Origin of the sequence: Streptomyces griseoloalbus (assembly GCA_014650015.1) — a bacterium.
GTDB lineage: Bacteria > Actinomycetota > Actinomycetes > Streptomycetales > Streptomycetaceae > Streptomyces > Streptomyces griseoloalbus.
The window spans coordinates 1-56,998 of sequence record BMUD01000022.1; the positions used below are offsets into that span (position 1 = coordinate 1).

The window sequence follows — 56,998 nt, forward strand, 5'->3', positions numbered from 1 at the left end:
CACCACCCCCCAGGTCATGCCTTCGACAGGGGGACACAGTCATGCCGGGCCCGGAGGCCAGCGGCCCCGTTGCAGGACCGCGGAAAACATAACGGGGGGGGAAGCCCGCGGTGAACACACTCCGGGCAGTAGAATCTCTACAGTAATGTAGAGCGGCGGGTGCGTCGCAGACGGTCACCCGGGCGCGTGTCCGAGCCGGTCCGGCCGGCCGCACCGGGCGTCATGTGACCGCCGTCCCACCCGGTCCCGGGAACATGAACCCGGCCGGAAGCGTTCGCACATCCGTACACCCAGCAAAGGAGCCCACCCCTTGTCCGCCAGATCGACGGACCCCCCGGGGCACAGTCCCCGACCATCCCGCCAGGCAATCACTGAGCACGGCACGCGGCGGGATGGTGTTCGATGAGTGCCGCGAACGCCCTCCTGGGCCTGCTGGCCGTCTTCGTCCTGACCGCCGGCACCGGGTACTTCGTCGCCCAGGAATTCGCCTACGTCTCCGCCGACCGCCTCGCCCTCGCCCGTGAGGCCGCGTCCGGGGACCGCAAGGCCGCCCGCGCCCTGAAGGTGCTGGAGCGGCTGTCGTTCATGCTGTCGGGCGCGCAGCTCGGCATCACCGTGACCGGACTGGTGGTCGGCTTCATCGCCGAGCCGTCGGTGTCCGCGCTGCTCAGGCCCGTGCTGTCGGGGCTGGGCATCCCCGACGCGGCCGTGAGCGGTATCTCGGTCGTCCTGGCCTTCGTGCTGGCCACCGTCGTACAGATGGTGCTGGGCGAGCTGGCCCCGAAGAACCTCGCCATCGCCGTGCCGGAGCGGCTGGCCAAGGCACTGGCCGCATCCACGCTGGCGTATCTGAGGATCGTCGGCCCGCTCGTGCACATCTTCGACGCGGCGGCGAACAGGCTGCTGCGCAGGGCCGGTATCGAACCGGTGGAGGAGCTGCACCACGGCGCCACCCTGGAGGAGCTGGGCCACCTGATCGGCGAGTCCCACGAGCGGGGCGCGCTGCCGAAGGACACCGCGGCCCTGCTCGACCACGCCCTGGAGTTCTCCGACCGGACGCTGGACGAGGTGATGGTGCCCCGCGTGGACGCCGTCTTCGTCCGCAAGGACGCCACCGCCGCCGAAGCGGTCGACCTGATCGCCGAGCACGGCCACTCCAACTACCCGGTGCTCGGCGACCACCCCGACGACGTCGGCGGTGTCCTCGGCGTGGCCGAGCTGATGCGCCTGCCCGCGGACCGCCTGACGGCCACCACGGCCGGCGCGGTCGCCCGGCAGCCGCTGCTGCTGCCGGACACCCTGCCGCTGCCCGACGCCGTGACCCGGATGAGGGAACGCGGCGACGAGTTCGCGGTGGTCCTGGACGAGCACGGCGGCCTGGCCGGCATCGTCACCTACGAGGACATCGCCGAGGAACTCGTCGGCGACATCGCCGACGAGTCCGACACCGTCACCGAGGTCGCCGTCGCGGACGGCGCCGGCTGGCTGGTCGACGCCGGCCGCCGGCTGGACGAGGTGGCCGAGACCACCGGTGTCGGGCTGCCCGAGGAAGAGGACTACGACACCGTGGCCGGCCTGATCGTCGACCGGCTCGGCCGCTTCCCGGCCATCGGGGACCGGCTCACGCTCACGCTGCCCGACGGCGGCACCGCCGTGATCGACGTGCGCACCCTCGACCGGCACGTACCCGACCGCGTGCGCATCCAGCGACTGGCTCACGAGACGCAGGAGCAGGCATGAGTTTCCCGATGGCGCTCTTCGTCACCGTGCTGCTGCTGATCGGCAGCGGGTTCTTCGTGGCCGCCGAGTTCGCGCTGGTCGCCGCCAAACGCCACCGCATGGAGAAGGCCGCCGCCGAGGGCCGGCGCGGCGCCAGGGCCGCCCTGGCCGGCATGCGGGAGCTGTCGCTGATGCTGGCCGGCGCCCAGTTGGGCATCACCGTGTGCACCCTGGGCCTGGGCTCGGTGTCCAAGCCCGCGATCTCGCACGAACTCGACCCGATACTGCACCGTTTGGGCCTGCCCGGTGCACTCAGCTACGGCATCGCCTTCGCCGTCGCCATGATCGTGGTCGTGTTCCTTCACATGGTCGTCGGCGAGATGGCTCCCAAGTCATGGGCCATCGCCCACCCCGAGCGGTCCGCGATGCTGCTCTCGCCGCCCTTCCGGGCCGTGGTGAAGGCCGTACGCCCGCTGATCCGGCTGCTCAACGCGGTGAGCAACGGCCTGGTACGGCTGTGCCGCGTCACCCCGCGCGACGAGCTGGCCTCGGTGCACAACCGGGAGCAGCTCACCCACCTGGTGACCGAGTCCGAGCGGCTCGGCCTGATCAGTGAGACGGACTCGGAACTGCTGACGCGTTCGCTGACCGAGCCCGAGACCCCGGTACGGGAACTCCAGGTACCCGCCGACGAGATCATCTCGGTCGACGGCGGCGCCGATCTCGACGAGATCCTGAGGGTGGCCGCGGCGCGCGACCGTACCCGGCTCCTGGTCCGCGAGCAGGACACGGTCCTCGGCTCGGTGCACGCCCGTGACGCCGTGGTGGCCCGCGCCCGCGCCGGGGGACGTCCCACCAGCGCCCGCGCTCTGGCCCGCCCGGTGCCCGAGCTGCCCGAGGACGCCACGGTCGCCGACGCGATCGACCTGCTGCGCCGCCGCAGGGCCTCGCTCGCCGTGGTCCGCGACGACTCCGGCCGGCTCACCGGCATGGTGAGCCTGGACGATCTGCTGGCCCGCTTCCTGCAGCCGCAGGCGGCGTAACGGCGATCACCGGCCCCGGGACCTGTGGGTGGGGTCCCGGGGTCAGTCGTTCATCAGGGGGCGTCGCTCGTCGTGCCGGGCGAGGGCGCGCCGGATGCCGGGCTCGTGGAGGCCGGTCCGGCGGGCGAGCTCGACCATGGTGACCACCGGTGGGCCGGACCTCATGACCCGGGCGGGGCCGCGGTCCCGACGTTTGTGCCGGGCACCGCACGGAACCCGGCACCTCCCCTGGCAGCGTGATGCGCGGCCGACCGAACGGACGCGTGTCAGCGGAACGGAAGGTCGATGGCCGGCATGAAGGTTTCCGATTACATCCTTCAGCGCTTGCGCGAGTGGGAGGTGGACCACGTCTTCGCCTATGCGGGCGACGGCATCAACGGTCTGCTGGCGGCATGGGGACGGGCCGACGACCACCCGCGGTTCATCCAGTCCCGGCACGAGGAGATGTCCGCCTTCCAGGCCGTCGGCTACGCCAAGTTCTCCGGCAAGGTCGGCGTCTGCGCGGCCACCTCCGGGCCCGGCGCGATCCACCTCCTCAACGGCCTGTACGACGCCAAGCTCGACCACGTTCCCGTCGTCGCGCTGGTCGGGCAGACCAACCGCAGCGCCATGGGCGGCTCGTACCAGCAGGAAGTCGATCTGCAGAACCTGTACAAGGACGTCGCCTCCGAGTTCTGCGAGACGGCGATGGTGCCGGAGCAACTGCCGAACCTCATCGACCGCGCCATCCGCACCGCGTACGCGCGGCGCACGGTCACCGCGGTCATCATCCCCGCCGATGTCCAGGAACTGGACTACAGCCCGCCGACGCACGCCTTCAAGATGGTGCCGTCCAGCATGGGACTCGGCCGGTACGCCCCGGTCCCCGACGACGCCGACATCGAACGGGCGGCCGACGTGCTCAACGCCGGTGACAAGGTCGCCGTCCTCGTCGGACAGGGCGCCCGCGGCGCCCGCGCCGAAGTGGAGGAACTGGCCGACGTCCTCGGCGCCGGCGTCGCCAAGGCGCTGCTCGGCAAGGACGTGCTCCCCGACGACCTGCCCTACGTCACCGGAGCCATCGGCCTGCTCGGCACCCGTCCCTCCTACGAGCTGATGCAGGGCTGCGACACCCTGCTGATGATCGGCTCCAGCTTCCCCTACACCCAGTTCATGCCGGAGCTGGACCAGGCGCGGGGCGTGCAGATCGACATCGACCCGCACATGATCGGCCTGCGCTACCCCTTCGAGGTGAACCTCGTCGGGGACGCGGGCGAGACGCTGCGCCGGCTCCTCCCGCAGCTGCGCCGCAAGAAGAAGCGGCCCTGGCGCGAGAAGGTCGAGAAGAACGTCGCCCGCTGGTGGGAGGTCATGCAGCGGCGCGCCGCCGTGGACGCCGACCCGGTCAACCCGGAGTACGTGGTGCACGCCCTCGACGGCAGGCTCCCCGACGACGCGATCGTCACGGCCGACTCCGGATCCGCCGCCAACTGGTACGCCCGCCATCTGCGGCTGCGCGGACGGATGCGCGGCTCCCTCTCGGGCACCCTCGCCACCATGGGACCCGGTGTGCCCTACGCCATCGGCGCGAAGTTCGCGCACCCGGAGCGCCCCGCCATCGCCCTCGTCGGCGACGGCGCCATGCAGATGAACGGCATGATGGAGATGGTCACGGCCGCCAAGTACTGGCGGGAGTGGGCCGATCCCCGCCTCGTCGTGGCCGTCCTCAACAACCATGACCTGAACCAGGTCACCTGGGAGATGCGGGCGATGTCCGGAGCACCGCAGTTCGAGGAGTCGCAGCACCTCCCCGACCTGCCGTACGCCGAGATCGCACAGCGGATCGGGCTCGAGGGGGTGCGTGTGGAGAAGCCGGATGAGGTCGAGGCGGCCTGGGACCGGGCGCTGACGGCCGACCGGCCCTTCGTCATCGACTTCCGCACCGACCCGGCCGTGCCGCCGATCCCCCCGCACGCCGAATGGGACCAGATCCAGGCCGCGGCCTCGGCCGTGCTCCAGGGGGACAGCGACCGCGCCTCCGTGGTCAAACAGGGCCTCAAGGCCAAGGTGCAGGAGATGCTGCCCGGCTCCCGCCACCGTGCCGACCGCCCCGGCGCGGGAGCCGGCGACAGCGCCGGCGGGTGAACCGGCGCAGGCGGCCGGGAAGCGCCCCCGACGGACCGGGCTCCTGCCGCCCCGCCCCGACCGTGCGACCCCCGGGAGGCGTGGGCGGCTCCTTCGGGGACGGCACGCTCGCCCGGGCCGGCCTCCGGACCGCGGGGGAGTCCCGCGTCCGCCGGGAGGACCCAAGGCCCCCGCTGGTGAGATGCCGTCCCGATGGTCCGGCGTGTCGTGTTTCCGGCCGGAAGCACTGGTGGACGATGAGGGACCGGCCGGCCGGGAGCCGGGCCTGAACGGAGGAGTCGGGTGGAACAGCGGACCGCGCCTGAACCGGACGACGAGAAGGCGCCGCGACGAGCCGGCGCGGACGTACGGCGGCGGATTCCGCGTACCGACGCCGTACTGCGCGATCCACGCCTGCTCCGGGCGGCCCGCCGGCTCGGCACGGGACAGGTGAAGTCGGCGGTCCACCGGGCACAACAGCGGGCGCGTGAGGGCGCCGTGCCGCCGGACGCCGTGGCCGACACGGCCGTGGCCCTGCTGCCGCGGTCGGTGAGCGGACTGCGGCCGGTGATCAACGCCACCGGCGTGGTCCTGCACACCAACCTCGGCCGGGCCCCGCTGTCCGCGGCGGCCCGGCAGGCCGTGCGGGAGGCCGCCGGACCCACCGACGTCGAACTGGATCTGGACTCCGGCGTCCGGGCGCGCCGGGGCCGCACCGTCCTGGCCGCCCTGCGCGCCGCGGTGCCGGCCGCCGCCGCCGCGCACCTCGTCAACAACGGGGCCGCCGCACTGGTCCTGGCCGCCACCGCCCTCGCCGTGGGCAGGGAGATCGTCATCAGCCGGGGGGAACTGGTCGAGATCGGTGACGGTTTCCGCCTGCCCGACCTGCTGGTCTCCACGGGCGCCCGGCTGCGCGAGGTGGGAACCACCAATCGCACCACGGCCGCCGACTACGCCGAGGCCATCGGACCGGAGACGGCCTTCGTGCTGAAGGTGCACCCCTCCAACTTCCGGATCACCGGGTTCACGCACGCCCCGGGCGTCGGCGAACTCGCGGCACTGGGCGTCCCGGTCGTCGTCGACATCGGGTCCGGACTGCTGGCCCCGCATCCGTTGCTGCCCGGGGAACCGGACGCGCGGACGCAGTTGACGGCGGGCGCGGCGCTGGTCACGGCGAGCGGCGACAAACTGCTCGGCGGACCGCAGTGCGGACTGCTCCTGGGGCGCGAGGATCTGATCGGCGCCCTGTCCCGCCACCCGCTCGCCCGCGCCCTGCGCGTGGACAAGCTGACCCTGGCGGCCCTGGAGGCGACCCTGACCGGCCCCGCGACCCCGACCGCCGAGGCACTCGGCGCCGACCCGGCACGGCTGAGGCACCGCGCCGAGCGGCTCGCCGCGCGGCTGAAGGCCGACGGCATCGACGTACGCGCCGTGGCCACCTCGGCGACGGTGGGCGGCGGCGGAGCACCCGGCGTGACACTGGCCAGTGCCGCGCTGTCGCTGCCGGAGAGGTACGCCGCGGCCCTGCGCACCGGACCGGTCCCCGTGGTGGGGCGCCTGGAGGCCGGGCGGTGCCTGCTCGATCTGCGGGCGGTGCCGGCACCGGACGACGATCGGCTGGCCGAGGCGGTCCGGTCGGTCGAGGGGAGGTAGGGCGACATGCGGGTGCTGGCCACCGCCGGGCACGTCGACCACGGAAAGTCCGCCCTGGCCCGGGCGTTGACCGGGATGGAACCCGACCGGTTCGAGGAGGAGCGGCGCCGCGGCCTGACCCTGGACCTCGGCTTCGTGTGGACCCGGCTCCGCCCGCCGGACGGTGAGCACCTGGCCCTGGTCGACGTGCCGGGCCACGAACGGTTCGTCGCCACCATGCTGGCCGGCGTGGGCCCCGTACCGGCCGTGCTGTTCGTGGTGGCCGCCGACCAGGGCTGGCAGGAGCAGTCGCAGGAACACCTGGAGATCCTGGACGCCCTCGGAGTGCGCCACGCCGTGCTCGCCGTGACCCGCAGCGACCTGGCCGATCCCGGGCCCGTGCGCGCGGACGCCGCCGCACGCATGGCCGCCACCTCCCTCGGCGCGGTGCCGTCCGTCGCGGTGAGCGCGGTGACGGGCGCCGGACTGGAGGAGCTGCGCGGCGAACTCGCCGCGCTGGTCCGCGCGTTGCCCGTTCCGCCCGCCGACGCGGACGTACGCCTGTGGCTCGACCGCGCGTTCACCGTGCGCGGTCACGGCACGGTCGTCACCGGCACCCTCGGCGCGGGCACCCTGCGCGTCGGCGACCGGCTGGTGACGGGGGACGGCGCGACCGGGCTGCGGGTACGGGGACTGCAGTGCCTGCGGGAGGACCGGACCGCCGTCGGCGGCGTGGCGCGCGTGGCGGTCAACGTGCACGGGGCACCCGATGCCGTACTCGGCCGCGGACAGGTGCTGTTGACGCCGGACCGCTGGCTGCTCACCTCGACCGTCGACGCCCGTGTCACCGGGACGCCCGTCGAGGACCTTCCCCGCGAGGCCACCTTGCACATCGGTACCGCCGCGGTGCCGGTGACCGTCCGACCGCTCGGCGAGGACACGGCCCGACTGACGACGGCTCGGAGGCTGCCCCTGCGGATCGGTGACCGGGCGGTGCTGCGCGAACCCGGTGGGGGCCGGCGCACCGCGTGCGGCGTGACCGTCCTGGACGTCCGGCCGCCGGAGCTGACCCGGCGCGGAGCGGCCCGGGCCAGAGCGGCCGCACTGGCCGGCATGACCGGCCGCCCGGACGGCGCGGCGGAACTGCGACGGCGCCGGCTCGTCCGCCGCTCGGAGCTGGAGGCCATGGGAGCACCCGCCCCCGTGCCACCCGTCGCCGGGGACTGGCTGGCCGACCCCGGGCACTGGGCGGCCCTGCGGCACCGGCTCGGCGCCGAGGTGGAACGGCACGCGGCGCGGCATCCGCTGGACCCCGGGCTGCCCACCGAGGCGGCCAGGAGGCTGCTCGACCTGCCCGACCGGGCCCTGGTCGACGCGCTCGCCGACGTCCCGGGCACGGTACCGCTGCGCCGCGGCCAAGGGCGGCTGCACGGACCCGGACAGGCGGGGCCCGTCCTTCCGCCCCCGGTCAGGGCAGCCGTCGACGCCCTGCGCGAGGAGCTTCGGCACTCGCCCTTCCGCGCCCCGGAGGCCGGCCGGCTGGCCGAACTGGGCCTGACCCGCAGGGAGCTGGCCGCCGCCGTCTCGGCCGGTGCGCTGCTGCGGGTCGCCGACGGCATCGTCCTGCTGCCGGGAGCGGACGCCCGCGCCGCCGCCGTACTGCGCGGTCTGCCCCAGCCGTTCACCCTCAGCCAGGCCCGCCGGGCCCTGGACACCACCCGCCGGGTGGCCGTACCGCTGCTGGAGTTCCTCGACGAGCGGGGCTTGACCGAGCGGGTGGACGAGCGGTGCCGGCGCTGCCGGGACGACGCGGAGAACGGAGGCGGACGGGAATCGAACCCGCCTGCCCGAGATCCTCGGGCACCTCGGTTTTGAAGACCGGGAGGGCCACCAGGCACCCACACGCCTCCATCGCACGCCCAGGCTACCGGCTCACCCACCGGGACACCCCGACCCGACCCACCCTCAGGAGCCACGTATGCACCTCTCGTCCGACACGCCCGTACGCCTCACCCGGTTCGCGCACGGCGGCGGCTGCGCCTGCAAGATCCCGCCCGGAGAGCTGGAGGACGTGCTGGGCGGTCTCTCCGGTCCGGTGCCGGCACCCGGTGACACCCCGCTGCTGGTCGGGACGGCCACCGGGGACGACGGTGCCGTGGTCTCCCTGCCGGCGCGCGGCGGCACCGCGGCCCGGGCCGTGGTCGCCACCGCCGACTTCTTCACGCCCGTCGTGGACGACCCCTACGACTGGGGGCGCATCGCCGCCGCCAACGCACTGTCCGACGTGTACGCGATGGGCGGGCGGCCGCTTGTCGCCGTCAACCTCCTGGCGTGGCCGCGTGACGTCCTGCCCTTCGAGCTGGCGCGTGAGGTGCTGCGCGGCGGGCTGGACATCGCCACCGAGGCGGGCTGCCACGTGGGCGGCGGGCACAGCGTGGACGACCCGGAACCCAAGTACGGGATGGCCGTCACCGGCCTCGCGGACCCGGACCGGCTGCTGCGCAACGACACCGGCCGCGCGGGTATGCCGCTGTCGCTCACCAAGCCCCTCGGACTGGGCGTGCTGAACAACCGGCACAAGGCCACCGGCGAGCGGTTCGAACAGGCGGTGGCCACGATGGTGACGCTCAACCGGGACGCCTCGGCCGCGGCCCTGGCCGCCGGCGCGGTCTGCGCCACCGACGTCACCGGTTTCGGCCTGCTCGGCCATCTGCACAAGCTCGCCCGCGCCTCGGACGTCACCGCGGTGATCGACACCGCGGCCGTGCCCTACCTCGACGGGGCCCGGCAGGCGGTGCGGGACGGCTACGTCAGCGGTGGCACCAGGCGGAACCTGGAATGGGTGGAGCCCTTCACCGACTTCGGGTCCGCGGACGCAGGCACCCGTCTGCTCCTGGCCGACGCCCAGACCTCGGGCGGGCTGCTGGTGGCGGGCGAGGTGCCGGGCGCCCCGGTCGTCGGGGAACTGGTCCGCAGGGGCGCGCACTCCGTCGTCCTGAAGTGAGCCGACGGCGCCGCGCCGCTCACGGTTCGGTACCGGTGTGCTCGTCGATGCCCGCCCGCTCCCGGTAGGCGCGCACCAGCTCCGGGGCGGCCGGGCCCCTCGGCCGGCGCCCCGGCCGGATGTCCACGGCGAACGCCTTCGCCTCCTGGATGTGCGTGTTGGGGTCGAGGGACAGATGCAGCAGCTCATTGGCCGCGTCCCCCGTGCTGTAGCCGTTCGGGCCCCAGTGGTAGGGCAGCCCCACCTGGTGCAGGGTGCGGCCGTGCACGGTCAGCGGCGGCACGCGGTCGGTGACGAGCACCCGTGCCTCGATGACGGCGCGGGCGCTGACGATCGTCGCCCAGCCGGTGTGCTCCAGGCCGCGCTCGGCGGCGAGCTGCGGTGACACCTCGCAGAAGAACTCCGGTTGCAGCTCGGCCAGATAGGGCTGCCAGCGGGACATGCCGCCCGCCGTGTGGTGCTCGGTGAGCCGGTAGGTGGTGGCCACGTAGGGGAACACCTCGGTGCCCGGCTCGCCGCCGCTCGGCTGGTAGCGGTTGTCCGGGTGCGGTGGCGGCAGATGCCGTACCGGGTTGCGCTGCCTGCCGTACAGCAGGTTGGGGAACGGCGAGTCCTGCGGCTCGTAGTGCGCCGGCAGCGGTCCGTCGGTGAGTCCGGACGGCACATACAGCCAGGCCTTGCCGTCCTCCTGCATGATGAACGCGTCGGTGCCCGACAGCGCCTCAGGCCCGGTCGCGTCCTTCGGGGGCCGGTGGCCGGGGGCCTTGTCCTTCGGGAAGTCCGGCACGTCGTGACCGGTCCACTCGCCTCGCTCCGCGTCCCACCACACCAGCGCCTTGCGCTCGCTCCACGGCCTGCCGTCCGGGTCGGCGGAGGCCCGGTTGTACAGCACCCGGCGGTTGGCGGGCCAGGCCCAGCCCCAGTCGGCGGCGACCCAGTTCTGCTGCTCGCCCGGTGTGCGGCGGTCCGCCTGGTTGACGCCGTCGGCGCGGACACCGCAGTAGATCCAGCAGCCGCACGAGGTGGATCCGTCGTCCTTCAGCTGTTCGGAGCTCGCGAGCGGGGTGCCCTCGGCGTCGCGTCCGTTGATCTCGGCCAGGACGGCCTCGGCATCCGGCTCGGCGTGCTCGCCCACCGTGGGGTAGTCCCAGGTCAGGTCGAGCAGCGGCCGGTCCATCGGGTCGGTGGACGCGGCGAGTTTCCGCCGGATGATCCGCCCGAGGTGGAAGGTGAACCAGAGGTCGCTGCGCGCCTCACCGGGAGGCTCGACGGCCTGGTGGTGCCATTGCAGCAGGCGCTGGGTGTTGGTGAAGCTGCCGTCCTTCTCGGTGTGCGCGGCGGCCGGCAGGAAGAACACCTCCGTGCCGATGTCCTCGGTGCGCAGCTCGCCCGTCTCGATCTCCGGTCCGTCCTGCCACCAGGTGGCCGACTCGATGAGGGAGAAGTCCCGCACGACGAGCCAGTCCAGGTTGGCCATGCCCAGGCGCTGCAGCTTGGCATTGGCGGAGCCGACCGCGGGGTTCTCACCCATGAGGAAGTAGCCCTTGCAGGTGCCCTCCAGTTGGGCCATGACCGTCTCGTACGTGGAGTGGGAGCCGGTCAGCCGCGGCAGGTAGTCGAAGCAGAAGTCGTTCTCCTCGGTCGCCGCGTCACCCCAGTACGCCTTGAGCAGGCTCACCAGGTAGGCGCGCATGTTGCCCCAGTAGCCCTTGCGCGCCGCGTCCGCCCGGACGAAGGCGTCCAGGTCCTGCCGGTGGTGGGCGTGGGGCATCGGAATGTACCCGGGCAGCAGGTTGAACAGGGTGGGGATGTCCGTCGAGCCCTGGATGGAGGCGTGTCCGCGCAGCGCGAGGATGCCGCCGCCGGGCCGGCCGATGTTGCCGAGCAGGCTCTGCAGCACGGAGGCCGCGCGGATGTACTGGACGCCGACGGTGTGCTGGGTCCAGCCGACCGCGTAGGCGAAGGCGGTGGTGCGGTCCCGTCCGGAGTTCTCGGTGACCAGGTCGCACACCTGGCGGAACAGGTCCTGGGGGACACCGCAGATCCGTTCGACCATCTCGGGCGTGTAGCGGGCGTAGTGCCGCTTGAGGACCTGCAGGACGCACCGGGGGTGGGTCATCGACTCGTCGCGTTCCGGTTCGCCGCCCGGGGTCGTGGGGCCGCCGGAGCCGTGGGACTCACCGCGCGCGGCCTCCGAGACGCTGGGGGCGGCCCCGGTGCGCTCATCGAACCGCAGGTCCCGCCGGCCGGAGGAGGCCTGTACCGAGGTGCCCCGGTACTGCCAGGTACTCGGGTCGTAGCTGCGGCTGTCGGCATCGAGCCCGGAGAAGACACCGTCGAGATCCTCGGTGTCGCGGAAGTCCTCCCGCAGCACCACCGGCCCGTTGGTGTAGGCGACCACGTAGTCCCTGAAGTACGCGTCGGTGCGCAGGACGTGGTTGATGATCCCGCCGAGGAAGGCGATGTCCGAGCCGGCCCGCAGCGGTACGTGCACGTCGGCCAGGGCGCTGGTGCGGGTGAACCGCGGGTCGACGTGGACCACCTTCGCTCCGCGGGCCTTGGCCTCCATCACCCACTGGAACCCGACCGGATGGCACTCGGCCATGTTCGAGCCCTGGATGACGATGCAGTCGGAGTGCTGCAGGTCCTGCTGGAAGGTGGTCGCGCCGCCGCGGCCGAACGAGGTTCCCAGACCGGGAACGGTGGAGGAGTGTCAAATACGCGCCTGGTTCTCGATCTGCACGGCTCCGAGCGCGGTGAACAGCTTCTTGATGAGGTAGTTCTCCTCGTTGTCGAGCGTGGCCCCGCCCAGACTCGCGATGCCGAGGGTGCGCCGGGTGCGGCTCTGCTCGACCTCCCACTCCCAGCCCGCCCGGCGGGCCTCGATCACCCGGTCGGCGATCATGTCCATCGCCGTGTCGAGGTCCAGGCGCTCCCAGGTGGTGCCGTGCGGGCGGCGGTGGAGCACATGGTGCTCGCGCGCCCCGCCGGTGGTCAGCTGCAGGCTGGCGGCGCCCTTCGGGCACAGCCGGCCGCGCGAGACGGGGGAGTCGGGGTCGCCCTCGATCTGGGTGACACGCCCGTCCTCGACGTACACGTTCTGACCGCAGCCGACGGCGCAGTACGGGCAGACCGACTTCACGACCCGGTCCGCCGTGGCGACCCGGGGCGTGAGCCGCGCGCTCGCCCCGCTCTTGGCGGCTGCGCCGCGGCCCAGCGGGTCGGTGCCCTTGAGCTGGCGGTAGACCGGCCAGGAATCGATCCACGTGCGTACGCCCATGACGTCTGCCCTTTCCGGAGCACCGACCGCCGTGGCGGAGTACCCCACTCCTCGCAGCCCATTCCTGATCACCCACTACGGCCGGCCGTCACCGTCCCGTGACCGGGCCTCCAGCCGCTCCCGCTGCGGTACGACCGTGTACTTGGGATCCTCGGCCGAGGCCACACCGGCGTGGAACACGGCCAGCCGCATGGCCGTGGAACCGGCCAGCAGGGCCGTACCGGCCAGGACGGCGCGCGCCCGGCCACGCCGGCCCGCGCACACCGCCAGTGCGGCGCCACCGGCCGTGAGCGCCTCGGCGGCGCGCAGCATCGCCCGCGGCCGGCCCTCCTCGTACGGTTCGGCCACCAGTCCGAGGCGCCGCTTCATCAGCTGGAAGGCACCCAGTTCGAGCACGGCGCCCAGTACGGCCATACGGCGCGCCGGGCCCGTCTCTTCGCCCGGCGCCGCGACCAGGGCCAGACCGGCCGCCGCGGTGGCGCCCGAGCCGGCGAACACGAAGGGCAGGTCGCGCCGGCCGCCGTGCCACGCCGGCACGGCGGTGTCGGAGACGAGCACGGCGGTGTAGGTCGCCACCGCCGGACCCAGGGCGGCGGCGGACGCCGTGGCGGCGGCGCCCACGGCCCGGTACCGGCCCGCGACATCGGCGGCGGCCGCGGCCATCGTGAGCGGTGCGTAGCCCGCCAGCAGCCACGACCCCAGGTTCATCGGGGACGTCGGCTTGACGACGCGGAGCATGTTGAGGAAGCGGGAAGGACGGCCCAGGTCGTGCACGAGCGCCGCCAGGGAGAGGGAGATCGCCCCCGCCGCCCCCAGTTTCGCCGTGCGGGCCAGCGCGGGCCGGGCGGTGGCGTCCGCCCCCGCGGCCAGCAGCGAGGACGCCCCGGCGAGGCCGCCGAGGGCGAGGTAGCCCGCGATGTCCAAAGGCCTCCAGCGGGGCCTCTTGAGGATCGGCCGACCGTAGTACGAGGCGAACTCCGCGTCCGGGACCACGGCCTGCTCGCCGCGTCCGCGGCGGCGGCGACGGCGCCCGGCGCCCTCCACCGCGTCCCGGGGGGCACCGCTCATCGCGGCCTCCCGGCGAAGCTCACGACGGCCAGCGCGGCGAGCGAGGCGGCGGCCGCCGCCGCGTGCCGCCACATCGTGGGCAGGTCACGGGTGGAGACGACCGGATCGGGCGGCAGCCCGTACACCTCCGGCTCGTCCAGCAGCAGGAAGAACGCGCCGTCGCCGCCGACACCGTCCTCGGGGTCCTCGCCGTACAGGCGTGCGTCGTCGACACCGGCCGCCCGCAGCTGCGCCACCCGGTCCGCCGCACGCTCGCGCAGCTCCTCCAGGGGGCCGAACTGGATGGAATCGGTCGGGCAGGACTTGGCGCAGGCGGGTTCCATGCCGACGCCGAGCCGGTCGTAGCACAGGGTGCACTTCCAGGCGCGTCCGTCGCCGGGCCGCTGGTCGATGACGCCGTACGGGCAGGCGGTCACGCAGTAGCCGCAGCCGTTGCAGATGTCCTCCTGCACGACCACCGTGCCGAACTCCGTGCGGAACAGTGAGCCGGTCGGGCACACGTCGAGGCAGGCGGCACGGGTGCAGTGCTTGCACACGTCGGAGGACATCAGCCAGCGCAGCTCGCCGTTCCCGGGAGCGGGGGCGAGATCGCGGGCCGCGTCGAAGACGTCGACGTCGCCGGCCCCGGACGCCGCGCCGCCCAGCGGCCTGCGCTGCTCGACGAAGGCCACATGCCGCCAGGTGTCGGCGCCGAGGCCCTGGGTGTTGTCGTACGACATGCCGGTCAGCTCGAGGCCGTCCTCGGGGATCGCGTTCCACTCCTTGCACGCCACCTCGCACGCCTTGCAGCCGATGCACACCGAGGTGTCCGTGAAGAAGCCCATGCGGGGCGGGGGATCGGTGTGCCCGGCCGCTCGAGCGATGTCGTCCGTCATGCGGGGACCTCCTGCCTCAGCCTCGCACGGGTGCCGCCGGCTCGCGCGGCGGAACGGTCACCGGGGGACGGGCGGTGGGGCGAGGGTGAGCGTGCCGTCGGGGTCCAGGGCGATGGGAACGTCACTGATCCGGTCGAGCGTCTCCCGCAGCCACGCCCGCTCGTCGTCCGCGGCGGCTTCGAGCCGCATCCGCCGCGCCCGCAGCGGCACCATGCGCAGCCCGGCCGTCCGCCCGGTGTCCGCGGCGACCGACGCCAGATACGCGAGCCGGAGGTCGTCGCGGTACTCCTCGTAACCGGAGATGCCCTCGTAGTCGTCCACGAAGTCCCCACAGCCGTACAGGATCAGGCGGCCGCGGTACATCTCGACCGGGCGGGGGTGGTGCGAGGAGTGGCCGTGGACGACGTCGACACCGCCGTCGACCAGCGCGCGGGCGAAGCGGATCTGGTTCCGCGGCACGCGGTAGCCCCAGTTCGAGCCCCAGTGCACGGACACGACCGCGATGTCGCCCGGGCGTTTCGTCCGCCGCACCCGGTCGACGACGACGGCGGCCGTGGTGGCCGACGGCTCCGGGAGGTACGCCACACCGGACCGCTCGGCCGTCGCCGTCCAGCTCGGCGGGATGCCGCTCGACATCGTCCCCAGGGCGAACACCAGCACCCGGCCGCCCTCGACGGGGACCACCGCGGGCGCGTACGCCGAGTCGGCGTCCCGGCCCGCGCCCGCCGCCCGCAGACCCGCGCCCCCCAGCGCGTCCAGCGTTTCCCAAAGACCCGGGCGGCCGAAGTCCAGTACGTGGTTGTTGGCCAGGACGCAGACGTCGGGCCGGGCCGCCGCCACAACGGGCACATTGGCCGGGTGCATCCGGTAGTGCACGGCCTTCCCGGGCGCGAACGCGTCACTGCGCGTGACGGAGGTCTCCAGGTTGATGATCCGCGCGTCCGGGGCGGCGTCCTCGAGCAGCCGCAACGCCTCGCCCCACGGCCACGCGAACGGAACCGGGCGGGGAATCGGGCCGCTCACGGCCTCCGCCAGCTCCACGTAGTCGCGGGCGTCCCGGACGAAGCCCTCCCTCAGCGCGGGATCGCCCGGATGCGGAAGGATCTGGTCGACGCCACGCCCGGGCATCACGTCGCCGCACAGGAACAGCGTCACCATCCCGGCCACCCAAGGTCCGCGACGTCAGCCCGCCCACGCGGCCGGCCGGTCCCGCGTCTCGGGGGCCCGCAGCCGGGCGAGTGATTCCTTCTCCAGCTGTCGTACGCGCTCACCGGTCAGGCCGACCTGCTTCGCCACCTGCCCCGGAGTGCGGGTCCGGCCGTCGTGCAGGCCGAAGCGGAGGCTGAGGATCATCGCCTCGCGGGGCTCCAGGACACCGATGGCCTCCCGCAGCTCCTCGGCGAGCGCCCGGTACTCGGCGACCTCCGGCGCGCGCAGCACCTCCGTGTCGGGGATGAGGTCGCCGACCACGGTCTCGCCGGTCTCGTCCACCGGCGTGTCCGAACTGACCGCGTCCCGTCCGACGCGACGCAGCCGGCCGACCCTGTCGACGGCGAGACCGCTCTCCCCGGCCACCTCCTCGGTGGTGGGCTCACGATCCAGGCGCAGTCGCAGGAGCCGCTCCACCCTGGCGAGTTCGCGCAACTGCTCCACGACGTGCATCGGCAGCCGCACCGTACGGGCGTGCGCCGCCAGGCCGCGCTCGATGGCCTGGCGGATCCACCAGGTGGCGTAGGTGGAGAACGTGAAGTCCCTGGTGGAGTCGAACTTCTCCACGGCCCGGATCAGCCCCAGGTTGCCCTCCTGGATGACATCCAGGAGCGGAAGTCCGCGGTGGGTGTGGCGCCTGGCCATCGACACCACCAGCCGGAGGTTGGCCCGCACCATGTGGTCCTTGGCCGCCTGCCCGTCCCGTACCGCCTCCTGCGCTTCCCTGCGCCGCCGCGGCATCAGTTCGCGACCCGCGGACTCGGCCCGCCGCATCGCCTCCAGGGCCTGCTCACCGGCCTGCATGCGCTGCGCCAGCCGTACCTCGTCCTCGGCGCCGAGCAGCGGGGTCGCGGCGATCTGTCTCAGGTACTGGCCCAGCAGGTCCGGTTCCTCGTCGGGTTCGGGGATCCGGCTCCGCAGCCGCGCGGTGCGCGCGGAGGCGCGACGGTCCCCCAGGGAACCCGCTGTGGGAGCTTCTGCGTGGGGAGACATCCCGCGTTCCTCCCTCGTCCCCGTAGGGCCTCGTCCCCCGTACGGCCTCATCGCCGGAGGGACCCTTCGAGTACCCGAGCGGGTGCACCCGAACCCGCGGGCCGGCGAGCCGGACCCGGTGACGGTCACGCTTGCCGGGAGCAGGCACGGGTACGCGGATCACCGTGGCATCCGACCGACCACACCGCGCACCGGCGGTGCCGGACGTGGCCGTCCTCGTGGGGCTCCAGGCGTCCGGGAAGTCGACGTTCTGCGAGCGGTGTCTGTCCGGGCGCTACGAGCCGGTCGGCAAGGACCTGATGCCCCGGGCGGCCCGGCGCAAGCAGGACCGGCAGATGCGTCTGGTGGACGAGGCGCTGAACTCCGGGAGATCGGTGGCGGTCGACAACACCAATCCGTCCCCCGGGGAATGGCGGCCCCTCATCGCCGCCGGGCACGCCCACGGCGCGACCGTCACCGCGTACTGGTTCCCGCCGGACCTGCCGGGCTCCCTGGCGCGCAACGCCCTGCGGCAGGGGCGCCACCGGGTCCCCGACATCGGGATCCACGCCACCGTCAAGCGGTTGCGCCGCCCCTCCCGCGCGGACGGATTCGACGCCGTCCGCGAAGTACGGTTCGACGGCCGCGGCGGATTCCGGGTGCGGTCCCTGACCCGGGACGGCTGACGCCCCGGCACTCACCGCGCGTCGCAGGCGGGGCGACGACCCGGGTAACCCGTCGTCGCCCCCCCGTTGACCCTGAGGGCCGCGGCCTACGGCACGCCGAGCTCGAACAGGACGTATCCCGCGTACGACCCGGAGGCCAGGGCCGCCGTGCCCAGCACCGTGGCCAGCGAGGGCCACTTCAGCCGGCGCATGGCCAGCGCGAGCGGGATGAACAGCGGGAACAGCGGGAGCAGATAGCGGGAGACGTTGCCGAAGTACTGCTGGGTGGCCATCACCATCAGGTACGACAGCACCGTGTAGACGACGAGCACGGCGGGTGGGCGCAGCCGCAGCAGCAGCACCGTCAGCACCGGCACCAGCAGCACCACCCCGACCCCGATCGTGTCCTCCAGGGGCATGGCGAACAGGTAGTCGAAGTGCCCCACGGGCACGGAGGTGAGCACGTCGAGGGTGTGCCGGCCGTAGTCGAACTTGTGGGCCCAGGCGCCGTCCTGGAGCTTGTTGTAGCCGCCCCAGTCGCCCATGCGGTATCCGACCCAGCCCAGGTAGCCGGCCGCGCCCAGCGGGGCGATCACCACCGCGATCAGCGGGCGGCGTATGCCCTCCTCACGCCGCCACACCGCGAGCAGCCCGGCGACGGCGAGCGCGGCGACCAGGGTGACCGCGGTGGGCCGGGCCAGTCCGGCGGTGAAGGTCAGCACCCCGGCGGTGAGCCAGCGGCGGGTCATCACGGCATAGCAGGCCCACGCGGCCAGCGCCGTGTACACGGACTCGGAGTACACCGCCCACTCCGCGCCGGAACCGGGCCACACCGCCCACAGGCCGACGGCGACCAGACCGGCCCTGCGCCCCCCGAGCCGGGCGGTGACGGCGTAGATGCCGAGCGCCGCGACGAAGGAGAACACGACGGACACGGCCATTCCGGCGCCGTACGGGCCGAGCCCCGTGACCTCCGAGACCATCCGCATCAGCGCCGGGTACAGCGGGAAGAACGCCGCCGAGTTGCCCTTGAGGGTGATCAGTCCGGTGGCGCCGGGCACCGGCTCCAGCGCCGGGTCGTAGCCGTGCAGGGCGATCTGCTGGTACCACCAGCCGTCCCAGCTGCCCAGTACGTCCCAGGTGTGGGCGCCGCCACCGAAGCGCGGATGCTTCTCGCGGAAGTCGCCCGCCGAGTCCAGCAGGTACATGAACACGGCGAAGCCCACGGACTTCAGCACGCCGTACATCGCGAGGACGGGTCCGTAGTGCGCGGCGGCGCGGCGCAGCCGCTCGCGCGGGGCCGGGGAAGCCGGCGGGGGAAGGTCGGGCTCGGGCGCGGATGTCGGGGCCGGGCCGGCCTGGCTTGTCCCAACGGTGGTCATGAGGTGGAGGGTCCTGTCGAACGGCGGGAGCGGTGGCCGGGGAACACCCAGGCCCGCAGGAGGAGGAAGCGCAGCAGGGTGGCGGCGAGGTTGGCGGCGATCAGCGTCAGCAGCTCCACGCGGGGGCCGGCCCCGGGCGCGGTGCTGTGCAGGGCGGCCAGCGAACCGCTGGTGAGGGTGAGGCCGACCAGGAAGGCCACCAGGCCCTTGAGCTGGTGGCGCAGCACGTCGCCGCGGCCCCGCACCCCGAAGGTGAGCCGCCGGTTCGCGGCGGTGTTGGCGACGGCGCTGGCCAGCAGGGCGAGCGCGTTGGCCGCCTGGGCGCCCGTCGCGGGCCGGAGCATGCTGTAGAGCAGCAGGTAGAACAGCGTGCTGGCGACGCCGACGGCGGCGAAGCGGAGCAGCTGGGGAACCAGGGCGGGCGGCAGCCCCGCGGCCTCGTCGAGCCCTTCGGCGCGGCGCAGTGCGGCCAGGGGCAGCCGCCCGCCGGCCAGCGCACGCCCGAGCCGGGCCATGCCGCGCAGGTCCGCCAGCGCCGTCGCCAGGATGTCCACCCGGCTGTCGGGGTCGTCCACCCAGTCCACCGGGACCTCGTGGATGCGCAGCCCGGCCCGCTCGGCTATCACCAGCATCTCCGTGTCGAAGAACCACTCCCGGTCCTCGACCAGCGGCAGCAGCCGCTCGGCGACGTCCCGCCGCACCGCCTTGAAGCCGCACTGCGCGTCCGAGAACCCGACGGCGAGGGTGCCGCGCAGCAGCCCGTTGTAGCAGCGGGAGATGAACTCCCGCTTCGGCCCGCGCACCACCGTGGAGCCGCGGGCCAGCCGGGTGCCGATCGCGATGTCCGAGTGCCCGGAGATCAACGGGGCCACCAGCGGCAGCAGGGCCGCGAGATCGGTGGACAGGTCCACGTCCAGGTAGGCGAGCACCGGGGCGGACGACCGCGACCAGGCGGTGTGCAGGGCCCGGCCGCGCCCCTTCTCGGCCAGCCGTATCCAGTCGGTCCCGGGCAGCTCCCCGGCCAGGCGCTCGGCGATCCGCGGGGTGCGGTCCGTGCTGGCGTTGTCGGCGATGGTGATCCGGAAGGGATAGGGGAAGGTTTCCGCGAGGTGCGCGTGGAGCCGACGGACGCAGGGCTCCAGGTCGTTCTCCTCGTTGTGCACGGGCACGACCACGTCCAGGACGGGTGCCGGGTGGTGCGCCGGCAGCGGCGCCCGGCGCGGCAGCGCCACCAGGGCCGCGGACGTGGCGGATGTGCGGCGGTCGATCGGTGTCGACCGCCTCGCGGTTCTCATGACGGGATCACGGTCTCTTTCCGGCGTACGGCAGGGCAGGGGCCCCGGTGGGGGCATGCCTCGGGCGCCCGAGGTGGGTGGTCGGGTGGAACGGCCGGGGGCGGGGTCGCCCACGGGCAGGGTCGGCGGTGCGGTCGCTAACCGCTGCCGGCCGATGCGTCACCGGCCGAGGCGGAGGGCCCTCGCGCCGGCTCCGTCGACGGTGGGGCGGTCGGCGGCAGGGAGGAGACCGGAGGAGTCCGGGGTGTCGTCGTCCGGCTGCCGGCGCCGGGCGTGGCGGACGGCGGGGGAGAGGTCGGCGTGCCGCCGTACCCGGGTGCCGTGGTGCCGGACATCGTGGTCCCGGGCGTGCTCGTGGGTGGCTGGGACGTGCTCGGGGCGGACGTCGTCGGCGTCGGGGGTGCCGGGGGCGGCGTCGGGCTGGTCGCCGGCAGGGGCCGGTGGTCGGCGGGCCGGGAGCCGGTGGCCGGCAGCAGCGCCAGCCCGATGCCGAGCCCGGTCACCGCGAGCGCCGAGCCCCCGGCCTTCCACAGCGTCCGGGACCGGCGGCGGGCCCGGATGCCGTCGTACAGGCGCCGCCGGCTCTCGGGCGCGAAGGGGGCCTGCTGCCGGGAGTCGCGCATCATGCGCGTCAGCTCCCGCTCGAAGTCGTCCATCGCTTCTCCCCTCACCTCACGGGCCTGACGGAGTCGGACAGGATCTGCCGCAGCCGCGCCACTCCACGCGACGCGTGGGAGCGGGCGGTGCCCACCGGACAGCCGAGGGCCTGTGCCACCTGGCTCTCCGGCAGGTCCTCGCAGTAGCGCAGCACCACCGCGGCCCGCTGCCGGGGCGGCAGCAGGGCCAGCGCGGCCTCCAGCCGCGAGCGTTCCGCGACGGCCGAGGAGAAGTCGCCCGGTCCGGGCCGGTCGGGCAGTTCACCCATCGGTCGCTCCCCCCACCAGCGCCGCCGGGCCGAACGGGCGGCCATCCGCACCAGGATCTGGCGCACATAGGCATCGGGGGCCTGTTCGGCGACCTTCGGCCAGGCGAACCACAGCTTCACCAGGGCCTCCTGGACGAGGTCCTCGGCGCGCTGCCGGTCGCCGCCGGTCAGCAGCCGCGCGACATGGAGCAGCGTCGACCAACGGGCGGCCACGAACTCGTCGAAGCCGTCGGCCCGAAACCGCTCCATTCCCACCGCCCCGCGTTCGAACAACCTCTTGCACCTCAGACAAAGACTCTTGGCCCCGCGAAACGATGCACCGAAGCGCTGTGATCCACCTCACCTCGCACACGCGTAGGGGCGGGTCGTGCCCCCACGACCGCGTCGGAAGCGGTCGAGGGGAGCGCGACCCGCCCCTGTACGGCGGGCGGTGGCCGGTCCTGCCTACGTACGGTCACCCTTCGGCTTGCCCCGCTGGTCCGGGGTGCCGTGCGGCGGCGGGCCGAACGGCTGCGGCGAGGTCGCCGGTGAGACCGGGGACCCGGCACGGCCGGTGCCCTGCTCGGGGCGCAGCGCGTCCGGGTCGCCGGAGGTCGGCTCGGCGCCCCCGCGCAACTGCTCCAGCCGGGCCGTCAGCAGTTCGGTCACCGGAACCCGGTCGGCGTGCGAGCGCTCGTAGGCCAGCAGCTCCTCGACCTCGTCCGCGGACAGCGAGCGGACGCGGCTCTCCAGCCCGCCGAGGGGCAGATGGTCGTAGTCCGGCAGCGGCAGGGTGTTGCGGGCGGGATCCGCCATGGTTCTCACTTCCCTGTGTACGACGTTGCGAGGGCGTCGGTGGCCCGGGGGAGCGGACGGTCAGTGGCGGCCCGGACCTCCGCTGCCGAACCCCCCGCTGCCGCCCTCGTCCCAGCGCGGCCGCTCCTGCGACGCGCTCGTGCGGCTCCCGGCGTTGCCGTGGTCCTTGAGCTGGTGCGGTGACAGGCGCTCGTCGCTTCTGGGCATCTCGTCCGGCTCCCGCCGCTCCCGGACCTCGTGGACCGGGCCGCCCTCCGGCATCCGGGGCTGCTCATCGGGCCGGGGCCGGCGCACCGTGCTCTTCCTGACCCGGCGGCTGCCGAAGACGAACATGCCGATCAGCAGCGCCAGGACCACCACACCCGCCACTATGAGTCCGGCACCGAGGGCGCCGCGGCCCGCCGCGAGGTCGGCCGTTTCCATCCAAGAGGTGTTCATCATGGCTCGCGGGTACCCCCGGTCCTGGTCACGAACCGGCTCACCTCGCCGTGACGCACGCGGCGTCCGGGTGCGGTTCGCCTCGCGGATCCCCTCGTCGTCCGCGGCCGCCCCTCGATGTCGGGGCGCCGGGCGGACGCCGCACAGAAGCCCCATCGGATGCTTCGTTCGAGGCCTGTTCGTCTTCGCCGTCGCTCTACTGCTCCACGGCCGGCCCGCGGGCCCCGGTCGGGCCCCGGGAAGCCGTGCGGAACCCGTGCGGGCACCGGGTTTGACCGCCGTGGCCGCGGCTACCCGCTGCGGTGTGACGACGACATCGCAGCAGGAGCTGTTCCGGTTTCTGGAGGACCGTTTCGCCTGTGCCCAGGCGTGCACCGAATGCGCGCGGGCCTGTGCGATGCGGGCGAGTCTCGTGGACCCGGACGGCGCCGAGAAGCAGGAACTCGTACGACGCAAGGGCATCCTGTGCGCGGAGGTGTGCGACGCGACCTGCCGGGTGCTGTCCGAGCAGAACCAGGTGGACGAGGCGACCATCCGGATCCAGGTGGAGTGGTGCCGGCAGGTGTGCCTGGAGAGCGCGCAGACGTTCGACGAGCACTCCGGGGCGGAACAGGCGGCACAGGCGTGCCGCGCCTGCGCACGGGCCTGCACGGAATTCCTCGCCACCTTGAACTGACCGGCCGAGGGGACCGCGGAGCCGCACGGCGGGGGACGCGCCCGGCCCCGTACAAACTCGGGCGAGTTGTCGCCATACTGGACGAGCCAGGGGAGGGCGCGACGGACTGCGACGGGGGCGGGCTGAGGAGATGGGGGACAGCGGGCTGATTCACGGCCGGTACCGGCTGTTGGACCGGATCGGGCGCGGCGGCATGGGGGAGGTGTGGCGGGCACGGGACGAGTCACTGGGGCGGCAGGTCGCCGTCAAGTGCCTCAAGCCCCTGGCCCCGCAGCACGATCAGTCGTTCAGCCGGGTGCTGCGCGAGCGGTTCCGCCGTGAGGCGCGGGTGGCCGCGGCCCTGCAGCACCGCGGGATCACCGTCGTGCACGACTTCGGGGAGTCCGAGGGCGTGCTGTATCTGGTGATGGAACTGCTCCAGGGCCGCGACCTGAGCCAGCTCCTGGAGGACAACAAGCAGCATCCGCTGCCGGTGGACGAGGTGGTGGAGATCGCCGAGCAGGTCGCCGCCGCGCTCGCCTACACGCATGACCAGGGCATCGTGCACCGGGACCTCAAGCCCGCCAACATCGTGCGGCTGGACGACGGCACCGTGAAGATCTGCGACTTCGGCATCGCCCGGCTCGGCCACGACATCGGCTTCACGTCCCGGCTGACCGGCACCGGCGTCGCCATGGGCACCCCGCACTACATGTCGCCGGAGCAGATCAGCGGCGCGGAGGTCGACCGGCGCAGCGACCTGTACTCCTTCGGATGTGTGTTGTACGAGATCGCCACCGGCGTACCGCCGTTCGACCTCGACGACGCCTGGGCGATCCTCGTCGGCCACCGCGACACACCGCCCCGGCCGCCGCGCGGCCACCGCGCCGAACTGCCCGAGCGGCTGGAGCGCATCATCCTGGACCTGCTGGCCAAGGAGCCCGGTGGACGGCCGGACAGCGCCCGCGAACTCGGCCGCCGCATCGAGGCGCTGCGGGCGGTGCCGGCCGCGGTGGCGGCCGGGCCGGGGCTCACCGGCCCGCCCGAGGCGACCGGGCGCGCGATCCGCGCGCCACGCGCCGGTGAGCCCGGGACGCCGGGGCGCGCGGCCCGGATGCCCTCCTGGACCCGCGGCATGACCACCGGGCACAAGGCGGCCGGCACCGGACTGCGCACCACGCCGCCCGACCCGGCGGCCGGCCTGTCCGGCGAGTGGGTCGCCCGCCCCGAGACCGCCTCCCGCGCGCGGCCCGCACCGCGGGAGCGGCCCACCCCGTCACCGGAGGCGCTGACCGCCCTGGCCGGGCGGCACAACGCGGGCCTGAGCCTGGGACGCCTCGGCCGCTGGACGGAGGCGGGGGAGGTGCACCGCGCGGTCGCCGCCGAGCGCGAGCACCTGCTCGGCCCGGACCACCCCGACACCCTCGCCAGCCGCTACGAGGTCGCGTTCACCCTCAGCCGCACCGGCCGCGCCGCCGAAGCGCTGCGCGAGTACAAGCACGTGGCCGAGGCCCGCATCCGCGCGCTCGGCGCCGATCATCCCGACACCCTCGCCGTCCGCCAGGAGATGGCGTACGTCCTCGCCCAGTCGGGCCGCCCCTTCGACGCCCACCAGGTCTATCTCTCGGTGCTCGCCGACCGCGAGCGGACCATGGGACCCGACCACCCCGACACCCTGCGCTGCCGCCACAACCTCGCGTTCAACCTCAGCAGGCTCGGCCGTCTGGAGGACTCGTACGGCATGGCGTGCGAGGTGGCCGCCGCCCGCGCCCGGGTGCTCGGGCCCGAGCACCCGGACACCCTCGTCACCCGGTACGAAGTCGCCTACACCCTCGGTCAGCTGGGCCGCTGGACGGAGGCCCTGGAGACCTACCGCGAGGTCGCCGAGGCCCGCGCCAGGGCCCTCGGCCCGGACCACGCCGACACCCTCGCGGCCCGCCACGAGATCGGGATCGGCCTGGGCAGGCTCGGCCACACCGGCCAGGCCCTCGACCACTACCGGGGCCTGGTCGAGGACCGCACCCGCGTCCAGGGGCCCAGCCACCCCGAGACCCTGCGCGCCCGGCACGGCATCGGCGTCAACCTCGGCCGGCTCGGCCGCTGGGTGGAGGCCCTCGCCGAGTCCCGCGACGTGTGCGCCCTGCGGGAGCGCGTCCTCGGCGCCGACCACCCCGACACCCTGATCAGCCGCCGCGAGGTCGCCGTCGGCCTGGGCTGGCTGGGCCGCTGGGCGGAGGCACTGACCGAGTACCGGCGGGTCGCCGAGACCCGTGAGCGCGTCCTCGGCGCGGACCACGCCGACACCCTCGCCGCCCGCAACGACGAGGCGCACTGCCTGGACCGGCTGGGCCACGGCGCAGCGGCGGCCGAACTGTACCGCCGGGTGGCGGCACTGCGGCAGCAGCGGGCGGCCGGCGGGACCTGACACCGGACCACGTCTGGCCGGTTGGGATCAGCGCGTGTTACGAAGAACCATGACCGCAGCCCAGGCATCCCGGACGTACGACGCCGTCATCGTCGGCGGGGGCCACAACGGCCTCGTCGCCGCCGCCTACCTCGCCCGCGCCGGCCGCTCCGTGCTGGTGCTGGAGCGGCTGGACAACACCGGCGGGGCGGCGGTGTCCACCCGCCCGTTCACCGGGGTCGACGCACGGCTGTCCCGCTACTCCTACCTGGTCAGCCTGCTGCCCTCGAAGATCGTCCAGGACCTGGGGCTGGACTTCCGGGTGCGCGCCCGCACCATCTCCTCGTACACGCCCGCCGAACGCGACGGACGGCCCACCGGGCTGCTCGTCGGCGGCGGCGAGGAGCGCACCCGCGAGGCGTTCGCCCGGCTCACCGGCTCCGAGCGCGAGTACCGCGCCTGGCGGCGCTTCTACGACATGACCGGCCGCGTCGCCCGGCGCGTCTTCCCGACCCTCACCGAGCCGCTGCCCACCCGCGACGCGCTGCGCCGCACCGTCGACGACGACGAGGCCTGGCGGACCCTCTTCGAGGAACCCCTCGGCGTCGCCGTCGAGGAGCACTTCACCGACGACCTCGTGCGCGGCGTCGTCCTCACCGACGCCCTCATCGGCACCTTCGCCGACGCCCACGACCCCTCGCTGAAACAGAACCGCTGCTTCCTCTACCACGTCATCGGCGGCGGCACCGGAGCCTGGGACGTACCGGTCGGCGGCATGGGAGCCCTCACCGACGCGCTGGCCGACGCCGCACGCGCCGCCGGCGCGGTCGTCGCCACCGGCCACGAGGCGGTGCGCGTCGACACCGACGGCCGCACGGCCGAGGTCACCCACCGCACGGCCGACGGCGAGGGCGTCGCCACCGCGCGGCACGTCCTGGTGAACGCCTCACCGCGCGAACTGGCGGCTCTCACGGGCGACTCGCCCCCGCCGCCCGCCGAGGGCGCCCAGCTCAAGGTCAACATGCTCCTCAGGCGGCTGCCCAGGCTGCGCGACACCGCCGTCGACCCGCGCGAGGCGTTCGCCGGGACCTTCCACGTCGCCGAGGGCTACGGGCAACTGGCCGCCGCGTACGACCGTGCCGCCGCCGGCGAACTGCCCTCCGCACCCCCCTCCGAGATCTACTGCCACTCGCTCACCGACCCCTCGATCCTCGGCCCGGACCTGGCCGCACAGGGCTACCAGACGCTCACCCTGTTCGGCCTGCACACCCCGGCGCGGCTGTTCGAGCACGACCACGACGCCGTCCGCGCGGAACTGCTGGAGTCGACCCTCGCCCAGCTCGACGCCCACCTGGCCGAACCGCTCGCCGACTGCCTGGCCACCGACGCCGACGGGCGCCCGTGCCTGGAGGCCAGGTCCCCGCTGGACCTGGAGCGGGACCTCGGGCTGCCCGGCGGCAACATCTTCCACCGCGAACTGTCCTGGCCCCACGCCCAGGACGGCACCGGCCGCTGGGGCGTGGAGACCCGGCACGCCAACGTGCTGCTGTGCGGCGCGGGCGCGGTGCGCGGCGGCGGAGTGAGCGGCGTACCGGGACACAACGCGGCCATGGCGGTGCTGGAGGCGGGAGAAGGCTGACCGGGCGTCACGTTCCTCGCGTGCGCCAGGACAGCTTCAGCGGATAGCGTTCAGCCAACGCCTCGTATCGCGCACGTACTTCGTGCGTCGGCAGACGCGCGGCTCTGGCGTACGCCCAGACGTCCCGTTCCGTCAGCTCTTCCCCGGGATCGATGCCGGGTGCGAGACCGTCCTGGTCCCTGGACAGGAGGATCCTGTCGATCGCCTGTTTCTCGAAGTCCGCGAGGGACCACAGGACCGCCCTCCTCGTGGAGCTGGACGTGCCTTCCCCCATGGCCTCCAGCAGGGCCTCCCGGGCCGGGGCGTCTCCGAGCACCGCGAGCGCGGCCGTCAGGGACGTGGCGAGTTCGCCGGATGTCACCGACCGCATGTCCCGGTGGGGCCGGAGGTCGCCGCCGGCGCGCGGCGCGCCCGCGGGTCAGTCCGTCGACTGCGTCCATCCGGTCGCCTCGACGCGTCCCGCGTCCGCCGGGCGCGACTCGTCGAAGAGCACGCCGCCGGGAGTCTCGACGCGCATCGCGTCGACATAGGCGCCGCGTCCGGCGTACAGCCGGTCCGTCGTGTACCGCCAGCGCAGACGGAGGCCGCGCGCGGCGGGCAGGTCCGCGGTGAGTTCGTGCCAGACCCGGCCCGACCAGCCGGTGGCCGTGCCCGACGGGTGCGGCTCCGGCTCCCCGCCCCGGCGCACCGTGGTGAACGGCACCGGCTGCCAGGCCGCGCCGTCCTCGACACCGGCTTCCAGGACGAGGACGTCGGCGCGGGGCTCGGTGTCCCACCACAGCGCACAGCGCAGCCGTGCCCGGCCGGACGACGTGTCCAGCGCGGGGAGGGTGAGGGTCGCCGTCGACGGGCCCGCCATCCCGGAGAACCATGCCGTACGCCCCCGCGCCGGCCGGACCGGCACCGCGCGGGCCAGCTGATTCGCGGCGGCCACGCGGGGGGCGGAGCCGGAACGCCAACCGCGCACCGGGTGCACGGAGTTGCCCAGCACCACGAGGAACGAGTCGGTGGTCGGGTCGAGCACCAGCGAGGTCCCGGTGAAACCGGTGTGGCCCGCCGTACGCGGGGTGGCCAGCGCGCCCATGTACCAGTGCTGGTACAGCTCGAACCCGAGGCCGTGTTCGTCGCCGGGAAAGGCGGTGTTGAAGTCGGTGAACATCAGCTCGACCGACTCCGGTGTCAGGATCCGCTCCCGGCCGTAGGCGCCGCCGTTGAGCAGCGTCCGCCCGAGGACCGCCAGGTCCCACGCGTGGGAGAACACGCCCGCGTGGCCCGCGACGCCGCCCAGGCTGTAGGCGTTCTCGTCGTGCACCTCGCCCCACACCAGCCCCCGGTCGAGACCGGACCACGGCGCCCGCGCGTCCTCCGTGGCCGCGATCCGCGGCTTCCAGGAGGCGGGCGGGTTGTAGCGGGTGTGGCGCATGCCCAGCGGGCCGGTGATCTCGTCGTGCAGGAGGACGTCGAGCGTACGGCCGGTGACCTTCTCCAGGACCAGCTGGAGCGAGATCAGGTTCAGGTCCGAGTACAGATACGCGGTACCGGGCGGACCGGCCGGCGTCTCGTCGTAGATCAGCCGGACCTTCTCCTCGTACGTGGGCGCGTCGTACAGCGGGATCCAGGCACGGAAACCCGAGGTGTGGGTGAGCAGCTGACGGATGGTCACATCCTGCTTGCCCGCACGCCCGAAGTCCGGCAGATACGAGGCGACGGCCGCCTCCAGCCCCAGCGCGCCCCGTTCGATCTGCTGCACGGCAAGGATCGAGGTGAACAGTTTCGACACCGAGGCCAGGTCGAAGACGGTGTCCTCGGCCATGGGGATTTGCCGGTCCGCCGGGAACTCGACACCGGTGTCGGTCGCTTCGTCGTACGCCTTGTAGCGCACCGCCATGCCGATGGGCCGGTGCAGCGCGACGGTGCCGCCGCGCCCGGCGAGCAGTACCGCGCCCGCGTACCAGGGGTGCTCGGGGGAGGGGGCGAGGAACGCCTCGGCGTCGGTGACGAGCTGCCGCAGAGGTGCGGAGAGCAGTCCGGCATGCCGGGCGGACCCGTACCGCAGGGTCGGACGGCCGCCGCGCGAGGGGACGGCCGCCGAGGCCGGGTCGGCCGGGAGGGCGGCGAAGGCCAGTGCACCGCCCAAGGTCAGGGCGCCTGCCGCCAGTTGGCGCCGGGTGATCCCTCTCGCCCCTTCGTCCGCCATGAGGTTCCTCCCGTGTCGTGGCCCTGGGCGGGCTGAAAGAATTTTCCGGGGGCCGCCTTGCGGAGTGAAACTTTCCTGTCAGGAGTGGGATGTGTCAATGGGGCGTGCGCGGTCGCCGGGAAACGTGCGGCGCCAGGGAGACAACTCCGGGCGCAGTGCTCTGGCTGGAGTGGTGCGGTGGGTGTACCGCGGGCGGAGTGGTCGGGCCCGCCCGGCGACGCCATGGCCGTCACACCGCTGTGTCCGGCGCTGAACTGGCTGATCGTCGAACAGCTCACCCCGCCGGACGTCTTCACCCCCGCGGAGCGCGAGCGGCCGGTGACGGCCGCGGTCGAGCGCGTCGTGGCGGCCGAGTGGGCCGGCGGGGACCCGAAGGGGTGGCGCCCCGGCGCCCCTAACCCCGCGGCTCGCGCAGATCCACGATCCGCCGGATCTTGCCCACCGACCGCTCCAGCGTCTCCGGGTCGACGATCTCCACCCCGGCCGACACCCCGATGCCGTCCTTCACCGCCGCCGCGATGGACCGCGCGGCCGCCTCCCGCGCCGTCGCGTCCGCGTCGGGACGGGCCTCCGCGCGGACGGTGAGGGAGTCCAGCCGGCCCTCGGTGGTGAGGCGGAGCTGGAAGTGAGGTGCCACGCCCGGTGTACGCAGCACGATCTCCTCGATCTGTGTGGGGAAGAGGTTCACCCCGCGCAGGATCACCATGTCGTCGCTGCGGCCGGTGACCTTCTCCATCCGCCGGAACACCCGGGCGGTGCCCGGCAGCAGCCGGGTCAGATCCCGCGTCCGGTACCGGACGACCGGCATCGCCTCCTTGGTGAGCGAGGTGAAGACCAGCTCACCCCGCTCGCCCTCCGGAAGGACCTCGCCGGTGAGCGGGTCGACGACCTCAGGTAAGAAGTGGTCCTCCCAGATGTGCAGGCCGTCCTTGGTCTCCGCGCACTCCTGCGCGACCCCCGGCCCGATCACCTCCGACAGTCCGTATATGTCCACCGCGTCGATCGCGAACCGCTCCTCGATCTCCTGCCGCATCCGCTCCGTCCACGGCTCGGCGCCGAAGATCCCCACGCGCAGCGAGGTGCCGCGCGGATCGACGCCCTGCCGCTCGAACTCGTCGAGCAGCGTGAGCATGTAGGACGGGGTCACCATGATGACCGAGGGCTCCAGGTCCTGGATCAGCCGTACCTGACGGGACGTCATCCCGCCGGACGCGGGGATCACCGTGCAGCCGAGCCGTTCGGCGCCGTAGTGCACGCCCAGGCCGCCGGTGAACAGGCCGTAACCGTAGGCCACATGCGCCGTGTCCCCGGGCCGGCAGCCCGCCGCGCGGAGGGAACGGGCCACCATGTCGGCCCACATGGACAGATCGCCCTCGGTGTAGCCGACGACCGTGGGAAGTCCGGTGGTGCCGCTGGAGGCGTGGATGCGGCGGATGCGGTCACGGGGCACGGCGAACATGCCGTACGGGTAGTTCTCCCGCAGGTCCGCCTTGGTGGTGAAGGGGAACCGGGACAGGTCGGACAGTGAGCGGCAGTCGTCCGGGTGGACGCCCGCCCGGTCGAAGGACTTCCGGTAGAACGGCACGTGGTCGTACGCGTGCCGCAGAGAGGTCCGCAGCCGGTCGAGCTGGAGCGCCCGCAAGCCCTCGACGTCGAGCCGTTCCGCCGGGTCCAGCAGGTCCGCCGCCTCCGTCATCGGGCTCTTCTCCTCACCTGTCGGGTCAATCGCGCCCATCACATCATTTCGGGCGACCGATCATTCGGTCGCTCCATCGGGGACCAGTAAGTCAGGCCACCGGCTCCCGGGGCAAGAGCCCGGCCTGCTCTTTTTCAGCGACGGCCACAGCCGCGCCCGGGGGCCGAGCTCGGCCGGTGCCGGCGCGGCCACCGCCGGGTGATCCTGCTCCATCCGCGCGGTACGGGGGAGCCGGCGGCACCGGCGGCCTGGACCCCGTCTTCCTCCCCTTCTTCCACGGCGCTACCCGTGGCTGGACGATCCGCAGTGGTTCGCGGCGCGCGTCAGGCGGTTCCTCACGGAGCGGCTCCGAGACCGCGGCCAGGCGCCGTCACCGCTGAGGGGCCGGGCCCCGGGCCTCCCCGCCGCGCGGACCGTACGCCGTCATGAAGCGGTCGCGGAACGTGTCCATGCCCCAGCGCGGAGCGTCCGGCGCGGGCTTGAGACCGTCGCTCCAGCCCCAGCCGGCCACCCGGTCCAGCACCTTGTCGTCCTTGGCGACGATCGTCACCGGCACGTCCCGGTTGGTGCTCCCGGCGGTCACGGTGGGCACCGGCTGGTGGTCGCCAAGGAAGACCAGGACCGTGTCCTCGTCGCCGTACCGCTCGACCCACTCGGTGAGGCTGCGCAGCGAGTACTCGATGGCCCGCCGGTACTCGGTGCGCACCTTCTCCGGGTCCTTCCAGACCTCCTTCGGGTCCGTGCCCTCCTTCTTGATCCCGTGGAACACCGACCCGTCACCGAGGTCCTCCCAGTCGATCATGTGCGCGATGGGGGACCAGGGGTTGTGGCTGGAGGCGAGGATGATCTCCGCCATGATCGGCTCGCGGTCCTTCCTCCCGTGCTCCAGGCGTTCGAAGGCCTCCAGGCTGAACTGGTCGGGCACGGGCGTCCAGCTGAAGTACGGGCCGTGGTAGCCGAGGTGCTCGGAGTCGTAGATGTGGTCCAGGCCGAAGAACTCGCCCTCCGGCCAGGCCCGCCGCACCCCGGGCACGATGCCGACGGTGCGCCAGTCGCCGGCCTTGCGGAAGTAGCTGGTGAGGGTCATGCGGTCGCTGGTGGTCAGGCTGCGGTAGCGCTGCTGGTTCTTGATCCACAGTCCGGACAGGAAGGTCGAGTGGGCGAGCCAGCTGCCGGCGCCGGTCACCGGGGACGTCAGCCAGCCGCTGCGCGAGGTGAATCCGGCGTCCCTCAGCCGCCGGGTGCCGTCCTCGAGCGCCGCGTCGATCGGCCCCGCCATCGCCGGGTCGTCGATCGCGACCCGGCCGTAGCTCTCGACGAAGGTGAACAGGACGTCCTTGCCGCGCAGCCCCGTGAGCAGCTGGTCGGGCGGCGTCTTCGCGAAGGCGTCGACGGCCGCCTCCTTTTCGAACACCCGCGCGTCGCGCAATCCGGCGCGCACCTGCTCCACGCGGTTGCCCAGCATCTCCGCGGTGCCCTTGGTGGCGACGGGAACACCGGTGATCCGTACGCCGAGCGTGACACAGGTGATCCACGCGACCCCCAGGACCAGCGTGGTCCGGGCGGCGACGGGACGGTGGCGGATCATCAGGTCGGTCAGCCGCACCGTCGCCAGCGTCATGAGCGCCAGCACGCCGAGGAACAGCACGATCACCCCGACCACGGAGAGCACCTGTCCGCCCCGGCCGAACGACTCCCGGACGAAGTCCGCCGCGTCGTCGAGCAGAATCCAGTCGAGCACCAGGTCGAACGGCCGGGCCAGCACCTGGTGGAAACCCATGTCCACGAACTTCAGGACGGTGAGCAGACCGAGGAGGACGCCCGAGACCACCGCCGCGGCCCGCCGGAACCTCGGCGGCAGCGCGAGCAGCACGGTCGCCAGCAGGATCCCCTCGGCGGGCAGCCGGAGGAAGGCGACCGCGTTCACGCGCTCCACCTGGTTCGGCACGAGCAGCGCGAAGAGCACCAGCGCCCCGGCGAGCACGGTCGTCCCGATCGTGACGCCGCGCGCCGTACGGGGCCGGCGGTGCCGCCGGCCGAACCAGCCGGGTGGCGCGGGCACCGGTGCGCCGGGCGGTGCGTCCTCGGCGGCGGCCGGGGCGCCGTCCTGGTCCGCTCCGCCTTCGGTGCTGTCCGACGGCTGACGGGAGCGAATGAAGAGCGGCACCCGGGGGTCCTTCCGTGCGGTCCTGCGGTGGCATGGCCAACAGGGCCCGGTGACGGGCCTGCCCCCACCAGTACGTCGGCACGTCACCGCAGGTTCAAACCGGCCCGCCTCTTCCTCCGGCGCCCCCGCGGAAAGGTACTTCCCGCGTGGCCTGTCCGGCGCACGAACCGATCGCTAGGCTGACCGCGGACGACGAAACGGGAGGAGCACGGACGTGGCCGAGAGGACCACCCAGCAGCGCCCGCTCACGGGCTGGGACAAGCCTGATCTGGACCTCAGCAACGCACAGTGGCAGTCCGGCAGCCGAGGCCTGGGCGATGTCCAGATCGCCTTCGTGGAGGGCTTCATCGCCATGCGCAACAGTGGCAGCCCGGGCAGCCCTTCCCTGATCTTCACCCCCGCAGAGTGGGGCGCGTTCGTGTCGGGAGCGCGGGAGGGGGAGTTCGACCTGACGTGAGCGGCGCGACCGTCGTGGGGCGGCCGGCCGCGGGGCAGTGTTCCCCGCGTTCCTCCGGACACGCGACCTGAGGAACCCGTCCCGGGCCACGCCTGAGTCAGGCTGGTTGGGGGGAGGGCGAAGGTCGTACTCCAAAGGCGAGGAACCATGAGCACCCAGCCGGTCGTCGCGGCGGTCGACGGTGACCGCCGTAACCGACGTGCTGCCCGGTGACGCCGCCGGTCATCTGGTCGAGGCCTCCCGGAACGCCGAGTCGGTCGTCGTGGGCCGCCACCGTCGCCGTCTGCCGGCCCCCGCTCGCATGACGGGTTCGGTCATACACGCCGTCCTGCTCCACGCGGCGAGCCCCGCGGACGCGGTGCGGCTGCCGCCCGTGACCGAGGCCCTGCGACGGCTGAACGAGGCGGCCGCCCGTACCCCCACCGTGCCGGTCCTGGGATGGGCCGAGGGGGCCGGGCCCGTGGTGCGGCGGCGGCCGGCCGCGGGCGGGGACGACCTGACCGCCGTACTCGCGCAGGCCGCGATCGCCTTCCTCGCGAGCCCCGACCGACAGCGGCCGCGCGCCTGCCACGCGCCGCGCCGTGTGCGCTACTTCCTGAAGGAACATCCGCGTCAGGAGTGGTGCGAGCCGTCCTGCGGCAACCGCGCCCGGGTGGCCCGCCACCACGAGCGCCACAGGCGCCCCGCGTAGCCGCGGACGCCGCCGCCCGACCGTCCGTCCGGGGGGCCGGGCACGTACCATGGCGGCATGTCGTTCCTCCGCCGCCGCAGTGCCACCCCCGCCGGGCCCGACTTCGACGTACTGGCCATGGACCCGGGCGACTGGCCCGGCAATCTGGGTGCCGGACTGCTGCCCGCCCCCGACGGAAGCTGCCAGGGCGTCTTCCTGCGTTACGACCTGTTCGGCGGGCGTGGCCCCGCGATGGTCATCGGCAACCTGCCCGAGGGCTCCCCGGCCCGGGACGTCCCCGAGGGAGAGGTCCCCTTCGAGGTCGGGCAACTGCTGCTGGCGCTGGAGAACGACGAGGAGGTGACCGTCGTCGCAACCGAGGACGCGCCGGTGATGCAGGGCGACAACCTGCTGATCGTGCGCCGGGTCAAGCTCTCCGAGGGCCGGATCTCCTGCGTGCAGTTCGACCGCAGTGACAACGTCCTGGTGACCATCGCGGCCTGGGACCGCCCCATCACCGACGACCTGTACGCCCTCCTCAAGCCGCTGCCCGCGGAGCTGTTCCAGCAGGGCTGAGACCACCCGTACGGCACAGGCGCCGCGTCCCGCGCGTGAGAGGGCCGGGTCCTCACGGGACCCGGCCCCGGCTCCACCGCGCGGCGGTGCTACGACGGCTTCACCGTCACGTCCGCCGCCCGCACGAAGCCGACCCGGTGGCCGAACTGGATCTCGTAGTACAGATCCCTGCCGGTCACCACCCGGTGCGAGGCCTCGTCGAAGGTCACCGCGTAGTAGTACTCGCCGGGCACCTTGCCCCCGGTCACGTACCTCTGGCCCTTCGGCAGTGTGTACGGCAGCGGGGACACCGCCTGGGCGGGAACCCCCTCCGGGTATGCCTCCTTCTCGGGGTAGGCGCGCCCGTACACCGGCACGGAGTCGAGTCCCTTGCGCGGGGTCACGACCAGGCCCTTCGCGGGCACCGCGGTCGGCTGCTTCCCCGGGTTCCTGAACCAGGCCTTCTGACCCAGGTACCAGATGGCGGTCCAGTCGCCCCAGCGGCCGGCGACCGCGTACTGCTGGCCCGTGGACACCCGCGAGGACAGGTCGTTCACCCCGGTGGTCGGGGCCGAGCCGAGTCCGACGTCCCTGATCAGCGGCGAGCTCTCGTCATGGTCGGAGTACAGCCGCACCGCGCTCGACCCGTGCGTCACGCAGGGCTCGCCCGCGCTCTCGCAGCCGGTGAAGACCGGCCGGTTGGCGGCGTAGTCGGGTCGGATCGTCACCATGCCGGCGTTCTTGCCGCCCGTGGCCTCGAAGGGGCGGCCCAGCAGCTCGAAGTAGTGCGCCCAGTCCCAGTACGGGCCGGGGTCGGTGTGCATCCCGGGGATGGTCGCCGAGGTCGGCCCCGGCACGGTGTCGTGGCCGAGGATGTGCTGCCGGTCCAGCGGGATGCCGTACTTCCCGGCGAGGTACTTCACCAGCCGCGCCGAGGACCGGTACATCGCCTCGGTGTACCAGGCGTCGGGCTCCGCCAGGAACCCCTCGTGCTCCAGACCGATCGACCCGGCGTTCACGTACCAGTTGCCCGCGTGCCAGGCGACGTCCTTCGCCTTCACGTGCTGGGCGATGTGACCGTCCGTGGAGCGCAGACTGTACTGCCAGGACACATAGGTGGGGTCCTGCACCATGTCGAGTACGCCCTCCCAGGCGCCCTCGGTGTCATGGACGACGATGTACCGGATCGGCTGCGAGGCGGGGCGGTTCCCCAGGTCGTGGTTGCCGTAGTCGCCGTCCCCGAACTCCTCGTAGGGTGCCGGGATCCACTCGCACGACACCGTCCTCGGGCACTCCGTCCCGGCGGCGGAGGCGGTACGCAGTCCGGCGCGCTCCAGGGTCGAGGTGTCGGGCGCGAGGTCCGGGCGGGCGTCCAGGGCGAGATGCTGCCCGGCGTCCGTGACCCGTGCCTCGCCGGCGCGGATCACCTCGTACACCTCGTGGGCGTACGCCGCCGCCGACGCGGTGTCGTCGGCGCCGGAGAAGAGAGCCACCGCCCCGTACCAGTCCGCCGGATCCCCGCTGGGCGGCTCGCCCAGCCGCCGCTGTGCGTCGGCCAGCAGCGCGGCGCCGCCCGCCACGTTCGCGGCCGGGTCCTCGCGCAGCCGTTCGGGGCTCAGCCCGGTCAGCCGGGCCGCCCTCGGCAAGGTGGTGAGCCGCGCCGGGAGTTCGGCGGTGCGCGGTGCCCGCGCCTCGGGACGCAGCGGCGGTCGGGCGTCGTCACCGCGCGGGTCCTCCGTGCCCTCGCCGTGGTGGTCGGCGGCGGCGAGCGCGGTGCGGGCGTCCGTGAGATGCATCGGTCCGTAGCCGCCGGTCACGCTCGGGGCGCCGCCGTGCGCGTCCCAGCGGGACTGCAGATAGGAGACGCCCAGCAGCACGCTCGGCGGCACGTCGTACGCGGCGGCCGCGTCGGTGAACGCCTGCTGGAGCCGGGCGGTGTCCGGCAGCCGGGCCTCGGACGGAGCCGCGCCCAGCAGGGGCAGCGTCAACGCGGCCGCGGCCGCGGCGCAGACGGCGGCCCGGACGGCACGTCGAGGCGGCCCGGCCGCACGGCCGGGTTCGGTGGCGAGTTCTCGCAATGCAGCCTCCTGGGACGGTCGGGCACGATGCGCCGCACGGAGCCGAGCGGTGCGTCAGTGGTACCGGTCAGCCGATAATCCGTCAATCATGTCCAGGGAGGCGTGATGTTCCTCGTCAATCGGGGTGTGCGGGAGTTTCGCGGCGACGGCCGCGAGGCCTGCGACGCGTCAGTGGCGTACACCAATGGCCCCGTCCGGCACTTCCGGTCGCGGACACACGAAAGTCCGCGGTGCGCCCCCGCCGGAGCGCACCGCGGACCGTCCGTCGCCGTCAGCGAGTACCGACCGCCGCGCGCACGGCCCGGCGGGCCAGCTGGCAGTCGTCGTGCAGCCGCCGCAGCAGCAGCCGCTGTTCCTCGCCGGACGGGGCGCCGCCCGGGTGGGCCGCTCCCGGTGCCGGGGCCGTGTCCTGCATCGAGCGCTGCACGGCCGTCTCGTAGGTGCGGATCTCCCGGGTCAGCACCAGCATCAGATTCACCAGGAAGGCGTCACGCGAGGCGGGACCGGCCGACTGGGCGATCTGGCTGATCTGACGCCGCGCCACCGGCGCGTCCCCGAGGACCGACCACAGGGTCGCCAGGTCGTACCCCGGCAGGTACCAGCCCGCGTGCTCCCAGTCCACCAGCACGGGACCGGCCGGGGAGATCAGGATGTTCGACAGCAGGGCGTCGCCGTGGCAGAACTGGCCCAGGCCCTGCCGCCCGGTCGCGAGCGCGATGCCGTGCAGCAGTTTCTGCAGGTCGCCGAGGTCCCGGTCGGTGAGCAGTCCCAGCTCGTGGTACCGGGAGATACGGGCCGCGTAGTCCAGCGGCGCGTCGAACGTCCCGGCCGGCGGCCGCCAGGAGTTCAGCCGGCAGATCGCGCCGAGTGCCGCCCTGATGTCCGCCCGCGGTGGTGCCTCGACCGGGTGCCGCTGGAGCGCCGCCACCCGGCCGGGCAGCCGCTCGATCACCAGCGTGCAATTGTCCGGATCCGCCGCGATCAGCCGGGGCACCCGCACGGGCGGGCGGTGCCGGACGAACGAGCGGTATGCCGCTATTTCATGGCGGATCCGCTCGCTCCATGCGGGGGAGTGGTCCAGTAAGCACTTGGCGACCGCGGTGTTCCGGCCGGCGGATCCGACCAGGAGGACGGACCGGCCGGTGCGGCGCAGTACCTGGACCGGGGTGAACTCCGGGCAGATGCGGTGCACCGACGCGATCGCCGTGCGCAGCTGGGCGCCCTGGGGACCGGACAGATCGAGCCTCCCGCTGAGCGGCTGGGTGCCCGGTCCCGCGGTGCGCCGTACGTTGCCCGCGCCGAGCACGGGGGGCGCCGGGCGCGCGGGGGCGAGGTAGGGGCCGTTGTCCGACGGACGCGGACGCAGCGGCCGGGGCGGGGCGGACACGGAGGACGATGCTGCGTACATGGGTGATACAGATCCCTTCGTGTGCCTGCGACGTCATCGCACCACCCGGCCCGGCCGCCCGGGCGCACCCTGGGGAATGTTCCTGCGGCGACGGGGTCGTGGTGGCGCGTTCCTACTCGACACCCGATGTCCCCTGGCACACCATCTGGCGCACCCTGGCGAACCCTGGCGAATAGTCGCCCGGCAACCCGCACCGGGCTACTGTCAACTCAGCCGAGAACCTGGGGGCTTGACGTGAGCGGACAACCCAACACCCGGCTCTCGGACCTGTTCGGCCTGGCCGGCTGGTCCAAGGGCGAACTCGCGAGGCTGGTCAACCGGCAGGCGGCGGCCATGGGCCACCCCCAGCTGGCGACCGACACCTCCCGGGTGCGGCGGTGGATCGACATGGGAGAGATCCCGCGCGATCCCGTGCCGCGGGTGCTGGCGGCTCTGTTCACCGAGCGTCTCGGCCGTGTCGTGACCATCGAGGATCTCGGTCTGGTCCGGCACGGGCGTACGGGGAAACGGCCACGCGACGGGAGTACGCAACATCCCGACGGAGTGCCGTGGGCGCCCGAGCGGACAGCCGAGGTCCTCACCGAATTCACGGGAATGGACCTCATGCTCAACCGACGCGGCTTGGTGGGCGCGGGCGCCGCGCTCACCGCGGGATCCGCACTCAGCAGTGCCATGCACGAGTGGCTGCACACCGATCCGGCCCTCACCGCCGACGCTCCCCGACTCGACAACCCCCTGCACGCCGACCCCGCCGGGTTCGACCGTTACGAGGCCGCTCCCATCGGGTCGCAGGAGATCGAGGAACTCGAGCGTTCCGTGGAGGTGTTCCGCGCCTGGGACGCCGCCCGCGGAGGCGGCCTCCAGCGCAAGGCGGTGGTCGGCCAGCTCAACGAGGTGGGCGGTATGCTCGCCTACCGCCATCCCCCCCACCTCCAGCGGCGCCTGTGGGGCGTCGCCGCCAACCTCGCCGTCCTCGCCGGCTGGATGTCGCACGACGTCGGCCTGGAACCCACGGCCCAGAAGTACTTCGTGATCGCCGCCCACGCGGCCCGGGAGGGCGGCGACCGGCCGCGCGCCGGTGAGGCGCTGTCCCGGGCGGCGCGTCAGATGGTGCACCTCGGCCGGCCCGACGAGGCGATGGACCTGATGAAGCTCGCCCAGTCCGGTTCCGGTGAGGAGGTGCTGCCGCGTACCCGGGCGATGTTCCACACCATCGAGGCCTGGGCGCAGGCGTCCATGGGCAGGGGCCAGGCGATGCGTCGCACGCTGGGCCGCGCCGAGGACCTCTTCGTCTCCGACAAGTCCGATCTGGAGCCGCCGGACTGGATGCAGACCTTCAAGGACGAGGATCTGTACGGCATGCAGGCTCTGGCCTACCGCACGCTGGCCGAGTTCGAGCCCGGTGCGGCGGCGCACGCCCAGCACTACGCGGAGAAGGCCCTGTCCCTGCGCGTCGACGGGCGGGAGCGGTCGAAGATCTTCGACCATCTGTCCATGGCCTCCGCCTGCTTCATCGCGGACGACCCCGAACAGGCCGACCGGTACGCGCGCCTGGCCCTGATGTCGATGGGCTCCAACTCCTCGCGCCGCACCTGGGACCGGCTGCGCCAGATGTACCGGCTCACCGCCGAATACGCCTCGTATCCGAAGATCCAGGAACTCAGGGAGGAGATCAAACTGGCGCTGCCCAAGCCCAGGGGCAAGGGCGGTACCAGCGCGCAGGCGTGAAAGGTTCGGGTCTTCATGGGGTCGCTACGCGGTGACCCGGGCCACGAGCACACAGGCGTCGTCCTGACGCTCTCCTTCTCCGAACTCCCTCATCACCGCCCGGACGCAGTCCTGCGCGGTGGCGGCCCCGGCGAACCGGGGTGCCAGGCCGAGGAGTCGGTGGACGGCTGTGCTTCCGGCGTGTCCGGGCACCAGTCCGTCGGTGTGCAGCAGCAGCAGATCGCCGACCTCGAGGGTCTCCTCGGCCTGTCCGTAGGAGGCGCCCGAGGTGGCGCCGAGCAGTACGCCCTGCGGGGCGTCCAGCGCACGCCCCGTCCCGCCGCGGAACAGCAGCGGGACGGGGTGTCCTGCCTGCGCCCACAGCAGTGAGCGGGTCTCGGGCCGGTAGCGCAGGCAGACGGCACTGCCCAGGGCCGGCTGCGTGGCGGTGTCCAGTAAGCGGTTGAGACAGGCCAGCAGCGGGCCCGGGTCGGTGCCGGTCATCGCCATGCCCCGCACGGCGCCGAGCAGCATCGCCATGCCCGTGGCCGCGCCGACCCCGTGCCCGGTCAGCTCGCCGACGCTGAGCAGCGTCGCACCGTCGGACAGGTCGAGGGCGTCGTACCAGTCGCCGCCGATCGGGGCGTCGGCCGACGGCGACAGGTGGGCGGCGGCGAGGTCCAGGGTCCGCGAACCGGCGTGCGGGAGCCGCAGGGGGCCGCGCCGCGGTGCCAGCACGGCCTCCTGCAACTCGACCGCGAGCCGGTGCTCGGTCCGCGCGGCGGCGTGCCGCTGGTGGTGCAGCGAGTCACGGGTCTCGCTCACCGCCCGTCGGCAGCTGCGCAGTTCGCTGACGTCGCGCAGTACGGCCCACATCGAGGCGGTGCTGCCGTCGGCACCGAGTACCGGTTCGCCCATCATGTGCACGGTCCGTACGCCGTCGCCCGGGCGTACGACGCGGAACTCCCCGTCGATGGGGCGGGCGTCGACCAGGCAGCCCGTGACCATCGCGGTCAGCCCGGGCCGGTCCTCGTCGAGCACCAGCGAGGGCAGTTCGTCGAGGGTGAGCGGGGGAGCGGCCGGGTCGCGGCCCAGGATGCGGTACAGCTCCGTGGACCAACTCACCTCGTCCGTCAGCAGGTTCCACTCCGCGCTGCCGACCCGGCTGAGCAGGGAGCCGGACCGCGGTGCGGGCGGCGCGACCGAGTCCGGCACGGGCACCGGGTCGTCGCGCAGCTGCGCCAGGTGCTGGTCCAGGTCGTCGAGCTGGTGCACCGCCAGGTCGTACAGCGCCCGCCGCCAGCGTTCGCGCGGGTCCCTTCCGTCGGCCGGGGTGTCGCGCCGTACGGCGTCCACCTCGCCCTTGAGCCGCCGGGTCTGCGAGATGAGCGCGTCGACCGGGCCGCTTCCTGGCGGCTGCGCGGCCGGGCGGTCCGCGGAGAGGTGGGACGGCATGACGCACTCCGATGCGGGGACGATACGGCCTTCAGGCGGACGGAGGGACCGTAACGACTGTCGCACAGCCCGCGACGCCCTGTAAGGAATTCGGCAACACACGATAAGGCGGTGCCGACGGCATATGCCACCGTCTTCACCCGGTTACCCCGGGATATACGTCAGAACTCGATCGGCGCATCAACTCCCATGATACGCAAGTGATGTGACGTACCGTCGGGCGCACCGTTCTCGCTCATTCACACGTTCGACGATCGGCTCTTTGTTCGTGAAGTGACCGGCGGGTCGCCCCGGTCTAGTAGCGCAGTACGCCCGCCATCCCGTCCGCGTCACCAAGGGTGCCGTCCGGGACGAAGCGGACCTCGGCACCGGTCTTCAGGCACTGCTCGACGATCTCGTCCACGATGTCCTCGTGGGCGTCCAGGTCGCCGTCCTCGGCGATGACCAGATGGTCACCGGCGTCGCGAACCGTGATCCGGTAGTTCTCCTCGACGGCCAGCAGCCGGACGCGGCCCTCCCGGGCGCTCTGCCACAGCTCGTCCACCCCGGCCGCGAACTCCTTGCGCCCCCGGGCCGATTCCAGGGACCGGGCCACGTCCTCGGTGCTCTTGCGGGCCTCGGCCTCGAGCACCGGCCGCACGGCCTGCCACACCGCCTCGTGCGTGCCGTGCGCCAGCCCGCCGTGCTGGATGTGCACCGCGTCCCTGGCCACACTGCCGGCCTCGCACAGCAGGGACAGGGCGGCGGGCTCACCGGTGACGTACAACGGCCGCGGATGGACGCGCAGGAGCCGGCCCATCGCGGTGTCGGCGTCGCGCAGGAACGTGCGGGTGCCCTCGTCACGGAAGGCGCTCGGCTGGTCGCCGATCTGCTCCTGCCGCTCGGGGTCGAAGTTCGGCGCCTCCCGGGTCAGCGGGAAGCCGCCCGCGCGTTCCTCGGCGACCCGGTCCACGCCGCCGCTCCACAGGGTGACCCGGTCGGCGGACACGGACAGCACCCAGAACGGCCGTTCCGCCGTACGGGCGGAGACGAGGTTGCGGGTCAGGAAGGTGTCGGACAGGACGACCCGCTCGGGCACGGGCCGGGCGAGCGACCACACCTGGTGCTCGCCCGGGGCGGCGAAGATGACCAGACCGTCCTCGGAGTGCGCCAGGTCGACCTCGGCCAGCGCCCGGTCGAGCTGCCGGGCCACGTCGGTGCGCCGGTCCCGGGTGACCGCGGGGTCGGCCTCCAGCTTCTTCTTGGCCTCGGCCACCACATTGCGCAGCCTGACCGCGTCCTGGGCGTTGAGGGGCTCGCGCCGGTGCGTCGGCGTCAGCACGGACACCGCGGGGTAGGGGCGCGGGCGACGAAGCTCGGCAAGGGTCGCGGGACTCAGATCGTGCTCCATGACAGCACCATAGGGCGGAATGTCCGGCAGGGCATTTGGGGCGAAGTCACCGGGCGCGAAGTGGGGGCCGGGGCGGTGGCGGGTGCAGCCTGGTGGGGGAGGTGACCGTCGATGGCACACCTGGTCGTGGAAGGGCGGGCGGACGCGCGGACCGTCGTCGTCCGGTTGTCCTGGTGGGAAGCGCTCGTGGCCCGCCGCCGTGCGGTGCGCGTCCCCGTGTCCGAGGTGAGGGCGACCGGCGTGGAACCCGACTGGTGGCGCGCGATGCGCGGCACGCCGGTCACCGGCCGCTGTCGTCCCGGACGGTTCTGCGTGGGAGAGCGGGAGCATCCCTTCGGCCGGGACTTCGTGGCCGTGCGGGCGGGCGTGCCGGCGGTGGTCGTGGACCTCCGGCATCCGGTGCCGTTCGTCCGGCTCGCCGTCTCCGTGCCCGACGCCGGGGAGGCCGCGAGGACGCTGCGGCGGCACAGCGGCCTCGGCGGCGAGCCCGGTTCCGCGGGGGCCGGGTAGCCGGTCAGACGCGGTCGTCGTCGTCCGGTCCGCAGGAACTGCCGCTGCGCGGCAGGGAACCGTACAGCAGGAAGTCGTCGATCGTGCGGTGGACGCACTCGGACGCCCCGTAGCCGGTGTGGCCCTCACCCCGGTTGTCCAGCACCACGGCCGAGGGGCCGAGCCGCTCGGCCGTCTCCACCGTCCAGCGGTAGGGCGTCGCCGGGTCGCCCCGGGTGCCGACCAGCAGCATCTTCGGCGTGTCGAGGTCCTTGACCCGATCGCGGATGTAGTCGGTCCCCTTGGGGCGGCCGTAGCACAGCACCACCTGGGCGAGCCGGTACCGGCCGAAGACCGGTGAGGCCTCCTCGTAGGCGGTGCGCAGCCGGGCCAGGTCCCGGGCCACTCGCCCGGCGGCGGGACGGTCGGGATCGTCCGCGCAGTTCACCGCCATCAACGCCGCCGGGAGGTTGTCCAGGGGCACGTCCTCCTCCTCGGCCAGGGGGGCGTCGGCCCGCTGCGGCGCGGGGAGTGTCATCCCTCCGGTCGCCAGGGTCTCCACCCCGCGCGTGTCCCCGTCCTCCATCAGCTGGGCGAGCGCCCGTTGCAGCACCGGCCACCTGTCCTTGGTGTAGAGACCCTGCCCGATGGCGCCGGCCAGGTCCTGCCCGGTGAACTCGTCACCGAAGTCGGTCGGCACCGGGTTCTCGTCGAGCGAGTCGACCAGGTCCACGACCTGCTTGCGGGCGTCGCGCGCGTCCTGCCCGAACGGACAGGTGAGCTCCGCCGTGCACCACGTGAGGAAGTTCTCCAGCGCGGTCTGCTGTCCCCTGGCACTGGCCAGCCCCTGCTCGGCCAGCGGTTCGGTCAGCGTGTCCACCCCGTCCAGCGCCATGCGGCCCACCTTCTCGGGGAACCGGGCGGCGTACACCGCGCCGAGCCGGGTCCCGTAGGAGAACCCCAGGTAGTTGAGCTTCTTGTCGCCGAGCACCTGGCGCATCACGTCGAGGTCGCGTGCGACGTTCACGGTGCCGATATGGGCGAGGACGGGGCCCGAGTGCTCGGCGCACTCGGCGGCCACCTGGCGCAGCTGCGTGAGTGTCTCGCTCGGATCGGACATCTCCTCGCCGTCGGTCGCCTCCAGCGCCCGGTCGGTGGCGTCGGCGCCGCAGCTGACCGGTGAGGAGCGGCCGACGCCACGGGGGTCGAAGGAGACCACGTCGTAGTCGTCGGTCAGGCCCAGGAAGTCCTTGCGGCCGTGGGCGAGTCCCAGCACCCCCGAGCCGCCGGGGCCGCCGAAGTTCACCAGCACCGAGCCGCGGGGGTCGTCGGAGGCCCGGTAGCGGGCGAGGGCCAGCTCGAGGGTGCCCTTCTCGGGCTTCGCGTAGTCGAGGGGCACGGTGATCCTGCCGCACTGCATGTCCTTGGGCAGGTCCGTGGCCTCGCACGCCGACCACGTGATCCTCTGGTCGTAGAACCGGTCGAGGTCCGGATCCGCGCGGCCGGTGGCCGCCAGCCCCGTACCCAGCAGTGCCAGCCCGACCGCCCCGGTGGCCGCGCAGCGCCGGACGCAGGGGCGCACCGCGCAGCGCCGGGCCGAGGGGCGCTTGGACAGCAGCTTGGCCAGCATCGATGCCTCCACGGACGCCCCACAGCGGACCGGGAACCGGCGCCCTCGCTCACCATAAGGGGGCCCCGCGACCCCCGCCCGTCGGCCCGCGGCGGCAGGCGGGGCACCCACGCCCACGCGTGCGCCTTCGGTGAGTTCGAGGGCCTTTGCCCGGAGTTCGAGCGACACGCCGCCCGATGGGGTGAAGCGACTGCGGCATACGGATGAGCCATAACCCGGATGCCGCAGCCGCGTTCTCCCCGGTGCGGGCGAGCGTCCGCGACCATGTCCGGAAGGCAGGGAACCCATGAGACGGGTGACCCGAAACAGTGTGATCGCCGTCGCCGCCGCGTCGGGCGCGATGGCCGGGGCGATGCCGGCCCACGCCGGTGCCGCGGCGCAGGGTGCCGCGGCCGGCTCGTCCGGTGCGGGGTCCGGGAACACCCTCCGGCTCCCGGCGCACCTCCCGGTGAACGTGTGCGGGAACACGGTGAACGTGGTGGGCCTCCTCAACCCCGCCGCGGGCAACGCGTGTGTCAACGACGACGCGGGCGAGCGGGGCGGAACGGCCGCGCCCGCCGCCGGCGCGAAAGCCACGGGCGAGACGCGCGACTCGCCGGGTGTGCTGTCCGGCAACGGGGTGCGACTGCCGGTGGACCTTCCGGTCAACGTCGGAGGGAACAGCGTGAACGTGGCCGGCGTCGGGAACGCGTCCACCGGCAACACCTCCACGAACACCTCGGGCGAGCGGCCCGACCGCCCGGCCGCACCCGAGCCGTCCACGCCGCCGCGCACCCTCCCGGACCCGGCGCCGCACGGCGCGCCGCCGGAGACCGCCGCCCTCGCCGACACGGGCGCCGACCGGACGCTCCCGGTCCTCGCGAGCGGCGCCGCGCTCTTCCTGGGCGGAGTCGCCCTGTACCGCCGCGCCCGTCCGCGGACGGACGGCTGAACCGCCCCGTGGCCGACGCGCCCGCCTGCGGATGAACGGCTGAGCCGCCCGCCGGAACGATCGGGCGGCCGGGGCCTCGCCGGGCGGCGTGGTCCTCGGCGGGGACCGGATCAGCCGCGTCCGCGGTGGAAGCGCCGGTGCAATTCCCTGACCTCCTCGGCCAGTCCGGGGACGGGGCCGGCCACCGTCACTCCCGGGGCGATCTCGGCGACGGGCAGCGTGCGCACCGGCGGGGCGGGCACCCCCAGCTCGGCGAGCCAGGACGCCAGCTGCTCGGAGGAGGCGACGTACACGATGCGTCCGAGGCCCACCCAGGCGTGGGCGGCGGCGCACATGGGGCAGTGCTCGCCGGAGGTGTACACCGTGGCCACGGCCCGTTCCCCGGGGGTCATATGCGCCGCCGACCAGCGCGCCAGCTCGAACTCGGGGTGGCGGGTGCGGTCCCCGGAGGCCACACGGTTGTGGTCCTCGGCGAGCACGGTGCCGTCCCCGGCCACGAGGACCGAGCCGAACGGCTCGTCGCCGGACTCCAGCGCCTCGGTCGCCAGTTCCACACAGCGGCGCAGATACGGCAGTTCCTCGTCCTCCACGACCATGGTCCGGCCCTCCTCGCGACGGCTTGATCGACGGCAACCTTAATCCCGTTGCCCCCTGCTTCGGCCCCGTGGTGGAGTCGGCCGCATGGATCACGCCGCCGTACTCGCCCTGTTCGAGCGTGACCTGCGCGAGGGGGCGCGGCCCGACGGCCCCGGCGCACGGATCGAGCGCGTCGGCGCCGTGGTCCGCCAGACCGCCCCCGCGCACGGCTGGAACGGTGTCGTCGGATCCGCCCTGGAGGCGTCGACCGCGGACGCGGTGATCGCGGAGCAGATCGCGTACTTCACCGGGCTGGGACGCGAGTTCGAATGGAAGCTGTACGGTCACGACCTGCCGGCGGACCTCGGGCGGCGGCTCGTGGCGGCCGGGTTCGTGCCCGGGCCGGAGGAAACGCTCATGGTCGGCGATGTCGCCGAGCTGACCCTCGACACCGAGCCGCCCGAGGGGGTCCGCGTCGTGGCCGTCACCGACCGGGCGGGCGTCGACCTGCTGGCCGATGTGCACGAGAAGGCGTTCGGCGCCGACGCCTCCCGGCTCCGCCGGCAGCTGCTCGAACGGCTCACCCACGACCCCGGCACGGTCGTCGCCGTCGTGGCCCTCGCCGGTGACGAGCCGGTGAGCGCGGCCCGCATGGAGCTGGTGCCGGGTACCCGGTTCGCCGGGCTGTGGGGCGGCGGCACCGTACGGGACTGGCGCGGCCGGGGCATCTACCGCGCGTTGGTGGCCCACCGGGGCCGGATCGCCGTGGACCGCGGCTACCGCTACCTCCAGGTCGACGCCTCCGGCCGGAGCCGCCCCATTCTGGAACGCCTCGGCTTCGCCGCCCTGACCACGACCACTCCGTACGTGTACCGGCCGGTGCGGTAGGGCGCGGCTCCCCTTCCCCGGCCTGACAAGCCGACGCTTGATAGTCGCTATCCCGAGAGTTAGAGTCTCTAACAGTTGCGAGAGTCGATAAGCGACCTGTCGCGCCCCCTGTCCAGGAGACCGTCATGCCTGCCGCCGCCCCCGACACCCGCCCCCTGCACGCCGTCCTCGGTTCGGGTCCCGCCGGAACCGCCCTCGCCCGGGAGCTCGCCCGCCGTGGTCACCCCGTACGGCTCGTCGACCGCAAGGGGGACGGACCCGCGCCCGACGGCGTCCGCCGCCGCGCCGCCGATGTCGGCACCGCCGAGGGCGCGCGGGCGGCCACCGCGGGCGCGGCCGTGGTGTACCACTGCGTCAACGTCGGCTATCACCTGCAGGTCGAGGTGATGCCCCGGATCCAGGAGGCCGTGCTCGGGGCCGTCGAGGCGTCCGGCGCCCGGCTCGTCGTCCTCGACACGCTCTACCCGTACGGCGAGACGGGGGGAGCGGTGATGACCGAGGACACCCCCTGGCGGGCGACCGGTCGCAAGGGCCGGATGCGTGCGGTCCTGGACGAGCGGTACCTCGCCGCGCACCGGGAGGGCCGCGCCCGGGTGGTACTGGGCCGCTCCGCCGACTTCGTCGGCCCGGGCGTGCTCAACTCCTCCCTCGGCGCCGCCGTTTTCCCGGGCGCGCTCACCGGCGGTGAGGTGCTGGGGCTGGGCGACATCGGCCTGCCGCACAGCTACACCGGCATCGAGGACGTCGCCGGCGGCCTGGCCACCCTCGGTGAACGGCCCGAGGGTGACGGGCGGGTCTGGCATCTGCCCACCGCGCCCGCGGTCAGCACCCGCGACGTCCACGCCCTGATCGAGAAGCGGACCGGCCGGCCACTGAACGTCGTCGTCCTCCGGGAGCTGCGCCCCTTCGGCCCGTTCGACGAGGAGTTCGTCGCCGAGTACGCGGAGATGTTCTACCAGCACACCGAGCCCCAGATCATGGACTCCTCGGCCTTCGAGCGGACCTTCGGCATCCGGCCCGCGCCGCTGGACCGCACGCTGGACGCCACGGTGACCTGGTACGAACAGTGGCTGTCCCGCCTCTGACGGCGGCCATGAGGGCCGGCGGGGCTGGTCCCGTCCGGACGCGAAAGGGCCGGCCCGCGGTGGGCGCGGACCGGCGCTCGGCTTCTTTCACGGCCCGCCTACGACCGTGGAGCGCTCCTGGCTGCCGTGGCCGCGCAGACCGCGCCCAGCATCACGGCGAGGGCGCCGATGATGATGTTGTTCCAGATCACGCCGGCGTCGGGGTTGTCGCCGACGATCCACGGCGAGATGATCATCCACACGCCGAGTGCGCACATGGCCCCGCTGAGGCCGTACATGCGCGCCGGGGCCGCGGTGAACCCCAGGGCGAGCAGACCGATCGCGATGCCCACGATCAAGTTGTGGGTCACGAGCGCGGGCTGGCTCGTCGTGTAGTGGAGTATCCACGGGGACACCGCGCAGTACAGACCGAGCAGGAACACCGGTCCGTCCACAAGGGCCACATCGCGACCGCCGAGCACGCGGTCGTACCGTGCCCGCATTTCGTGGGTGTCGGGGTGGCTCGTGATGTCACCGCGCGGGTGCGAGACGTTGGCCATGGGTCGTCTCCTTTGACTAGCAGGCCTGACCGCTCTGGTGCGGTATGCGGTAAGAGCCGCGTAGGTATCATTCTGCGCTTATTTTCCCCTTATGTGTAGAGCTCGGGGGAGTCCGGTGCGGGCCCTGCCCTCTCCGCGGTCCGGGCGATGTTGCGGGCCATGCCGCCGAACACGACGGCGTGGAAGGGGGCGACGGCCCACCAGTACAGGTGTCCGAGCAATCCGTGCGGATGGAACAGGGCCCGCTGGCGGTACCGGGTGCGGCCGGCCCCGTCCGTCTCGGCGTACATTTCCAGCCAGGCCAGACCCGGCAGTCGCATCTCGGCCCGCAGCCGGAGCAGATGGTTTCGCTCGATCTCCTCCACCCGCCAGAAGTCCAGCGAGTCACCGGCCCGCAGGCGTGCCGCGTCCCGCCGCCCCCGGCGCAGCCCCACGCCGCCGGTCAGCCGGTCGAGCAGGCCGCGCACGGTCCAGGCGAGCGGGAAGGAGTACCAGCCGTTCTCCCCGCCGATGCCCTCGATCACTTGCCACAGGGACGCGCGTGAGGCGTCCACGGTCCGTTCCCGGACGTCGGTGTACAGACTGCCGCCCGCCCAGTCGGGGTCGGTGGGCAGTGGATCGCTGGGCGCGCCGGGCACCGAGGCCGACGACCACCGGGTCGCCACCTCGGCCTCCCGCACGCGCTTCAGCGCCAGCCGCACCGCCTCGTCGAAACCGATCGGATGCCCGGGCGGATCGGGCACGTGGTGCGCGATGTCGTGCTCCCGGCAGACCACCTCGTGCCGCAGCGACTCGGTGAGGGGCCGCGCGATGCCCGCCGGCACCGGGGTGACCAGGCCCACCCAGTGACTGGACAGCCCCGGTGTGAGCACCGGCACCGGTACGATCACGCGGCGCGGAAGTCCGGCGACGGCCGCGTACCGCACCATCATGTCCCGGTAGGTGAGCACGTCCGGGCCGCCGATGTCGAAGGCCCGGCTGACGTCCTCGGGCATGGCCGCGCTGCCGACCAGGGCGCGCAGCACATCACGCACCGCGACCGGCTGGATCCGGGTGTGCACCCACCTGGGGGTGACCATCACCGGCAGCCGCTCGGTGAGATGCCGCAGCATCTCGAAGGAGGCCGACCCCGAACCGATCACCACCGCGGCCCGCAGCACGGTGGTCGGCACGCCCGAGTCCAGCAGGATCCGGCCCACCTCGGCCCGCGAGCGCAGATGCGGGGACAGTTCCCGCTCCGGGACGCCCGCGGGGGTGAGACCACCGAGGTACACGACGCGTCGTACGCCCGCCGCCCGTGCCCGCTCGCCGAAGACCCGCGCCGCCGCGCGGTCCGTCTCCTCGAAGCCGCGGCCCTTGCCCAGCGCGTGCACCAGGTAGTACGCCACGTCCACGCCGTCCAGCGCCGCGGCCACCGACGCCGGATCCGTGACATCGCCGCGGACCACCTCCGCCCGGCCCGCCCACGGGTGGTCGCGCAGCCGGCCCGGTGAGCGCGCCAGGCAGCGCACCCGGTACCCGGCGTCCAGGAGTTCGGGCACGAGCCGCCCGCCGATGTAGCCCGTCGCACCGGTGACCAGGCAGAGCGGTCCCGGGCCTGTGCCGTGCTCCGCTGCCGTCACATGGTCCTCCTCGTGTCGCGTCCGTCGCTGTGCGATCACTTCCCCGGAACGACGCCGCCGTACGTGTCCATACGCGTATTTACGCCACGACTGGTCTAAACCCTTGACTGGTACAGACCAAAGCGGTTGAGTGTGCCCGACACCCCCCACCACGGCCGCCCCCACGCCGTGACCGGCCCCGCCGGCGCGTGCGGGCGAGGCGCCGCTCAGGCATGTCCTCGCCCGGGAGCGGCCGTGTCCCGCAAAGGAGTTGATCCCTTGTCGAGACGCCGCATCTCCGCCGTGCTGACCGCCGTCATCCTCGCCGGCAGTGCGCCGGTGCTGCTCCCCGCCGCCACCGCCTCCGCCGCCGCGTGCTCCAGCTATCCGAACTGGGTGGCCGGGAAGTCGTACAACGCCGGCGACATCGTGCGCTACACCGACGGCAGGGCGTACATCGCCGAGCACGCCAACCCGGGCTACGACCCGGTCATCAGCACCTGGTACTGGGAGCCGTACGCCTGTGACAACGGCCCCGGGACGCCCGTCGGGAACTTCGTGGTGACCGAGGCTCAGTTCAACCAGATGTTCCCGAACCGGAACCCCTTCTACACGTACAGCGGGCTGACGGCCGCCCTCAGCGCCTACCCCGGCTTCGCCAACACCGGCAGCGACACGGTGAAGAAGCAGGAGGCCGCCGCCTTCCTGGCCAACGTCAGCCACGAGACCGGCGGTCTGGTGCACGTGGTCGAGCAGAACACGGCCAACTACCCGCACTACTGCGACTGGGGGCAGCCCTACGGCTGTCCGGCCGGTCAGGCCGCCTACTACGGGCGCGGACCGATCCAGCTGAGCTGGAACTTCAACTACAAGGCGGCGGGTGACGCGCTCGGCATCGACCTGCTGAACAACCCCTGGCTGGTGCAGAACGATGCCGCCGTGGCCTGGAAGACGGCCCTGTGGTACTGGAACACGCAGAGCGGCCCCGGCACGATGACCCCGCACAACGCCATGGTCAACCAGGCCGGTTTCGGCCAGACCATCCGCAGCATCAACGGCTCGCTGGAGTGCGACGGCAGGAACCCGGCGCAGGTGCAGAGCAGGGTGACGAAGTACCAGCAGTTCACCCAGATCCTCGGAACGTCACCCGGCGGCAACCTGTACTGCTGACGCCCGACCACCGGGCGTGGTGTCATGCACCTGACCTAAACGACCTGTCGGGACCGGCCCGCGCACAGCAGGTGCGCGGGCCGTCCTTCGGACGAAGGGCATCCAGCATGCGCACCCCCCACGCCCTGCTCACCACGACCGTCACGGCCGCCGCGCTGGCCGCGGTGGCCGTGGCCCCGGCGCCCGCCGCAGGGGCCGACGCGGTCCCGTCCCCCGGCACGTACTACGTGCAGAGCGCGACGACCGGGCTGAACGCCGCCGACAACGCCGGCGCCGTCGAACAGCACCGGCCGCGCGGCAACGAGGACCGCCAGCAGTGGAACCTGCGGGCCGACGGCGGCTGGCACCTCCTGGAGAACACGGACGGCCCCGGCACCTGCCTCGGCCGCGGCGGCGACCAGGCCCGCACCGTCGCCTGCGCGAGCCCGGAGGCACGCTGGCAGATCACCCCCGTCGGCACCGACCGGTTCACGCTCGCCGACCCCGGCACCGACCGCCGCCTCACCGTCGCCCCGAAACCCGCCGGCGCCAACCACCCCGCGCGACTCGCCGTGGGCACCGGCACGGGCGATCTCGCCACCTGGTACCTCACTCCGACCGCCCCGGCCACGCGGCCCATGCCGCCGCAGGACCGGCGCACCCTGGACCAGGTCACCTTTCTCACCGCCCACAACGCCTACGCCAACGGGGTCGACGGCGGTTTCGCCCCGCCCTTCGTCAACCTCTTCCCCAACCAGAACCGCGGCATCGAGCGCCAACTCGCCGACGGTGTCCGCGGATTCATGCTGGACATCCATCAGACACCGGACGGCGCGATCCTCTGCCACAACAGCTGCACCCTGGTCAGCAGGCCCGTGGCCCTGTGGGTCGACCTCCAGCGGATGGTCGACTTCCTCCGGGCCCACCCCGACCAGTTCGTGACCGTCTTCCTGGAGGACTACGTCGACCCTGCCGTCCTGCGCGCCGAACTGGCCCGGGTCCAGGGGCTGTCGGAGGTGCTCTACCGGCCGGACCGCACCGGCGTCCGCGAGAACGGCTGGCCGGCGATGGCCGACCTGACCGCTGCCGGACAGCGGCTGCTGATCTTCTCCGACCACAGCCGCGCCGCGGACCGGTCCGCCGGACTGACCCGGGACAGCTTCGGCGTGATGTACCAGCGTGAGTGGACCGTGGAGAACCACTGGTCCATGGGCTCGGGCGCCGGCACCTCCGACTGGTCCTGTTACAGCCGCTGGTACGACGCGGGCACCAACATCCCGCTGACCCGTACCGAGCCCGGCTTCCGTCCGCTGTTCGTCATGAACCACTTCCGGGACACCACGGTCGCCTCCACGGCCGGCACCGACAACTCCAAACTCGCCGACCGTGCCCGCCGGTTCTGCCAGCCCGCCGCCCGCAAGAAGCCCAACTACCTCGCCGTGGACCGCTACGACCTCGGCGACCCGGCAGCAGCCGTCACCTCCCTCAACACCTATACGTATCCGTAGAGAGGGAGCCGGGGTCCGGGCGCAGGAGCGGGACCGGGACGACGCCGCGCCCCGCTGCCCCGCGGCGGGTGTGCGACACTCCGCCGATGACCACCTCGGGAACGATCACCGCGGACGTGGCCGGCACCTGGACACTCGGCGACCTGCCCGTCCACCGCATCGGGCTCGGCGCGATGCGGCTGACGGGCAGCGCCGCCTTCCACCTCGGCACACCGAGTGACCGCGACCGGTCGATCGCCGTACTGCGCAGGGCGGTGGAGCTCGGTGTGAATCACATCGACACGGCCGCCTTCTACTTCTCCGCCCTGCGCTCCGCCAACGAACTCATCAACACCGCGCTGGCGCCGTACCCCGACGACCTCGTCCTCGTCACCAAGGTCGGACCGCACCGGACGTACACCGGCGAGTGGGGCACCTCGGCCCGGCCGGACGAGCTGCGCGGCCACGTCGAGGAGAATCTGCGCCAGCTCGGCCGCGACCACCTGGACGTCGTCAACCTCCGCCGGATGGGCCAGGAATCGATAGCCGAGCACTTCGGCGCCCTCGCCGAACTGCGGGAGGCCGGACTGATCCGGCACCTCGGCGTCTCCAACGTCGAACCGCGCCATCTCGCCGAGGCCCGGGCCATCGCACCCGTGGTCTGCGTGCAGAACCGGTACGCCCTCGACGCGCCCCGCAGCCCCGCCACCGACGACCTCCTGCGGATCTGTGGCGACCTGGGCATCGCGTTCGTGCCCTACTACGCCGTCGCCGGCGAGGGCAAGGAACACGGCGCGAGCGACGCGCACGGCGAGGACGTGCGCGCCGTGGCGCGCGCCCACGGAGTGAGCCCGGTCCAGGTCCGGATCGCCTGGACCCTGCACCAGGGACCGCACGTTCTCGCCATCCCCGGCACCGGCGACCCGGACCACCTCGCGGACAACGTGGCGGCGGGCGCCCTGCGTCTCACCGACGAGGAGCGGGGCCGGCTGGACGGGACACGCCACCGCATCCGCTGAACGCGGGGCCCCTCCCGGAAGCGGGACTGGCGAAGCCGGTGGTGTTACGTATAACCTCATCCGTCGATCCCCCCTTCGAGAGGTCACGATGAGCCGCATCGCCCTGGTCACCCTCGTCGTCGACGACTACGACGAGGCGATCCGCTTCTACACCGAGGCCCTCGGTTTCCGCCTCGCCGAGGACTCGCCCCGGCCCGGCGGCGGCCGCTGGGCCGTCGTCGAACCGGACGCCGGGCACACCGGCGCGGCACTGCTGCTCGCCCGCGCCGAGGGGGAGACGCAGCGCGCCCGGGTCGGCGACCAGACCGGCGGGCGCGTCGGCTTCTTCCTGCACACCGACGACTTCGCCCGCGACCACGCGCGCATGACCGCCGCCGGCGTGACCTTCCTGGAGGAGCCGCGCCACGAGCCGTACGGCACGGTCGCCGTCTTCCAGGACCTCTACGGCAACCGCTGGGACCTGCTCCAGCCCGCCGAGTGACCCCGCCCCCCGACCCGATCACCGAGGAACGCACCACCCATGACCGCGCCCCCCATCGACACCGACACCCTTCGCCGGCTGCCCAAGGCCGTGCTGCACGACCACCTCGACGGCGGGCTGCGTCCCGCCACCCTGGTGGAGCTCGCGGGCACGGCCGGCCACCCCCTGCCCACCACCGACCCCGACGAGCTGGCCGCCTGGTACGTGGAGGCCGCCGGCTCCGGCGACCTGGTCCGCTACATAGGCACCTTCGAGCACACCCTCGCCGTCCTGCAGACCCGCGAGGGCCTGCTGCGCACCGCCGAGGAGTACGTGCTCGACCTGGCCGCCGACGGTGTCGTCTACGGCGAGGTGCGCTACGCCCCGGAGCTGATGACCCGGGGCGGGCTGACCCTGCCCGAGGTCGTCGAGGCCGTGCAGGAGGGACTCGCGGCCGGGATGGCCAAGGCGGCCGCCGCGGGCACGCCGGTGCGGGTCGGGACGCTGCTGTGCGGCATGCGGATGTTCGACCGGACGCGGGAGATCGCCGACCTGGTCGTGGCGTTCCGGGACGCCGGTGTCGTCGGCTTCGACATCGCCGGCGCCGAGGACGGCTTCCCGCCCGCCGACCACCTGGACGCCTTCCGGTACCTGCGCGGCGAGAGCGTGCCCTTCACCATCCACGCCGGTGAGGCCCACGGACTGCCCAGCATCCACCAGGCCCTCCAGGTGTGCGGCGCCCAGCGCATCGGCCACGGCGTCCGCATCACCGACGACATCCCCGACCTCGCGGCCGGCAAGCTCGGCCGTCTCGCCGGCTGGGTCCGCGACCGCCGCATCGCCCTGGAGATGTGCCCCACCTCCAACCTCCAGACCGGCGCCGCCGACTCGATCGCCGGGCACCCGATCACCGCGCTGAAGGACGCCGGCTTCCGGGTCACCCTCAACACCGACAACCGCCTCGTCTCGGGCACCACCATGACCCGGGAGATGTCCCTGCTGGTCGAGCAGGCCGGCTGGACCGTCGAGGATCTGCGTACGGTCACGGTGAACGCCGTGAAGAGCGCGTTCCTCCCGTTCGACGAACGCACCGCCCTGCTCCGGGACGTCGTGCTGCCCGGCTACGCGTCCGCGCTTCGAACCAGCCCTCGCGCATAGGCGGCCTGTCCGACGTGCTGCAGATCGTCGGACAGGACGCTGACCAGCCGTACGCCCAGGGTCACCGGAGGATCCCAGCCCTCGTCCACGACGCGCTGAAGGTCCTTGGCGGTCAGCGCGCGCAGCGCCCCGAGGGTCTGCTCGTGGACCGCGTCGTGATAGCCGGTGAGCAGGTCGCCGGAGTCGACCCGCACCTTGGCGACCTTCGCCGAGGTGTGGCCGTACCCGGTGTCGTGGCGGGGCAGGCCGAGTCCGAGGCGTTCCGCCCAGTCCTGGGAGAGCCACACCTGGTCGAGGCCGAAGGCGTCCGCGATGTGGTCGTCCTGGACCCGGGTGAGGTGCCAGACCAGCCAGGCGACGGAGTTCGCGTCGGGGCCGGGCCGGGCGTTCAGCCCCTCGGGGCCGAGGCCCTCGACGGCGGCGTGGACTTCTTCCCGGATGCGGCCGAAGCCGTCGATGAGGATGTCCTTGGCGTGCATGGACCCACCTTCGCGCATCCGGGCCCCTCACGCGCCCCCGTGGTCCAGCAGGGCCATCAGCGCCCGGGCCGCCGGACTGATCGCCCGCGGCGACGGCACCAGGGCCACGGTCTCGTACGCCGCCTCGCCGGTGTCCTTCAGGGGGAGTGCGGTGAGGGCCTCGCGCTTGTGCCGGAAGTGCCGCGGCACGACGGCGATGCCCAGGTTCTCGTCGACCAGGTCGAGCAGGCTGTGCACGTCGTTCACCTCCAGCGCCACCGTGCGCCGTACGCCCGCGGCGGCGAAGGCGGCGTCGGTCGCGCGGCGCGGCCCCCAGTCGGGGTGGAAGTCGACGAACACCTCGTCGCCCAGGTCACGCGGGGTCACCGGTGCCCCGGCCCGCGCGAGGGGATGGCCGGGGTGGCACAGCACGGTCATCGGCTCGCTGGTGAGCGGCACGGACCGCAGCTGCTCCGGGTCCGCCTCCGTCCGGTAGGCGAACGCCAGGTCCAGCCGGCCGGCGGCGACCTCCTCGGCCAGGGCGGCCGAGCCCCACTGCCGCAGCCGGATCTCCACGTCCGGGTGGCGCCGCCGGAACGCGGCGAGCAGCTCGGCCACGTGCACCCCGGCGATGCACTGCTCGGT

At 73.3% G+C, this 56,998-nt stretch carries 48 protein-coding genes, 1 tRNA gene and 2 pseudogenes (1 of these 51 cut by a window edge); 24 read left to right on the plus strand and 27 right to left on the minus strand.

Translation table 11 applies throughout. The features are described from left to right. The first annotated feature begins 402 nt into the window (after positions 1–402). Positions 403–1,740: a hemolysin family protein gene (locus IE178_RS27375; RefSeq protein ID WP_184761922.1), complete on the plus strand. Its 1,338-nt coding sequence runs from the start codon at positions 403–405 to the stop codon at positions 1,738–1,740. Continuing rightward, entirely contained in the window at positions 1,737–2,762 is a 1,026-nt protein-coding gene (locus tag IE178_RS27380) for a hemolysin family protein (protein ID WP_184761921.1), read from the plus strand. The genes IE178_RS27375 and IE178_RS27380 overlap by 4 nt, the downstream gene beginning before the upstream one ends. A gap of 42 nt (positions 2,763–2,804) precedes the next feature. On the opposite strand, the gene IE178_RS36265 is transcribed toward IE178_RS27380, so the two are convergent. Then, complete coding sequence (locus IE178_RS36265) at positions 2,805–2,927, minus strand: hypothetical protein (RefSeq protein ID WP_318280275.1); 123 nt, start codon at positions 2,925–2,927, stop codon at positions 2,805–2,807. A 129-nt stretch (positions 2,928–3,056) separates the two neighbouring features. On the opposite strand from IE178_RS36265, the gene IE178_RS27385 reads away from it, so the two are divergent. From IE178_RS27385 to IE178_RS27395, 3 genes and pseudogenes are all read left to right on the plus strand, one after another. Continuing rightward, positions 3,057–4,886 carry a thiamine pyrophosphate-requiring protein gene (locus IE178_RS27385; protein ID WP_193514150.1) on the plus strand — a complete coding sequence of 610 codons (1,830 nt, stop codon included), beginning with the start codon at positions 3,057–3,059 and terminating at the stop codon, positions 4,884–4,886. Between the two features lie 282 nt (positions 4,887–5,168). Next, positions 5,169–6,518 carry an L-seryl-tRNA(Sec) selenium transferase gene (gene selA / locus IE178_RS27390; RefSeq protein WP_193514151.1) on the plus strand — a complete coding sequence of 450 codons (1,350 nt, stop codon included), beginning with the start codon at positions 5,169–5,171 and terminating at the stop codon, positions 6,516–6,518. 6 nt (positions 6,519–6,524) lie between these two features. Then, a pseudogene (locus IE178_RS27395) lies at positions 6,525–8,270 on the plus strand (SelB domain-containing protein); the annotation flags it as partial. Between the two features lie 44 nt (positions 8,271–8,314). Here IE178_RS27395 and IE178_RS27400 read toward each other — a convergent pair. Then, a tRNA-Sec gene (locus IE178_RS27400) sits at positions 8,315–8,407 on the minus strand. Between the two features lie 68 nt (positions 8,408–8,475). Between IE178_RS27400 and selD the strand changes: the two genes are divergently transcribed. Continuing rightward, positions 8,476–9,501, plus strand: coding sequence for a selenide, water dikinase SelD (selD, locus tag IE178_RS27405; protein WP_193514152.1), 1,026 nt, complete (start codon positions 8,476–8,478; stop codon positions 9,499–9,501). A gap of 19 nt (positions 9,502–9,520) precedes the next feature. Here selD and fdh read toward each other — a convergent pair whose 3' ends face one another. The 5 genes from fdh to IE178_RS27430 form a co-directional block, all read right to left on the minus strand. Further along, on the minus strand, positions 9,521–12,781 hold the full coding sequence (gene fdh, locus IE178_RS27410) for a formate dehydrogenase (protein WP_193514153.1): 3,261 nt from the start codon (positions 12,779–12,781) through the stop codon (positions 9,521–9,523). A gap of 75 nt (positions 12,782–12,856) precedes the next feature. Further along, on the minus strand, positions 12,857–13,849 hold the full coding sequence (nrfD, locus tag IE178_RS27415; RefSeq protein ID WP_193514154.1) for an NrfD/PsrC family molybdoenzyme membrane anchor subunit: 993 nt from the start codon (positions 13,847–13,849) through the stop codon (positions 12,857–12,859). Next, entirely contained in the window at positions 13,846–14,724 is an 879-nt protein-coding gene (locus tag IE178_RS27420; RefSeq protein WP_193514155.1) for a 4Fe-4S dicluster domain-containing protein, read from the minus strand. The genes nrfD and IE178_RS27420 overlap by 4 nt, the downstream gene beginning before the upstream one ends. A 57-nt stretch (positions 14,725–14,781) precedes the next feature. Then, positions 14,782–15,882: a CapA family protein gene (locus IE178_RS27425; protein WP_193514156.1), complete on the minus strand. Its 1,101-nt coding sequence runs from the start codon at positions 15,880–15,882 to the stop codon at positions 14,782–14,784. Positions 15,883–15,906: 24 nt separating this feature from the next. After that, positions 15,907–16,926: a sigma-70 family RNA polymerase sigma factor gene (locus IE178_RS27430; RefSeq protein ID WP_193514157.1), complete on the minus strand. Its 1,020-nt coding sequence runs from the start codon at positions 16,924–16,926 to the stop codon at positions 15,907–15,909. A 164-nt stretch (positions 16,927–17,090) separates the two neighbouring features. On the opposite strand from IE178_RS27430, the gene IE178_RS27435 reads away from it, so the two are divergent. Beyond that, positions 17,091–17,591, plus strand: coding sequence for an AAA family ATPase (locus IE178_RS27435; RefSeq protein WP_229875422.1), 501 nt, complete (start codon positions 17,091–17,093; stop codon positions 17,589–17,591). Positions 17,592–17,677: 86 nt separating this feature from the next. Here the strand turns inward: IE178_RS27435 and IE178_RS27440 are convergent, their stop codons facing one another. The 6 genes from IE178_RS27440 to IE178_RS27465 form a co-directional block, all read right to left on the minus strand. Then, positions 17,678–18,952: a putative hexosyltransferase gene (locus tag IE178_RS27440; RefSeq protein ID WP_193514158.1), complete on the minus strand. Its 1,275-nt coding sequence runs from the start codon at positions 18,950–18,952 to the stop codon at positions 17,678–17,680. Next, positions 18,949–20,247 (minus strand): bifunctional glycosyltransferase family 2/GtrA family protein, encoded by a 1,299-nt coding sequence (locus tag IE178_RS27445; RefSeq protein ID WP_184761911.1) that lies wholly within the window; start codon positions 20,245–20,247, stop codon positions 18,949–18,951. The genes IE178_RS27440 and IE178_RS27445 overlap by 4 nt, the downstream gene beginning before the upstream one ends. 137 nt (positions 20,248–20,384) lie before the next feature. Further along, positions 20,385–20,903: a cellulase gene (locus tag IE178_RS27450; RefSeq protein ID WP_193514159.1), complete on the minus strand. Its 519-nt coding sequence runs from the start codon at positions 20,901–20,903 to the stop codon at positions 20,385–20,387. Positions 20,904–20,914: 11 nt separating this feature from the next. Next, the gene (locus tag IE178_RS27455; RefSeq protein ID WP_193514160.1) at positions 20,915–21,421 is read right to left on the minus strand and encodes a SigE family RNA polymerase sigma factor; all 507 of its coding nucleotides are present in this window, start codon (positions 21,419–21,421) and stop codon (positions 20,915–20,917) included. A gap of 195 nt (positions 21,422–21,616) precedes the next feature. Further along, entirely contained in the window at positions 21,617–21,967 is a 351-nt protein-coding gene (locus IE178_RS27460) for a DUF8129 domain-containing protein (RefSeq protein ID WP_184761908.1), read from the minus strand. A gap of 60 nt (positions 21,968–22,027) precedes the next feature. Continuing rightward, complete coding sequence (locus IE178_RS27465) at positions 22,028–22,405, minus strand: DUF6479 family protein (protein ID WP_193514218.1); 378 nt, start codon at positions 22,403–22,405, stop codon at positions 22,028–22,030. A 304-nt stretch (positions 22,406–22,709) separates the two neighbouring features. Between IE178_RS27465 and IE178_RS27470 the strand changes: the two genes are divergently transcribed. The 3 genes from IE178_RS27470 (at position 22,710) to IE178_RS27480 (ending at position 27,103) form a co-directional block, all read left to right on the plus strand. Continuing rightward, positions 22,710–23,081, plus strand: coding sequence for a four-helix bundle copper-binding protein (locus tag IE178_RS27470; RefSeq protein ID WP_193514161.1), 372 nt, complete (start codon positions 22,710–22,712; stop codon positions 23,079–23,081). Between the two features lie 130 nt (positions 23,082–23,211). After that, positions 23,212–25,485, plus strand: coding sequence for a serine/threonine-protein kinase (locus IE178_RS27475; RefSeq protein WP_193514162.1), 2,274 nt, complete (start codon positions 23,212–23,214; stop codon positions 25,483–25,485). Between the two features lie 49 nt (positions 25,486–25,534). Continuing rightward, positions 25,535–27,103: a phytoene desaturase family protein gene (locus IE178_RS27480; protein WP_193514163.1), complete on the plus strand. Its 1,569-nt coding sequence runs from the start codon at positions 25,535–25,537 to the stop codon at positions 27,101–27,103. A 7-nt stretch (positions 27,104–27,110) separates the two neighbouring features. Here the strand turns inward: IE178_RS27480 and IE178_RS27485 are convergent, their stop codons facing one another. Together IE178_RS27485 and IE178_RS27490 are read right to left on the minus strand one after the other, a co-directional pair. Beyond that, a complete protein-coding gene (locus IE178_RS27485; RefSeq protein ID WP_189853178.1) occupies positions 27,111–27,473 on the minus strand; it encodes a wHTH domain-containing protein in 363 nt (120 codons plus the stop codon). Between the two features lie 48 nt (positions 27,474–27,521). Continuing rightward, on the minus strand, positions 27,522–29,300 hold the full coding sequence (locus IE178_RS27490; RefSeq protein WP_193514164.1) for a serine hydrolase domain-containing protein: 1,779 nt from the start codon (positions 29,298–29,300) through the stop codon (positions 27,522–27,524). A 195-nt stretch (positions 29,301–29,495) separates the two neighbouring features. Between IE178_RS27490 and IE178_RS36270 the strand changes: the two are divergent. After that, positions 29,496–29,654, plus strand: a pseudogene (locus IE178_RS36270) (TetR/AcrR family transcriptional regulator); the annotation flags it as partial. A gap of 40 nt (positions 29,655–29,694) precedes the next feature. Here the strand turns inward: IE178_RS36270 and paaK are convergent. Both paaK and IE178_RS27500 read right to left on the minus strand, forming a co-directional pair. Beyond that, positions 29,695–30,996 (minus strand): phenylacetate--CoA ligase PaaK, encoded by a 1,302-nt coding sequence (gene paaK / locus IE178_RS27495; protein WP_193514165.1) that lies wholly within the window; start codon positions 30,994–30,996, stop codon positions 29,695–29,697. Positions 30,997–31,366: 370 nt separating this feature from the next. Then, positions 31,367–33,163: an alkaline phosphatase family protein gene (locus IE178_RS27500; RefSeq protein ID WP_193514166.1), complete on the minus strand. Its 1,797-nt coding sequence runs from the start codon at positions 33,161–33,163 to the stop codon at positions 31,367–31,369. Between the two features lie 214 nt (positions 33,164–33,377). Here IE178_RS27500 and IE178_RS27505 point away from each other — a divergent pair, with 214 nt between their 5' ends. The 3 genes from IE178_RS27505 (at position 33,378) to IE178_RS27520 (ending at position 34,866) form a co-directional block, all read left to right on the plus strand. After that, entirely contained in the window at positions 33,378–33,620 is a 243-nt protein-coding gene (locus IE178_RS27505; RefSeq protein WP_193514167.1) for a DUF397 domain-containing protein, read from the plus strand. A 181-nt stretch (positions 33,621–33,801) separates the two neighbouring features. After that, on the plus strand, positions 33,802–34,311 hold the full coding sequence (locus IE178_RS27515; RefSeq protein WP_318280276.1) for a CGNR zinc finger domain-containing protein: 510 nt from the start codon (positions 33,802–33,804) through the stop codon (positions 34,309–34,311). A gap of 57 nt (positions 34,312–34,368) precedes the next feature. Further along, complete coding sequence (locus tag IE178_RS27520; RefSeq protein WP_184761899.1) at positions 34,369–34,866, plus strand: glycosyltransferase family protein; 498 nt, start codon at positions 34,369–34,371, stop codon at positions 34,864–34,866. An 89-nt stretch (positions 34,867–34,955) separates the two neighbouring features. Here the strand turns inward: IE178_RS27520 and IE178_RS27525 are convergent, their stop codons facing one another. After that, positions 34,956–36,923: an N-acetylmuramoyl-L-alanine amidase gene (locus tag IE178_RS27525; protein WP_193514168.1), complete on the minus strand. Its 1,968-nt coding sequence runs from the start codon at positions 36,921–36,923 to the stop codon at positions 34,956–34,958. Positions 36,924–37,194: 271 nt separating this feature from the next. Next, complete coding sequence (locus IE178_RS27530) at positions 37,195–38,331, minus strand: aminoglycoside phosphotransferase family protein (RefSeq protein WP_184761897.1); 1,137 nt, start codon at positions 38,329–38,331, stop codon at positions 37,195–37,197. A 234-nt stretch (positions 38,332–38,565) separates the two neighbouring features. Between IE178_RS27530 and IE178_RS27535 the strand changes: the two genes are divergently transcribed. Next, on the plus strand, positions 38,566–40,059 hold the full coding sequence (locus IE178_RS27535; RefSeq protein WP_184761896.1) for a DNA-binding protein NsdB: 1,494 nt from the start codon (positions 38,566–38,568) through the stop codon (positions 40,057–40,059). A 24-nt stretch (positions 40,060–40,083) separates the two neighbouring features. Here the strand turns inward: IE178_RS27535 and IE178_RS27540 are convergent, their stop codons facing one another. Both IE178_RS27540 and IE178_RS27545 read right to left on the minus strand, forming a co-directional pair. Further along, positions 40,084–41,493: a PP2C family protein-serine/threonine phosphatase gene (locus IE178_RS27540; RefSeq protein WP_193514169.1), complete on the minus strand. Its 1,410-nt coding sequence runs from the start codon at positions 41,491–41,493 to the stop codon at positions 40,084–40,086. 295 nt (positions 41,494–41,788) lie between these two features. After that, positions 41,789–42,883: a baeRF3 domain-containing protein gene (locus IE178_RS27545; protein ID WP_193514170.1), complete on the minus strand. Its 1,095-nt coding sequence runs from the start codon at positions 42,881–42,883 to the stop codon at positions 41,789–41,791. Between the two features lie 111 nt (positions 42,884–42,994). Here IE178_RS27545 and IE178_RS27550 point away from each other — a divergent pair, with 111 nt between their 5' ends. Next, positions 42,995–43,393, plus strand: coding sequence for a hypothetical protein (locus IE178_RS27550; RefSeq protein ID WP_184761893.1), 399 nt, complete (start codon positions 42,995–42,997; stop codon positions 43,391–43,393). Between the two features lie 4 nt (positions 43,394–43,397). Here the strand turns inward: IE178_RS27550 and IE178_RS27555 are convergent, their stop codons facing one another. Further along, entirely contained in the window at positions 43,398–45,002 is a 1,605-nt protein-coding gene (locus IE178_RS27555) for an alpha/beta fold hydrolase (RefSeq protein WP_193514171.1), read from the minus strand. Positions 45,003–45,288: 286 nt separating this feature from the next. Between IE178_RS27555 and IE178_RS27560 the strand changes: the two genes are divergently transcribed. Continuing rightward, positions 45,289–45,933 carry a chaplin gene (locus IE178_RS27560; RefSeq protein WP_193514172.1) on the plus strand — a complete coding sequence of 215 codons (645 nt, stop codon included), beginning with the start codon at positions 45,289–45,291 and terminating at the stop codon, positions 45,931–45,933. Positions 45,934–46,043: 110 nt separating this feature from the next. On the opposite strand, the gene IE178_RS27565 is transcribed toward IE178_RS27560, so the two are convergent. After that, complete coding sequence (locus IE178_RS27565) at positions 46,044–46,529, minus strand: nucleoside deaminase (RefSeq protein WP_193514173.1); 486 nt, start codon at positions 46,527–46,529, stop codon at positions 46,044–46,046. 85 nt (positions 46,530–46,614) lie between these two features. Here IE178_RS27565 and IE178_RS27570 point away from each other — a divergent pair, with 85 nt between their 5' ends. Both IE178_RS27570 and IE178_RS27575 read left to right on the plus strand, forming a co-directional pair. Continuing rightward, positions 46,615–47,397, plus strand: a complete 783-nt coding sequence (locus IE178_RS27570) for a GNAT family N-acetyltransferase (RefSeq protein WP_193514174.1) — start codon at positions 46,615–46,617, stop codon at positions 47,395–47,397. Positions 47,398–47,522: 125 nt separating this feature from the next. Then, positions 47,523–48,482 (plus strand): NAD-dependent epimerase/dehydratase family protein, encoded by a 960-nt coding sequence (locus tag IE178_RS27575; RefSeq protein ID WP_184761888.1) that lies wholly within the window; start codon positions 47,523–47,525, stop codon positions 48,480–48,482. A 98-nt stretch (positions 48,483–48,580) separates the two neighbouring features. Here IE178_RS27575 and IE178_RS27580 read toward each other — a convergent pair whose 3' ends face one another. Further along, complete coding sequence (locus IE178_RS27580) at positions 48,581–49,021, minus strand: SPW repeat protein (RefSeq protein WP_184761887.1); 441 nt, start codon at positions 49,019–49,021, stop codon at positions 48,581–48,583. 89 nt (positions 49,022–49,110) lie between these two features. Next, positions 49,111–50,643 (minus strand): SDR family oxidoreductase, encoded by a 1,533-nt coding sequence (locus IE178_RS27585; protein WP_193514175.1) that lies wholly within the window; start codon positions 50,641–50,643, stop codon positions 49,111–49,113. 258 nt (positions 50,644–50,901) lie between these two features. On the opposite strand from IE178_RS27585, the gene IE178_RS27590 reads away from it, so the two are divergent. The 5 genes from IE178_RS27590 (at position 50,902) to IE178_RS27610 (ending at position 55,895) form a co-directional block, all read left to right on the plus strand. After that, the gene (locus IE178_RS27590; RefSeq protein WP_193514176.1) at positions 50,902–51,792 is read left to right on the plus strand and encodes a glycoside hydrolase family 19 protein; all 891 of its coding nucleotides are present in this window, start codon (positions 50,902–50,904) and stop codon (positions 51,790–51,792) included. 107 nt (positions 51,793–51,899) lie between these two features. Continuing rightward, the gene (locus IE178_RS27595; RefSeq protein ID WP_193514177.1) at positions 51,900–53,279 is read left to right on the plus strand and encodes a PI-PLC domain-containing protein; all 1,380 of its coding nucleotides are present in this window, start codon (positions 51,900–51,902) and stop codon (positions 53,277–53,279) included. Positions 53,280–53,365: 86 nt separating this feature from the next. Further along, positions 53,366–54,277: an aldo/keto reductase gene (locus tag IE178_RS27600; RefSeq protein ID WP_193514178.1), complete on the plus strand. Its 912-nt coding sequence runs from the start codon at positions 53,366–53,368 to the stop codon at positions 54,275–54,277. Between the two features lie 88 nt (positions 54,278–54,365). Continuing rightward, positions 54,366–54,758 carry a VOC family protein gene (locus tag IE178_RS27605; protein WP_193514179.1) on the plus strand — a complete coding sequence of 131 codons (393 nt, stop codon included), beginning with the start codon at positions 54,366–54,368 and terminating at the stop codon, positions 54,756–54,758. Between the two features lie 39 nt (positions 54,759–54,797). Next, positions 54,798–55,895 (plus strand): adenosine deaminase, encoded by a 1,098-nt coding sequence (locus IE178_RS27610; RefSeq protein ID WP_193514180.1) that lies wholly within the window; start codon positions 54,798–54,800, stop codon positions 55,893–55,895. Here IE178_RS27610 and IE178_RS27615 read toward each other — a convergent pair. Beyond that, positions 55,859–56,374 carry a mycothiol transferase gene (locus IE178_RS27615; protein ID WP_193514181.1) on the minus strand — a complete coding sequence of 172 codons (516 nt, stop codon included), beginning with the start codon at positions 56,372–56,374 and terminating at the stop codon, positions 55,859–55,861. The genes IE178_RS27610 and IE178_RS27615 overlap by 37 nt on opposite strands. Positions 56,375–56,401: 27 nt before the next feature. Beyond that, a protein-coding gene (locus tag IE178_RS27620) for a LysR family transcriptional regulator (protein ID WP_184761879.1) crosses the window boundary here: on the minus strand, positions 56,402–56,998 show its 3' portion. The gene runs 288 nt beyond the window's last position; only the last 597 of its 885 coding nucleotides appear in the window; its start codon lies beyond the right edge, outside the window; its stop codon occupies positions 56,402–56,404.

Coding starts and splice junctions, on each gene's coding strand:
- IE178_RS27375 (WP_184761922.1), top strand. CDS start 403: ATGAGTGCCGCGAACGCCCTCCTGGGCCTGCTGGCCGTCTTCGTCCTG.
- IE178_RS27380 (WP_184761921.1), top strand. CDS start 1,737: ATGAGTTTCCCGATGGCGCTCTTCGTCACCGTGCTGCTGCTGATCGGC.
- IE178_RS36265 (WP_318280275.1), bottom strand. CDS start 2,927: ATGAGGTCCGGCCCACCGGTGGTCACCATGGTCGAGCTCGCCCGCCGG.
- IE178_RS27385 (WP_193514150.1), top strand. CDS start 3,057: ATGAAGGTTTCCGATTACATCCTTCAGCGCTTGCGCGAGTGGGAGGTG.
- selD (WP_193514152.1), top strand. CDS start 8,476: ATGCACCTCTCGTCCGACACGCCCGTACGCCTCACCCGGTTCGCGCAC.
- nrfD (WP_193514154.1), bottom strand. CDS start 13,849: ATGAGCGGTGCCCCCCGGGACGCGGTGGAGGGCGCCGGGCGCCGTCGC.
- IE178_RS27420 (WP_193514155.1), bottom strand. CDS start 14,724: ATGACGGACGACATCGCTCGAGCGGCCGGGCACACCGATCCCCCGCCC.
- IE178_RS27425 (WP_193514156.1), bottom strand. CDS start 15,882: ATGGTGACGCTGTTCCTGTGCGGCGACGTGATGCCCGGGCGTGGCGTC.
- IE178_RS27430 (WP_193514157.1), bottom strand. CDS start 16,926: ATGTCTCCCCACGCAGAAGCTCCCACAGCGGGTTCCCTGGGGGACCGT.
- IE178_RS27440 (WP_193514158.1), bottom strand. CDS start 18,952: ATGACCACCGTTGGGACAAGCCAGGCCGGCCCGGCCCCGACATCCGCG.
- IE178_RS27445 (WP_184761911.1), bottom strand. CDS start 20,247: ATGAGAACCGCGAGGCGGTCGACACCGATCGACCGCCGCACATCCGCC.
- IE178_RS27450 (WP_193514159.1), bottom strand. CDS start 20,903: ATGGACGACTTCGAGCGGGAGCTGACGCGCATGATGCGCGACTCCCGG.
- IE178_RS27455 (WP_193514160.1), bottom strand. CDS start 21,421: ATGGAGCGGTTTCGGGCCGACGGCTTCGACGAGTTCGTGGCCGCCCGT.
- IE178_RS27460 (WP_184761908.1), bottom strand. CDS start 21,967: ATGGCGGATCCCGCCCGCAACACCCTGCCGCTGCCGGACTACGACCAT.
- IE178_RS27465 (WP_193514218.1), bottom strand. CDS start 22,405: ATGAACACCTCTTGGATGGAAACGGCCGACCTCGCGGCGGGCCGCGGC.
- IE178_RS27475 (WP_193514162.1), top strand. CDS start 23,212: ATGGGGGACAGCGGGCTGATTCACGGCCGGTACCGGCTGTTGGACCGG.
- IE178_RS27480 (WP_193514163.1), top strand. CDS start 25,535: ATGACCGCAGCCCAGGCATCCCGGACGTACGACGCCGTCATCGTCGGC.
- IE178_RS27485 (WP_189853178.1), bottom strand. CDS start 27,473: ATGCGGTCGGTGACATCCGGCGAACTCGCCACGTCCCTGACGGCCGCG.
- IE178_RS27490 (WP_193514164.1), bottom strand. CDS start 29,300: ATGGCGGACGAAGGGGCGAGAGGGATCACCCGGCGCCAACTGGCGGCA.
- paaK (WP_193514165.1), bottom strand. CDS start 30,996: ATGACGGAGGCGGCGGACCTGCTGGACCCGGCGGAACGGCTCGACGTC.
- IE178_RS27520 (WP_184761899.1), top strand. CDS start 34,369: ATGTCGTTCCTCCGCCGCCGCAGTGCCACCCCCGCCGGGCCCGACTTC.
- IE178_RS27530 (WP_184761897.1), bottom strand. CDS start 38,331: ATGTACGCAGCATCGTCCTCCGTGTCCGCCCCGCCCCGGCCGCTGCGT.
- IE178_RS27540 (WP_193514169.1), bottom strand. CDS start 41,493: ATGCCGTCCCACCTCTCCGCGGACCGCCCGGCCGCGCAGCCGCCAGGA.
- IE178_RS27545 (WP_193514170.1), bottom strand. CDS start 42,883: ATGGAGCACGATCTGAGTCCCGCGACCCTTGCCGAGCTTCGTCGCCCG.
- IE178_RS27550 (WP_184761893.1), top strand. CDS start 42,995: ATGGCACACCTGGTCGTGGAAGGGCGGGCGGACGCGCGGACCGTCGTC.
- IE178_RS27555 (WP_193514171.1), bottom strand. CDS start 45,002: ATGCTGGCCAAGCTGCTGTCCAAGCGCCCCTCGGCCCGGCGCTGCGCG.
- IE178_RS27560 (WP_193514172.1), top strand. CDS start 45,289: ATGAGACGGGTGACCCGAAACAGTGTGATCGCCGTCGCCGCCGCGTCG.
- IE178_RS27565 (WP_193514173.1), bottom strand. CDS start 46,529: ATGGTCGTGGAGGACGAGGAACTGCCGTATCTGCGCCGCTGTGTGGAA.
- IE178_RS27570 (WP_193514174.1), top strand. CDS start 46,615: ATGGATCACGCCGCCGTACTCGCCCTGTTCGAGCGTGACCTGCGCGAG.
- IE178_RS27575 (WP_184761888.1), top strand. CDS start 47,523: ATGCCTGCCGCCGCCCCCGACACCCGCCCCCTGCACGCCGTCCTCGGT.
- IE178_RS27580 (WP_184761887.1), bottom strand. CDS start 49,021: ATGGCCAACGTCTCGCACCCGCGCGGTGACATCACGAGCCACCCCGAC.
- IE178_RS27595 (WP_193514177.1), top strand. CDS start 51,900: ATGCGCACCCCCCACGCCCTGCTCACCACGACCGTCACGGCCGCCGCG.
- IE178_RS27600 (WP_193514178.1), top strand. CDS start 53,366: ATGACCACCTCGGGAACGATCACCGCGGACGTGGCCGGCACCTGGACA.
- IE178_RS27605 (WP_193514179.1), top strand. CDS start 54,366: ATGAGCCGCATCGCCCTGGTCACCCTCGTCGTCGACGACTACGACGAG.
- IE178_RS27610 (WP_193514180.1), top strand. CDS start 54,798: ATGACCGCGCCCCCCATCGACACCGACACCCTTCGCCGGCTGCCCAAG.
- IE178_RS27615 (WP_193514181.1), bottom strand. CDS start 56,374: ATGCACGCCAAGGACATCCTCATCGACGGCTTCGGCCGCATCCGGGAA.